Annotated in this window: 57 protein-coding genes (1 of these 57 only partly in view); 16 read left to right on the top strand and 41 right to left on the bottom strand. The window is 65.6% G+C overall.

The genetic code is table 11. The features are described 5' to 3' along the window. Both BDIM_RS07115 and BDIM_RS07110 read left to right on the top strand, forming a co-directional pair. Positions 1-480, top strand: partial view of a TatD family hydrolase gene (locus BDIM_RS07115; RefSeq protein WP_003164886.1) — the 3' portion only. 306 nt of this gene lie to the left of the window's left edge; 480 of the gene's 786 nt are visible here — the last part of the coding sequence; its start codon lies off the left edge, out of view; its stop codon occupies positions 478-480. Then, positions 477-1286 (top strand): MBL fold metallo-hydrolase, encoded by an 810-nt coding sequence (locus BDIM_RS07110; RefSeq protein ID WP_003164885.1) that lies wholly within the window; start codon positions 477-479, stop codon positions 1284-1286. The genes BDIM_RS07115 and BDIM_RS07110 overlap by 4 nt, the downstream gene beginning before the upstream one ends. A gap of 25 nt (positions 1287-1311) precedes the next feature. Here the strand turns inward: BDIM_RS07110 and BDIM_RS07105 are convergent, their stop codons facing one another. From BDIM_RS07105 to BDIM_RS07095, 3 genes are all read right to left on the bottom strand, one after another. Further along, a complete protein-coding gene (locus BDIM_RS07105) occupies positions 1312-1767 on the bottom strand; it encodes a DsrE family protein (RefSeq protein ID WP_233126643.1) in 456 nt (151 codons plus the stop codon). Between the two features lie 180 nt (positions 1768-1947). Further along, positions 1948-2901, bottom strand: a complete 954-nt coding sequence (gcvA, locus tag BDIM_RS07100) for a transcriptional regulator GcvA (protein WP_003164883.1) — start codon at positions 2899-2901, stop codon at positions 1948-1950. Next, entirely contained in the window at positions 2898-3902 is a 1005-nt protein-coding gene (locus BDIM_RS07095) for a cysteine synthase A (protein WP_003164882.1), read from the bottom strand. The genes gcvA and BDIM_RS07095 overlap by 4 nt, the downstream gene beginning before the upstream one ends. A 314-nt stretch (positions 3903-4216) precedes the next feature. Between BDIM_RS07095 and BDIM_RS17880 the strand changes: the two genes are divergently transcribed. After that, positions 4217-4489, top strand: coding sequence for a hypothetical protein (locus tag BDIM_RS17880; RefSeq protein WP_169312132.1), 273 nt, complete (start codon positions 4217-4219; stop codon positions 4487-4489). A 25-nt stretch (positions 4490-4514) separates the two neighbouring features. On the opposite strand, the gene lpdA is transcribed toward BDIM_RS17880, so the two are convergent. From lpdA to lipA, 11 genes are all read right to left on the bottom strand, one after another. Then, complete coding sequence (lpdA, locus tag BDIM_RS07090; RefSeq protein ID WP_040345362.1) at positions 4515-5921, bottom strand: dihydrolipoyl dehydrogenase; 1407 nt, start codon at positions 5919-5921, stop codon at positions 4515-4517. Positions 5922-5923: 2 nt separating this feature from the next. Continuing rightward, the gene (locus BDIM_RS07085; RefSeq protein WP_003164879.1) at positions 5924-6403 is read right to left on the bottom strand and encodes a glutathione peroxidase; all 480 of its coding nucleotides are present in this window, start codon (positions 6401-6403) and stop codon (positions 5924-5926) included. Positions 6404-6418: 15 nt separating this feature from the next. Next, complete coding sequence (locus BDIM_RS07080; protein ID WP_040345359.1) at positions 6419-7690, bottom strand: pyruvate dehydrogenase complex dihydrolipoamide acetyltransferase; 1272 nt, start codon at positions 7688-7690, stop codon at positions 6419-6421. Further along, entirely contained in the window at positions 7687-9036 is a 1350-nt protein-coding gene (locus tag BDIM_RS07075) for a pyruvate dehydrogenase complex E1 component subunit beta (RefSeq protein ID WP_040345356.1), read from the bottom strand. Before BDIM_RS07075 ends, BDIM_RS07080 begins: the two co-directional genes overlap by 4 nt. Before the next feature lie 3 nt (positions 9037-9039). Continuing rightward, entirely contained in the window at positions 9040-10068 is a 1029-nt protein-coding gene (gene pdhA / locus BDIM_RS07070; protein WP_003164877.1) for a pyruvate dehydrogenase (acetyl-transferring) E1 component subunit alpha, read from the bottom strand. A 113-nt stretch (positions 10069-10181) separates the two neighbouring features. Next, positions 10182-10502: an FtsB family cell division protein gene (locus BDIM_RS07065; RefSeq protein ID WP_003164876.1), complete on the bottom strand. Its 321-nt coding sequence runs from the start codon at positions 10500-10502 to the stop codon at positions 10182-10184. Positions 10503-10655: 153 nt separating this feature from the next. Continuing rightward, the gene (eno, locus tag BDIM_RS07060; protein ID WP_003164875.1) at positions 10656-11933 is read right to left on the bottom strand and encodes a phosphopyruvate hydratase; all 1278 of its coding nucleotides are present in this window, start codon (positions 11931-11933) and stop codon (positions 10656-10658) included. Between the two features lie 167 nt (positions 11934-12100). Next, positions 12101-12283, bottom strand: coding sequence for a 50S ribosomal protein L32 (gene rpmF, locus BDIM_RS07055; RefSeq protein WP_040345353.1), 183 nt, complete (start codon positions 12281-12283; stop codon positions 12101-12103). Positions 12284-12431: 148 nt separating this feature from the next. Beyond that, positions 12432-13553: an NAD(P)/FAD-dependent oxidoreductase gene (locus tag BDIM_RS07050; RefSeq protein WP_003164872.1), complete on the bottom strand. Its 1122-nt coding sequence runs from the start codon at positions 13551-13553 to the stop codon at positions 12432-12434. Between the two features lie 4 nt (positions 13554-13557). Continuing rightward, positions 13558-14010, bottom strand: a complete 453-nt coding sequence (locus tag BDIM_RS07045) for a type II toxin-antitoxin system RatA family toxin (RefSeq protein ID WP_003164871.1) — start codon at positions 14008-14010, stop codon at positions 13558-13560. A 4-nt stretch (positions 14011-14014) separates the two neighbouring features. After that, positions 14015-14989, bottom strand: coding sequence for a lipoyl synthase (gene lipA / locus BDIM_RS07040; RefSeq protein ID WP_003164870.1), 975 nt, complete (start codon positions 14987-14989; stop codon positions 14015-14017). Between the two features lie 217 nt (positions 14990-15206). Here lipA and BDIM_RS07035 point away from each other — a divergent pair, with 217 nt between their 5' ends. Then, positions 15207-16763, top strand: coding sequence for an AMP-binding protein (locus BDIM_RS07035; protein WP_169312166.1), 1557 nt, complete (start codon positions 15207-15209; stop codon positions 16761-16763). 82 nt (positions 16764-16845) lie between these two features. Continuing rightward, the gene (locus BDIM_RS07030; RefSeq protein WP_003164868.1) at positions 16846-17256 is read left to right on the top strand and encodes a DoxX family protein; all 411 of its coding nucleotides are present in this window, start codon (positions 16846-16848) and stop codon (positions 17254-17256) included. A 21-nt stretch (positions 17257-17277) separates the two neighbouring features. Here BDIM_RS07030 and ygiD read toward each other — a convergent pair whose 3' ends face one another. The 3 genes from ygiD to BDIM_RS07015 all read right to left on the bottom strand — a co-directional run bounded on the left by ygiD (position 17278) and on the right by BDIM_RS07015 (position 19476). Next, positions 17278-18033 carry a 4,5-DOPA-extradiol-dioxygenase gene (gene ygiD, locus BDIM_RS07025; RefSeq protein ID WP_081461854.1) on the bottom strand — a complete coding sequence of 252 codons (756 nt, stop codon included), beginning with the start codon at positions 18031-18033 and terminating at the stop codon, positions 17278-17280. A 121-nt stretch (positions 18034-18154) separates the two neighbouring features. Continuing rightward, the gene (locus BDIM_RS07020) at positions 18155-18619 is read right to left on the bottom strand and encodes an NUDIX hydrolase (protein WP_112999796.1); all 465 of its coding nucleotides are present in this window, start codon (positions 18617-18619) and stop codon (positions 18155-18157) included. Beyond that, on the bottom strand, positions 18616-19476 hold the full coding sequence (locus BDIM_RS07015) for a M15 family metallopeptidase (RefSeq protein WP_003164865.1): 861 nt from the start codon (positions 19474-19476) through the stop codon (positions 18616-18618). Before BDIM_RS07015 ends, BDIM_RS07020 begins: the two co-directional genes overlap by 4 nt. 120 nt (positions 19477-19596) lie before the next feature. On the opposite strand from BDIM_RS07015, the gene BDIM_RS07010 reads away from it, so the two are divergent. From BDIM_RS07010 to BDIM_RS17465, 3 genes are read left to right on the top strand one after another with little or no spacing between them, the layout of a single operon-like run. Beyond that, entirely contained in the window at positions 19597-20982 is a 1386-nt protein-coding gene (locus BDIM_RS07010) for an MFS transporter (protein ID WP_003164864.1), read from the top strand. Beyond that, entirely contained in the window at positions 20983-21771 is a 789-nt protein-coding gene (gene mazG, locus BDIM_RS07005; RefSeq protein WP_003164863.1) for a nucleoside triphosphate pyrophosphohydrolase, read from the top strand. Further along, positions 21768-22511, top strand: a complete 744-nt coding sequence (locus tag BDIM_RS17465) for a hypothetical protein (protein WP_143276790.1) — start codon at positions 21768-21770, stop codon at positions 22509-22511. The genes mazG and BDIM_RS17465 overlap by 4 nt, the downstream gene beginning before the upstream one ends. On the opposite strand, the gene BDIM_RS06995 is transcribed toward BDIM_RS17465, so the two are convergent. From BDIM_RS06995 to dusB, 7 genes are all read right to left on the bottom strand, one after another. Next, positions 22502-24130 (bottom strand): Na+/H+ antiporter, encoded by a 1629-nt coding sequence (locus tag BDIM_RS06995; RefSeq protein ID WP_003164862.1) that lies wholly within the window; start codon positions 24128-24130, stop codon positions 22502-22504. The two genes, BDIM_RS17465 and BDIM_RS06995, sit on opposite strands and share 10 nt — an antisense overlap. Positions 24131-24137: 7 nt before the next feature. Continuing rightward, positions 24138-25451, bottom strand: a complete 1314-nt coding sequence (gene hflX / locus BDIM_RS06990; protein WP_040345344.1) for a GTPase HflX — start codon at positions 25449-25451, stop codon at positions 24138-24140. Further along, positions 25452-25697: an RNA chaperone Hfq gene (gene hfq, locus BDIM_RS06985; RefSeq protein ID WP_003164861.1), complete on the bottom strand. Its 246-nt coding sequence runs from the start codon at positions 25695-25697 to the stop codon at positions 25452-25454. A 111-nt stretch (positions 25698-25808) separates the two neighbouring features. After that, on the bottom strand, positions 25809-26669 hold the full coding sequence (locus BDIM_RS06980; RefSeq protein WP_003164860.1) for a D-amino-acid transaminase: 861 nt from the start codon (positions 26667-26669) through the stop codon (positions 25809-25811). Further along, complete coding sequence (gene ntrX, locus BDIM_RS06975; RefSeq protein WP_003164859.1) at positions 26669-28075, bottom strand: nitrogen assimilation response regulator NtrX; 1407 nt, start codon at positions 28073-28075, stop codon at positions 26669-26671. Before ntrX ends, BDIM_RS06980 begins: the two co-directional genes overlap by 1 nt. Positions 28076-28085: 10 nt before the next feature. After that, positions 28086-30338 (bottom strand): sensor histidine kinase NtrY-like, encoded by a 2253-nt coding sequence (locus BDIM_RS06970; RefSeq protein ID WP_003164858.1) that lies wholly within the window; start codon positions 30336-30338, stop codon positions 28086-28088. Then, a complete protein-coding gene (dusB, locus tag BDIM_RS06965) occupies positions 30338-31387 on the bottom strand; it encodes a tRNA dihydrouridine synthase DusB (RefSeq protein ID WP_003164857.1) in 1050 nt (349 codons plus the stop codon). The genes BDIM_RS06970 and dusB overlap by 1 nt, the downstream gene beginning before the upstream one ends. Positions 31388-31452: 65 nt before the next feature. Here dusB and BDIM_RS06960 point away from each other — a divergent pair, with 65 nt between their 5' ends. After that, positions 31453-32595 carry a bifunctional 2-C-methyl-D-erythritol 4-phosphate cytidylyltransferase/2-C-methyl-D-erythritol 2,4-cyclodiphosphate synthase gene (locus BDIM_RS06960; protein ID WP_003164856.1) on the top strand — a complete coding sequence of 381 codons (1143 nt, stop codon included), beginning with the start codon at positions 31453-31455 and terminating at the stop codon, positions 32593-32595. Between the two features lie 8 nt (positions 32596-32603). On the opposite strand, the gene BDIM_RS06955 is transcribed toward BDIM_RS06960, so the two are convergent. Continuing rightward, the gene (locus BDIM_RS06955) at positions 32604-33908 is read right to left on the bottom strand and encodes an ATP-binding protein (protein ID WP_003164855.1); all 1305 of its coding nucleotides are present in this window, start codon (positions 33906-33908) and stop codon (positions 32604-32606) included. Beyond that, positions 33905-34558: a response regulator gene (locus tag BDIM_RS06950; RefSeq protein ID WP_003164854.1), complete on the bottom strand. Its 654-nt coding sequence runs from the start codon at positions 34556-34558 to the stop codon at positions 33905-33907. The genes BDIM_RS06955 and BDIM_RS06950 overlap by 4 nt, the downstream gene beginning before the upstream one ends. Before the next feature lie 62 nt (positions 34559-34620). Between BDIM_RS06950 and dsbD the strand changes: the two genes are divergently transcribed. From dsbD to BDIM_RS06930, 4 genes are all read left to right on the top strand, one after another. After that, positions 34621-36573 (top strand): protein-disulfide reductase DsbD, encoded by a 1953-nt coding sequence (dsbD, locus tag BDIM_RS06945; RefSeq protein ID WP_003164853.1) that lies wholly within the window; start codon positions 34621-34623, stop codon positions 36571-36573. Further along, positions 36570-37394, top strand: a complete 825-nt coding sequence (locus BDIM_RS06940; protein WP_040345342.1) for a TlpA disulfide reductase family protein — start codon at positions 36570-36572, stop codon at positions 37392-37394. Before dsbD ends, BDIM_RS06940 begins: the two co-directional genes overlap by 4 nt. 102 nt (positions 37395-37496) lie before the next feature. Next, entirely contained in the window at positions 37497-38177 is a 681-nt protein-coding gene (locus BDIM_RS06935; protein ID WP_003164851.1) for a DsbA family protein, read from the top strand. Positions 38178-38233: 56 nt separating this feature from the next. Then, complete coding sequence (locus BDIM_RS06930) at positions 38234-39031, top strand: lysophospholipid acyltransferase family protein (RefSeq protein WP_003164850.1); 798 nt, start codon at positions 38234-38236, stop codon at positions 39029-39031. On the opposite strand, the gene BDIM_RS06925 is transcribed toward BDIM_RS06930, so the two are convergent. From BDIM_RS06925 to BDIM_RS06875, 11 genes are read right to left on the bottom strand one after another with little or no spacing between them, the layout of a single operon-like run. After that, positions 39028-39837, bottom strand: coding sequence for a MetQ/NlpA family ABC transporter substrate-binding protein (locus BDIM_RS06925; RefSeq protein WP_003164849.1), 810 nt, complete (start codon positions 39835-39837; stop codon positions 39028-39030). The two genes, BDIM_RS06930 and BDIM_RS06925, sit on opposite strands and share 4 nt — an antisense overlap. A gap of 19 nt (positions 39838-39856) precedes the next feature. Continuing rightward, the gene (locus BDIM_RS06920; RefSeq protein WP_003164848.1) at positions 39857-40513 is read right to left on the bottom strand and encodes a methionine ABC transporter permease; all 657 of its coding nucleotides are present in this window, start codon (positions 40511-40513) and stop codon (positions 39857-39859) included. Next, positions 40513-41502 (bottom strand): methionine ABC transporter ATP-binding protein, encoded by a 990-nt coding sequence (locus tag BDIM_RS06915; protein ID WP_003164847.1) that lies wholly within the window; start codon positions 41500-41502, stop codon positions 40513-40515. Before BDIM_RS06915 ends, BDIM_RS06920 begins: the two co-directional genes overlap by 1 nt. 1 nt (position 41503) lies before the next feature. Continuing rightward, positions 41504-41905 carry a HesB/IscA family protein gene (locus tag BDIM_RS06910; RefSeq protein ID WP_040345340.1) on the bottom strand — a complete coding sequence of 134 codons (402 nt, stop codon included), beginning with the start codon at positions 41903-41905 and terminating at the stop codon, positions 41504-41506. Positions 41906-41915: 10 nt separating this feature from the next. Beyond that, on the bottom strand, positions 41916-42314 hold the full coding sequence (locus BDIM_RS06905; RefSeq protein ID WP_003164845.1) for an SUF system Fe-S cluster assembly protein: 399 nt from the start codon (positions 42312-42314) through the stop codon (positions 41916-41918). A 5-nt stretch (positions 42315-42319) separates the two neighbouring features. Next, entirely contained in the window at positions 42320-43552 is a 1233-nt protein-coding gene (locus BDIM_RS06900; protein WP_003164844.1) for an aminotransferase class V-fold PLP-dependent enzyme, read from the bottom strand. Continuing rightward, positions 43552-44574 (bottom strand): Fe-S cluster assembly protein SufD, encoded by a 1023-nt coding sequence (sufD, locus tag BDIM_RS06895; RefSeq protein ID WP_040345338.1) that lies wholly within the window; start codon positions 44572-44574, stop codon positions 43552-43554. The genes BDIM_RS06900 and sufD overlap by 1 nt, the downstream gene beginning before the upstream one ends. Beyond that, positions 44571-45320 carry a Fe-S cluster assembly ATPase SufC gene (sufC, locus tag BDIM_RS06890; RefSeq protein WP_003164843.1) on the bottom strand — a complete coding sequence of 250 codons (750 nt, stop codon included), beginning with the start codon at positions 45318-45320 and terminating at the stop codon, positions 44571-44573. The genes sufD and sufC overlap by 4 nt, the downstream gene beginning before the upstream one ends. Positions 45321-45341: 21 nt before the next feature. Then, entirely contained in the window at positions 45342-46808 is a 1467-nt protein-coding gene (gene sufB, locus BDIM_RS06885) for a Fe-S cluster assembly protein SufB (protein WP_003164842.1), read from the bottom strand. A 3-nt stretch (positions 46809-46811) separates the two neighbouring features. After that, positions 46812-47948 (bottom strand): cysteine desulfurase family protein, encoded by a 1137-nt coding sequence (locus BDIM_RS06880; protein WP_040345336.1) that lies wholly within the window; start codon positions 47946-47948, stop codon positions 46812-46814. Next, positions 47945-48412: an Rrf2 family transcriptional regulator gene (locus BDIM_RS06875; RefSeq protein WP_040345333.1), complete on the bottom strand. Its 468-nt coding sequence runs from the start codon at positions 48410-48412 to the stop codon at positions 47945-47947. The genes BDIM_RS06880 and BDIM_RS06875 overlap by 4 nt, the downstream gene beginning before the upstream one ends. A 161-nt stretch (positions 48413-48573) precedes the next feature. On the opposite strand from BDIM_RS06875, the gene BDIM_RS06870 reads away from it, so the two are divergent. Next, positions 48574-49224 (top strand): alpha/beta hydrolase, encoded by a 651-nt coding sequence (locus tag BDIM_RS06870; RefSeq protein ID WP_003164840.1) that lies wholly within the window; start codon positions 48574-48576, stop codon positions 49222-49224. A gap of 11 nt (positions 49225-49235) precedes the next feature. On the opposite strand, the gene BDIM_RS06865 is transcribed toward BDIM_RS06870, so the two are convergent. From BDIM_RS06865 to BDIM_RS06850, 4 genes are all read right to left on the bottom strand, one after another. After that, positions 49236-50216, bottom strand: a complete 981-nt coding sequence (locus BDIM_RS06865) for a TerC family protein (protein ID WP_003164839.1) — start codon at positions 50214-50216, stop codon at positions 49236-49238. A gap of 108 nt (positions 50217-50324) precedes the next feature. Next, positions 50325-51026: a DUF6624 domain-containing protein gene (locus BDIM_RS06860; protein ID WP_040345329.1), complete on the bottom strand. Its 702-nt coding sequence runs from the start codon at positions 51024-51026 to the stop codon at positions 50325-50327. Between the two features lie 56 nt (positions 51027-51082). After that, positions 51083-52039, bottom strand: a complete 957-nt coding sequence (locus tag BDIM_RS06855) for a DMT family transporter (protein ID WP_040345326.1) — start codon at positions 52037-52039, stop codon at positions 51083-51085. Then, on the bottom strand, positions 52040-53179 hold the full coding sequence (locus BDIM_RS06850) for an anhydro-N-acetylmuramic acid kinase (RefSeq protein WP_040345324.1): 1140 nt from the start codon (positions 53177-53179) through the stop codon (positions 52040-52042). A 179-nt stretch (positions 53180-53358) separates the two neighbouring features. On the opposite strand from BDIM_RS06850, the gene tyrS reads away from it, so the two are divergent. Both tyrS and BDIM_RS06840 read left to right on the top strand, forming a co-directional pair. After that, positions 53359-54639, top strand: coding sequence for a tyrosine--tRNA ligase (gene tyrS / locus BDIM_RS06845; RefSeq protein ID WP_003164836.1), 1281 nt, complete (start codon positions 53359-53361; stop codon positions 54637-54639). Positions 54640-54649: 10 nt separating this feature from the next. Next, a complete protein-coding gene (locus tag BDIM_RS06840; protein ID WP_003164835.1) occupies positions 54650-55117 on the top strand; it encodes a peroxiredoxin in 468 nt (155 codons plus the stop codon). The last annotated feature ends 163 nt before the right edge of the window (positions 55118-55280 follow it).

Below are 55280 nucleotides of genomic sequence, written 5' to 3'. Positions count from 1 at the left end.
CCGCGCGATGTTCAGGCGACGGTCTTCCGCCAGCACATCGAGGCGGCGCGCCGCACGGGCCTGCCTCTGGTGATCCACACGCGCGAAGCCGATGAGGTCATGGCCGATATCCTGCGGGAAGAACACCGCCGCGCGCCGTTCAAATTCCTGATGCACTGCTATACTAGCGGCCTGGAACTAGCTGAAACTGCGATGGAACTCGGCGCCTGGTTCTCGGTTTCAGGCATCGCCACCTTCAAGGCGGCCGAGGAGGTGAGGGAGGTCATCCGTCGGATGCCTGAAGATCGCATCATCGTTGAAACCGACTGCCCCTATCTGGCGCCCATCCCACATCGCGGCCGCCGGAATGAACCCGCCTATGTCGGTCTGGTGCTGGAAAGACTGGCCGAGATACGCGGTTGGACGCCTGAACAAGCCGATGAGCTGACGACTGACGCCTTCTTCAACCTGTTCGATCGCATTCCCAGGCCCGCCGAATGAGCGGGCAGGGCGAGTTGGAAATCGTCATTCTCGGCTGCGGCTCGTCCGGCGGCGTGCCTCGCGGCGACGGCGACTGGGGCGACTGCGACCCGTCCGAACCACGCAATCGGCGCACCCGTTGCTCCATGTTGGCGCGCCGACACGGCCCGGATGGCGTGACCAGCGTGGTGATCGACACCTCGCCCGACTTCCGCCAGCAGATGCTGGCCGCCGAGGTCCGCCATGTCGACGCGGTTCTCTACACCCACGACCATGCGGATCAGACACATGGCATCGACGACCTTCGCGTCTTCGCCGCCCACGCGCGTCGACGCATTCCCGCCTGGATGGATGCGGCCACTCACCACGCCCTGACGCGGCGCTTCGACTACATCTTTGAGAGCCACCACGGCTACCCGGCTATCGTCGAGGCTCATCGCCTCCCGCCGCACGGCCAGTCATGGGAAGTGAAGGGGCCCGGCGGCCCGATCCCCGTCATGACTTTCGACCAAATGCATGGACCGATCCGCTCGGTCGGATACCGCTTGGGATCCGTCGCCTATTCAAGCGACGTCTCAGACCTGGACGACGCGGCTCTGGAAGCCGTGAGCGGCGCTCAGCTGTGGATCATCGACGCGCTGCGCTACACGCCGCATCCAACCCATGCTCACGTCGATCTAGCCTTGGAGTGGATCGCGCGCACAGAGGTTTCCAAAGCCGTGCTGACTAACCTTCACATAGATTTGGATTACAGTACCTTGTCACGCTCTTTGCCTTCAAACGTTGAAGTGGCGTTTGATGGTTGGCGAGGCGTTTTCGACCTCTAAACGCTTTTCTCAGAAGGGCGTCCGATCAGTTCATGATCAGGGCGTAGCCCGCCTGCTGATGGTGGATGACCGTCATCAACGCTGCGAGATCGACCTGCACGCCCGGCTCCAGATCGGCTTGCGTCAGGCCGTTGGCGACCATGGACTGACCGCAAAGCCGCACCTGGACCCCGGCGGCCGTCAGGGCGCGAACAAGGGCGCTGTTCGGGTTTGTCTCGCCCTTGCCGCGCGCCGCCCACGCTGCATCGGACAGAGAGGCCAGAGATGCACCGCCATGCATCACAACAACGATCTTCCGCTGCTCGGCAGGGACGCCGTTCGCCGCCAGCATATTGGTCAGGCGCGCGACACGCTCCAGTCCTTTCAACGGCTTGTCGTCAGGACCGCCCTGGGTCAGGTCGACGATGACGCGATAGTCGCGCTGGGGGTCAGGCTGTTCGCCAGCCTGAGGCAGAGGCGTAAAGGCTCCATAGCCGATCACGGCCTGGGCTTGAGCCGGCGCACCCAAGGCAAGAAGGACGCATGAGGTGATCACGGACGCGAGGAAGATGTTTTTCATAGCGTACCAAGCCGTACAACGCCGTGAACGCTCAGGCTATGGATCAAAAGCTCAATAGCATATTTCGCATAATATATCTTAGGCGATAAATCGAACATCGCCTCACAGATCATCGACGCTCGCGTCTGCGGCGGCTTTCGCCTCTTCCTTGAGCCAGGCGGCGAAGGCTCTGGCGGGCGTTGACGCGCCGCTGCGCTTGATCAGAACGTAATAAGCCAGCGCCGTGCTGAGCGCGCCGTCGGCGAAAGGCGCCACCAGGCGACCGGACGCCAGATCCCCCGCCACGAAAGCATACGGCGCCAAGGCCACGCCCTGGCCGTGTGCGGCCGCTTCAATAGCCAAGGCGGTCTGATCAAAGCGCGGCCCTGCCTGGGCGTCGATGCTCGTCAGTCCACGAGCCTTGAACCAGGCCGCCCAGTCAGGACGCGGTTCCTCCAGCTCGCTGGGACGCAGGTGGATCAAGGCATGATGCGCCAAGTCTGACGGACGGCGTAAGGCGTTCCCGCCCATGGTTAACGACGGAGCGCAAACCGGGGTTACGTCGGCGTCAAGCAGCTTTTCGGATCGCACCCCGGAATAGTCGCCCCGACCATAGCGAACGGCCACATCGACCCGGCCGCCGCTGACGTCGGCCAGGCGCATGTCGGCGGACATCCACACCTCGATCTCAGGGTGCGCGGCTGTGAAACGGGCGATGCGCGGCGCCAGCCATTTCGAGGCGAAGGAAGGCGGCACGCTGACCGCCAGGGCGTGACGGCGATCGGGGCGATACAGCAGATCCCCTGCCCGTTTCAGATAGTCGAAACCGTCACGCAGCAAGGGATAGAGTTCAGCGCCCAGCTCGGTCAGGGCGATCTGACGGCCTTCGCGGTGGAACAGCGGCGCGCCGGCGTGTTCCTCTAGGATGCGGATCTGCTGGCTGATGGCGCCTGGCGTGACCGACAGCTCTTCGGCGGCGCGTGTGATGTTCAGGCGACGTGCGGCCGCCTCGAACGCCTTCAGGGCGTTGAGCGGCGGAATCCGACTTTCGACGGCGATCTCCTTGCGGCGGGTCATCGGCCGATCCAGTCAGGCGTCGGCAGGCCGCGTGCGCTCAAGAAGGCTTGGTCGTAGATCTTGCTGGCGTAGCGCTGGCCCGCATCGCACAACACGGTCACGATGGTATGGCCGGGACCGAGATCACGCGCCATACGGATGGCGCCGGCGATGTTGACCCCGCTGGACGGGCCGAGGGACAGCCCCTCCTCTCGCACCAGGTCGAACAGGATGGGCAGGAATTCCGCGTCCTCGATCCGATAGGCGTGATCGACCGACAGGCCGTTCAGGTTGCCGGTGATGCGATTGACGCCGATGCCCTCGGCGACCGAACCGCCCTCGCCTTTCAGCACGCCCTCGGTGAACCAGCTGTAGAGCGAGGCGCCCGGCACATCGGCGAGGCCGATCTTCAGCGCCGGGTTCTGTTCGCGCAGATAGGTCGTGGTTCCGGTCAATGTCCCGCCCGAACCCACGGCGCAGATGAAGCCGTCGACGCGGCCGTCGGTCTGCTTCCAGATTTCGGGCCCGGTGGCTTCATAGTGGGCCTGACGGTTGGCCAGATTGTCGAACTGATCGGCGTAGTAGGCGCCGTTCGGCTCGCTGTCGTTCAGTTCCTCGGCCAGACGGCGCGAGAAATGGACGAAATGGTTCGGGCTGGCGAAGGGCGCAGGATCCACCTCGATCAGACGGGCGCCGTGCAGGCGGACGGCGCGCTTCTTCTCTTCCGTCTGGGTGCGCGGCATGACGATGACGACCGGATGGCCCAACGCCGCCCCGACCAGCGCGAGGCCGATGCCGGTGTTGCCCGCCGTGCCCTCGACGATCGTTCCGCCGGGCTTCAACGCGCCCGAGGCGCGCGCCGCGCGGATGATGCTGAGCGCGGCGCGATCCTTGATCGAACCGCCGACGTTCAGAAACTCGGCCTTGCCCAGAATTTCACAACCCGTGGCCTCAGACGCGCATTTCAGGCGCACCAAGGGCGTGTCGCCGATCAGGCTGAGGACGTCAGGCGCGACGATCATGGAGAATCCAACGTGGACAAGAGGGTGACCCTCTTAGCCACAGTTCAGAAATTCTAACAACCGACCGGGCTGGAGAACTTGCAAAACTTCGTTCAACCTAGCACGATGATTGATGACACTTCTGATCTTGGGATCGACTGGAAGGCTTATCTGGACCGTGTTCGACAGGCGCAGGTGCCAAAACCTGCCGAAGCCTTTTTCCACCAAATGCGATTTCAAGTATCGATACTGGAAGGCGCTCTAGTCAATTACTACTCTGCCAACAAGAGGTCGCTCGACAGCCCCGCTTCCTTTTCAGTTATCTCTCAACTGATTTGGAGGCATCCAAAGCCGCAAGGATCACTGACACCTTCAAAGCGAAGCATCCTGAAATAGCGCGCGTTCGAAATATTTTCGCGCATTTGGATGAACGAGTGAGCAGCGATAGGTCGCGTGGTGAACCCACGCTTTTTGCCATTGAGAATGGTCATGCCGTGTCGCGGAACAAGAATGGCGAAACTCAACGAGTAAGCCTACTTCCCGACCTGCTTCATGACGCCATTGAAATGGTCGATGGCATCGCTGAACTCTACACGCTGAAGAATTGAGGGGGCGCGAGCCCCCTTACAAAACTCAGATATGGATCACGCGACCATAGGCGTCGAGAGCAGCCTCGTGCATGGCCTCGGACATGGTCGGGTGGGGATAGACGATGCCGTGGATGTCTTCCTCGGTCGCTTCCATGGTGATGGCGGTGACGTAGCCCTGGATCATTTCGGTGACGTCGGCGCCGATCATGTGGGCGCCGATCAGGGCTCCGGTCTTGGCGTCGAAGATGACCTTGACGAAGCCGTCGGTCTCGCCCGCCGCGATGGCCTTGCCGTTCACCTTGAAGGGGAAGCGGCCGATCTTGACCTCACGCTTCTCGGCCTTGGCCCCCTGCTCCGTCACCCCGACCGAGGCGACCTGCGGCTGGGCGTAGGTGCAGCCGGCGATCGGCGAATGGACGTTCGGCGTCTTGTAGCCGGCGATGTGTTCGGCGGCGTGAATGCCTTCGTGCGAGGCCTTGTGCGCCAGCCAGGGCGCGCCCGCGCAGTCGCCGATGGCGTACAGGCCCTTCACATTGGTCTGGCAATGGCTGTCGGTCTTGATGTGGCCGCGGTCCAGTTCGACGCCCAGCGCCTCCAGACCGATGCCGTCGGTGTTGGCGGTGATGCCGACGGCTGAGATGCAGACCTCGGCCTCCAGGCTTTCGGTCTTGCCGTTCACCTCAAGATCGACCTTCACACCCTTGGAATCCTTGGAGACCTTCGTCACCTTGGCGCCCAGCTTGAACTTGATGCCGCGCTTCTCGAAGCCCTTCTGGGCGGCCTTGGAGACCTCTTCGTCCTCCACCGGCATGACCCGGTCGACGGCTTCGACGACCGTCACCTCGGCGCCCAGGGCGCGGTAGAAGCTGGCGAATTCGATGCCGATGGCGCCCGAGCCGATCACCACGAAGGTCTTGGGCAGTTTCTTCGGCGCCAAGGCGTCGCGATAGGCCCAGATCTTGTCGCCGTCGGCCTCGAGCCCGATCTGCGGCAGGGCGCGAGCGCGAGCGCCGACGGCCAGCATGACGGTCTTGGCTTCGATCGTGCGCGAGCCGCCGGCCTTCAGAGCCACGACGACATTCGGGGCGGCGGCGCCTTTCTCGAGCTTGGCCGAACCTTCGATGACCTCGATCTTGTTCTTCTTCATCAGGAAGCCGACGCCCTGATTCAACTGCTTGGCCACGCCGCGCGAGCGCTGGATGATGGCGTCGAAGTCGAACGACGAGTCCGAGGCGGACAGGCCGTAGTCCTTCAGATGCGACAGACTTTCGAACTTCTCGCCCGACTTCAGCAGGGCCTTGGTCGGGATGCAGCCCCAGTTCAAGCAGATGCCGCCCAGGTTCTCGCGCTCGACGATGGCGACCTTCTGGCCCAGTTGGCTGGCGCGGATGGCCGCGACGTAACCGCCGGGGCCCGAGCCGATGACGACGAGATCGAATTCTTGGGCCATGATCAGATCAACTTCTCGATGTCGGCCTTGATGGCCTCGGGTTCAGTCTGGGGCGAATAGCGCGCGATGACGCGGCCTTCGCGGTCGGTCAGGAACTTGGTGAAGTTCCACTTGATGGCCTGGGAGCCCAGGAAGCCGCGCTTCTGTTTGGTCAACCAGGCATAGAGCGGGTGACGGTTCGGCCCATTGACCTCGATCTTGTCGAACAAGGGGAAGGTCACATCGAAGCTGCTGGCGCAGAAGGCGGCGATTTCCGCCGCCCTCCCCGGCTCCTGTTGGCCGAACTGGTTGCAGGGAAAGCCCAGGACTTCGAACGGCGCGTCAGCGAAGTCGCGGTGTAGCTTCTCCAGCCCGTCGTATTGACCGGTGAAGCCGCACTTGGACGCCGTATTGACGATCAGCAACGCCTGACCGCGAAAGCGGTCCAGCGACACGTCCGCGCCGTCGATGGCCCGGGCGGAGAAGTCATAGACCGAGGTCATGACCCCTCTCCTCCCTTACGCCAGCATCGCCACGGGATCTTCGATCAGCGGCTTGAACGCCTGCAGGAAGCGGGCGCCCGTCGCGCCGTCGACCACGCGGTGATCGCAGGTCAGGGTCACGGTCATGACGGTGGCCGGCACGATCTGGCCGTCCTTGACGACCGGTCGTTGTTCGCCGGCGCCCACGCTCATGATGCAGCCCTGGGGCTCATTGATGATCGAGGTGAACTGCTTGATGCCGAACATGCCCAGGTTGGACACGGAGAAGGTGCCGCCCTGGAACTCTTCCGGCTTCAACTTCCGCTCGCGCGCACGTTTGGCCAGGTCCTTGGACTCGGTCGCGATCTGGGCCAGGCCCTTGGTCTCGGCCTTGCGGATGATCGGGGTGATCAGGCCGCCGTCGATCGCCACCGCCATGGAGACGTCGGCGTTGTGGTGCATGGCGATGCCTTCGGGGGTGTAGGAGGCGTTCGCCTCCGGCACCATTTTCAGCGCCAGGGCGGCGGCCTTGATGACGAAGTCGTTCACCGAGACCTTGACGCCCTGCGGCTCCAGCATCTTGTTCACCTTGGCGCGGACGGCCATCAGCTGGTCGATCTCGACGTCGATGAACAACGGGAAGTGCGGCACGTTCTGCACGCTGTCGACCATGCGGCGGGCGACGGCCTTCTTCATGCCGTCCAGCGGAATCAGGTCATAGCTGCCGTCCGGAATGCCCATCTGCGCCAGCGACAGGGCCTTGCGCGGCTCTGCGGCGGATGCAGCCGTCGTCGCGGCGGCGGCCGGTTGAGCGCCGCCCTTGCCTGCGGCCTCCACGTCGCGCTTGACGATGCGGCCGTGCGGGCCGGTGCCCTTGACGGTCTTCAGATCCAGACCGGCCTGGGCGGCCAGACGGCGCGCCAGCGGCGAGGCGAAGATGCGGCCGCCGTCGTCCGACTTCGGCGCGGCCGGAGCGGGCGCCGCTTCAGCCTTTGGAGCCTCAGCCTTAGGCGCTTCCGCCTTAGTCGCTTCGGCCGGAGCTTCGGTCTTCTTGGGCGCAGGCGCCACGGCGTCGCCGGACAGGCGGGCGATCGGCGTGTTGACCTTCACGCCCTCGGCGCCTTCCGGCACCAGAATCTCCAGCACTTCGCCCTCATCGACGGTTTCGACTTCCATCGTCGCCTTGTCGGTCTCGATCTCGGCGATGACGTCGCCCGCCGCGACGGTGTCGCCGACCTTGACGTGCCATTTGGCCAGGACGCCCTCCTCCATCGTCGGAGACAGGGCGGGCATCAGGATATCGGTCATGCCATCACCTTCTTCACGGCGGCGACGATCTTGTCGACGCCCGGCAGGGACAGGGCTTCCAGGTTGGCGGCGTAGGGCAGCGGCACGTCTTCCTGGTGCACGCGCAGCGGCGGAGCGTCCAGATAGTCGAAGGCGTGTTCGATCACGCGCGCCACCACTTCGGCGCCGACGCCCATCGGACCCCAGCCCTCTTCGGCCGAGACCAGACGGTTGGTCTTCTTGACGCTTTCGACGATGGTTTCGTGATCCAGCGGACGCAGGGTGCGCAGGTCGACGACCTCGACCGAGACCCCTTCTTCGGCCAGCTTTTCAGCGGCCTGAAGGGCGAAACCGACCATGCGGCTGTGCGCCGTGATGGTGACGTCCGTGCCTTCGCGACGAACCTTGGCCTTGCCGATCGGCACGACGTAGTCCTCGACGTCCGGCACGTCGAACTCGAGGCCGTACATCATCTCGTGCTCGAGGAAGACGACCGGGTTCGGGTCGCGGATGGCGGCCTTCAGCAGGCCCTTCGCATCAGCGGCGTCATAGGGGGCGATGACCTTCAGGCCCGGCACCTGAGCATACCAGGCCGAATAGTCCTGGCTGTGCTGGGCCGCCACGCGGGCGGCGGCGCCGTTCGGGCCGCGGAACACGATCGGGCAACGGATCTGGCCGCCCGACATGTACAGGGTCTTGGCCGCCGAGTTGATCACGTGGTCGATGGCCTGCATGCCGAAGTTCCACGTCATGAACTCGACGATGGGTTTCAGGCCCGCCATGGCGGCGCCGACGCCCAGACCGGCGAAGCCGTGCTCGGTGATCGGGGTGTCGACCACGCGACGGTCGCCGAATTCCTGCAGCAGGTCGCGGCTGACCTTATAGGCGCCCTGATACTGGGCGACTTCCTCGCCCATCAGGAAGACAGCCTCGTCGCGGCGCATTTCCTCGGCCATGGCGTCGCGCAGGGCGTCGCGGATGGTGGTCTTGACCAGCTTGGCGTTAGCGGGGATTTCCGGGTCGCGAAGTTCAACCTTAGGCTTGACCGGGGCGTCGGCGGGCGCGCCTTCGGTCTTCGCTTCGACTTTCGGGGCCTCTTCAACCTTGGGCGCCGGCGCTGCGGCGCCGTCTTCGCCCGCCAGGCGGGCGATCGGCGTGTTGACCTTCACGTTCTCGGCGCCTTCCGGCACCAGGATTTCCAGCACTTCGCCTTCATCGACGGCTTCGACTTCCATCGTCGCTTTGTCGGTCTCGATCTCGGCGATCACCTGACCGGCCGACACGACGTCGCCAGCCTTGATGTGCCACTTGGTCAGCGTGCCCTCTTCCATCGTGGGAGACAGCGCCGGCATCAGAATGTCCGTCACGTATCAGGCCTCCACGTAGACGTCGGTGTAGAGCTCGGACGCATCCGGCTCAGGGCTCTCTTGAGCGAACTGCACAGCTTCGGCCACGATGGCCTTCACTTCGTTATCGATCGCCTTCAGCTCGTCCTCGGTCGCCTTGGCGGCGGCGAGCAGCATCTTCAGGTGGTCGATCGGGTCGCGGGTCTTCTTGACCTCGTCCACCTCTTCCTTGGTCCGGTATTTGGCCGGGTCGGACATGGAGTGGCCGCGATAGCGGTAGGTCTTCACTTCCAGAATATAGGGGCCTTCGCCGGCGCGGGCGCGGGCCACGGCGCGGGCGGCGGCGTCACGCACGGCCAGGACGTCCATGCCGTCGACCTGTTCGCCCGGAATGCCGAAGCTGGCGCCGCGCTGATACAGTTCGGTCGTGGACGACGAGCGTTCGATGCTCGTGCCCATGGCGTACTGGTTGTTCTCGATGATGTAGATGGCCGGCAGCTTCCACAGCTGGGCCATGTTGAAGCTCTCGTAGACCTGCCCCTGGTTCGAGGCGCCGTCGCCGAAATAGACGAAGCTGACCGAGTCATCGCCACGGTACTTGCCCGCGAAGGCCAGGCCCGTGCCCAGCGCCACCTGGGCGCCGACGATGCCGTGACCGCCGTAGAAGCCGGTCGGCACGTCGAACATGTGCATCGACCCGCCCTTGCCCTTGGACGATCCGCCGATGCGGCCCGTCAGCTCGGCCATGACTTCCTTCGGGTCCATGCCCGCGACCAGCATATGGCCGTGGTCGCGATAGCCCGTGATGATCTTGTCGTAGCCCTGCTTGACGCTCTCCTGAACGCCTACGGCCACGGCTTCCTGACCGATGTACAGGTGGCAGAAGCCCCCGATCAGGCCCATGCCGTACAGCTGGCCCGCGCGCTCTTCAAAGCGGCGGATGAGGACCATCTCGCGATAGAAACGCAGCAGGTCTTCCTTGGAAGCCTGAGGCGTGTTCGGAATCTTGTCGCCCGCGCTGGGCGAGTTTTTCTGAGCGGCGGCTTTCGCCATCCGGCATCTCCCGGCTTACACCCCTGTATCAGGGACTCTTATCGTTACGGAAAGGGGCTTTAGCAGCCTTCGTTCCCGAAACGCAAAGCAGCCGACCGGGCTGTAACAATAGTTCAGGAGGCGTGCGTCGCGTCAGGGTTGTGGCCGGCCGGGCCGTTCAGGCGGACCACATAGTCACGCGGGTCGGCGAAGCCGATCACCGCCCTCGCCCGTTCTTCCAGCAGATCCTTCGACAGGCTCTCGGTGCGCAGATAGCGAACGCGGACTTCCAGATCCTGACGCTGCTCGGCCAGGCGCATCAGCTGGGTCTGGCGCTGCGCCAGCAAAGCGTCGCGTTCACCGCCGCTTAGCAGGCCGCGTTCACCCGTCAGGGCCTGTACGCCCAGATAGGCGATCAGCAGCAACAGCAGGACGGTCGGCAAATAGGGCTTCATCTGCTCGGGCACGGCGGACGCTCCTTCTGAGCGCGCATAAACACGGTGACCTATCAGTGACCGAAAATGCCTAACGAACCGTAGCTTGGCCGTAATTGCGAACGCCGCCCCCGAGGTTCGGAGGCGGCGTCCAGCACATCTTCGTGATGCGGCTTATTTCAGCAGCATGCCGTCGCCGAAATAGGCGGCCTGATCGCCCAGCATCTCTTCGATGCGCAGCAGCTGGTTGTACTTGGCCGTGCGGTCCGAACGAGCCAGCGAGCCGGTCTTGATCTGACCGCAGTTGGTCGCCACGGCCAGGTCGGCGATGGTCGAATCTTCGGTCTCGCCCGAACGGTGCGACATCACGGCGGTGTAGCCCGCGCGGTGCGCCATATCGACGGCGTCCAGGGTCTCGGACAGGGTGCCGATCTGGTTGACCTTGATCAGAATGGAGTTGGCCAGACCTTCGCCGATGCCTGCGGCCAGACGGCGCGGGTTGGTCACGAACAGGTCGTCGCCGACCAGTTGCACGCGATCGCCCAGACGGTCCGTCAGCAGCTTCCAGCCGTCGAAGTCGTCCTCTGCGCAGCCGTCCTCGATCGAGACGATCGGGAAGCGTTCGACCAGATCGGCCAGGTAGTTGACCATGCCCTCGGCGTCGAAGGACTTGCCCTCGCCGGTCAGCTCATATTTGCCGTTCTTGAAGAATTCGGTCGAGGCGACGTCCAGCGCCAGGTGGAAGTCCTCGCCCGCCAGATAGCCGGCCGCCTGGCCCGCCTTGGTGATGAAGGTCAGGGCTTCGTCAGCCGAGGCCAGATTCGGGGCGAAGCCGCCCTCGTCGCCGACGTTGGTGTTGTGACCGGCGTCCTTCAACGCCTTCTTCAGGGCGTGGAAGATCTCGGCGCCCATGCGCAGGGCTTCCGAGAAGTTCTCGGCGCCCGTCGGCATGATCATGAATTCCTGGATGTCGATCGGGTTGTCGGCGTGGGCGCCGCCGTTGATGATGTTCATCATCGGCGTGGGCAGAATGCGGGCCGAGACGCCGCCGATGTAGCGGTGCAGCGGCAGACCGGCCGAGATGGCGCTGGCCTTGGCCACGGCCAGCGAGACGCCCAGCATGGCGTTGGCGCCCAGGCGCGACTTGTTCTCGGTGCCGTCCAGCTCGATCAGAGCCTCGTCGATACGGCGCTGATCCTCGGCGTCCATGCCGGACAGGGCGTCGAAGATCTCGCCGTTGACGGCGTCGACCGCCTTCTCGACGCCCTTGCCGCCCCACATGTCCTTGTCGCCGTCACGCAGTTCGACGGCTTCGTGCGCGCCGGTCGAGGCGCCCGACGGCACCGCCGCGCGGCCGAAGCTGCCGTCTTCCAGGATCACGTCCACTTCGACCGTCGGATTGCCCCGGCTGTCGAGAATCTGGCGGGCGACGATGTCGACGATATCGGTCATGAAACTCTGCGCTCTGACTGAGTTGGAAAAGGTGGGGCCGGTTTAGACCAGACCCGCTGGAATCGCCACAGGCGAAGCTGAGGCGGCATATGCGAAAACGGCGCGCGAGAAACTCGCGCGCCGCTGAATTTTTGCGCCCGACCGAAGCCGGATCGCCAGAGGAAGACTTAGTCTTCCTGCTGGGTCAGAACCTGACGGCCTTTGTACATGCCGGTCTTCAGGTCGATGTGGTGCGGGCGACGCAGTTCGCCGGTGTCCTTGTCTTCGACATAGGTGTTGGCGCCCAGGGCGTCATGAGCACGACGCATGTTGCGACGCGAGGGGGATACTTTGCGCTTCGGAACGGCCATGTCCGTCTCAATCTCTAAGTCGGTGCGCCGGTGAAGACGCGAAAACAACAGCGGCGGCCCCCCGATAAGAGCCGCCACGCGAGGGCGGGCTTATGCATGAAGACGCAACCGATTTCAAGGGTCTCGACGCAGACTGACGGAACAGGCGTCAAACCCCGGCCGTCAGGCTTTGCGCCACGGCCTCGCCGATAGCCAGCGAACTCGTTAGGCCGGGACTTTCGATGCCGAACAGCGCCATCAGCCCCTCCATTCCGTGATTCGTCACGCCATGGAGCTGGAAGTCAGGCTGCGGCTCGCCCGGCCCGTGCAGCTTGGGCCGGATGCCGGCATAGTCGGGCGTCAGCCGCTCGACCGTCACGCCGGGCCAGAAACGGCGGATATAGCGGGCGAACTCTTCCGCCTTGGCCGGATCGACCGAATAGTCCTCGGTCTCGACATAGGCCAGGTCGGGGCCGAACACGCCCTGCCCGCCCATATCCTTGCGGTAGTGGGTGCCCAGCGCGCCAGGAATCGGCGGCGGATAGATCAGGCGGTTGAACGGCGCCGGTCCTGTCAGGCGGAAATAGATTCCCTTGCCTAGATGGCGCGCGGGAATGTCTGCCGTCGGGTAGCCCTCGATTCGCGCCGCGACCTCTTGGGCCGACAGGCCGGGCGCCGTGACCAGCAGGCGGCTGGTCAGGGTCATCGCCCCCTCCCCGCCCACACGGATGGAGAATCCTCCACCTGGCAGGCGTTCCGCCCCCTCGAACGGCGCCGAGATGACGACCGCGCCGCCCGCGTCCTCGATCTCGCCCTGAAGGGCCAGCATATAACCGTGGCTGTCGAATACTCCACTCTCGGGCGACAGAATGGCGGCGTGAGCGTTCAACTCCGGCTCCAGCGCTCGCGCCTGGGCGCCGGTCAGATGCTCCAGCCGCTCAACACCGTTGGTCGTGGCCTGCTGGAAGATGGCCTCGATGCGTTCGACCTCAGCTTCCTCGGTCGCCACGACCAGCTTGCCGCATTTCCAATGATCGACCTTGCGGCTTTCCAGGAAGTCATAGAGGGCGCGCCTTCCCCCGACGCAGAACTTCGCCTTCAGGGAGCCGGTCGGATAGTAGAGCCCGCCGTGGATCACCTCGGAATTGCGCGAGGAGACCCCCTGGCCGATGTGCGGCTCCTTCTCCAGCACCAGCACCGTCAGGCCGCGTCGCGACAGCGCCCGGCCGCAAGCCAGCCCCACAGCCCCCGCGCCCACGACCGTCGCATCGAAGTCGAAAGGCGCGCCCATGGTCCTACCTCTTACCGTAGAGAGCCTTGGCTCGGCTCTCGAAACACTGGATCAGCTTGTCGACCGCCCGGTCGAAGTTCGCCTGAAGCATCATGTCCAGCATGCGCGACTTGAAGGCGAAGTCGATGGAGAATTCTAGGCGCGTTCCCTGCGGATGCGGATGGAACTCCCAACGGTTCTTCAGATGCTTGAACGGACCGCGGATCAGGCCGACCTCGACCTTGGGCGCATGAACGTCGTGACGCACCCATGTCGAGAACTTCTCGGTCAGGAAGGCGAAGCCGACCCCCGCCTCGGCGTCCAGCAGGTGCACGCCCGGCGCCTCGTCCCGCACGTTCCAGACGCGCATGGACGTGATCCACGGCACGAAGTCGGGATAGGCGCGCACGTCCGCCACCAGCGCGGCGAGTTGTTCCGGCGCATAGGGCAGGATGCGCGTTACGCGATGGACGGCCAAAGGATCAGCGGCCGTTCCGGGACGACAATTGGGCCTCGCGCGCCGCCCGCAGCCGAGCGAAATCGTCACCCGCGTGGTGCGACGAGCGCGTCAACGGCGAGGACGACACCATCAGGAAGCCCTTGGCCCGCGCGATCGCCTCATAGGCCTTGAACTCTTCGGGCGTGACGAAGCGGTCGATGGCCGCGTGCTTGCGCGTCGGCTGCAGGTACTGGCCGATGGTGATGAAGTCGACGCCGGCGGAGCGCATGTCGTCCATCACCTGCATGACCTCTTCCTTGGTCTCGCCCAGGCCGACCATGATGCCGGACTTGGTGAACTGGTTCGGGTCGCGCTCCTTGACCATCTGCAGTAGGCGCAGGGAGTGGAAATAGCGGGCGCCGGGGCGGATCTTCAGATAGAGGCGCGGAACCGTCTCGAGGTTGTGATTGAAGACGTCGGGCGTCGCGTCGATCATCACCTCGGCCGCGCCGTCCTTGCGCAGGAAGTCGGGCGTCAGGATTTCGATCGTGGTCTTGGGCGCCTGAATACGGATCTGGCGCACCACTTCGGCGAAGTGGGCGGCGCCGCCGTCGGACACATCGTCGCGGTCCACCGAGGTGATGACGACGTGGTTCAGCTCCATCTGGGCCACGGCCAGACCGACCTTGGCCGGCTCTTCCGGGTCCAGCGGCTGCGGCAAGCCGGTCTTCACGTTGCAGAAGGCGCAGGCCCGCGTGCAGGTGTCGCCCATGATCATCAGGGTGGCGTGCTTCTGGCTCCAGCACTCGCCGATGTTCGGGCAGGCGGCCTCTTCACAGACGGTGTGCAGCCCCTTGGAGCGCACGATGTCCTTGGTAGCGTTGTACTGGCCCGAGCCGGGCGCCTTCACGCGCAGCCAGTCAGGCTTCTTCAGCACCGCCGATTCCGGGCGGTTCTGCTTTTCCGGGTGACGAAGCTCGGACGGCTTCTTCTGCAGGGTGTCGATCAGCGTGACCATCGCCGGCGGTCTGGCTCCTGTTTATGAAGGCGGCCCAATTCTTGAGGCTATGTCGGCCTTCCGATGTGCAAAGGCAAGGCACAGACGGTTTCAGTCCGAGAACAGAACGCCATCACGCGACGTTACGCATCTTTTCAAGGCGACCTTACGTCACTAGGTTCCGGCCTCTTGTAACCGAGAGAGCCCCCTCAGAGCTCTCCGAAGGAGGACGTGCTTGCTGCGGGCAGCCCTGGACCAAAAGGTCTACGACGAGACTCTGTTCGACGCGCTGGTCGATGCGCGCGCCCGCTACGGCGACAAGGAGATTCTGGAGGACCAGGATCGCCACCCCCTGACCTATACTGGCCTGATCCGCGCCGCCTTAGTGCTGGGCCGCAAGATCGCCAAACTGACTCAGCCGGGCGAACGCGTCGGCGTGCTGCTGCCGTCCAGCGCGGGCGTGGTCGTGACCTTCTTCGCCCTGCACGCCTTCGGGCGCGTGCCGGTCATGCTGAACTTCACCTCGGGCGAGGCCAATCTGACGGCGGCGCTGAAAACGGCGGGCGTGAAGAAGATCCTGTCGGCCAAGCGCTTCGTCACCCAGGCCAAGCTGGACGACCTGATGGAAGCCCTGGGCGAGGTTTCCGAGATCGTCTGGCTGGACGACATCCGCAAGACCATCGGCCTGGCCGACAAGTTGTTCGGCCTCAGCGCCGGCATGGCGCCCAAGCGGTTCCGCGTGAAGACCGATCCGGATTCGGCGGGCGTGGTCCTGTTCACCTCAGGCAGCTTCGGCGCGCCCAAGGGCGTGGTGCTGAGCCAGAAGAACCTGGTCGCCAATGCCCGCCAGGTGGCCGCCCACATCGAGCTGGACCCTGACTGGGTCATGTTCAACCCGCTGCCGACCTTCCACTGTTTCGGCCTGACGGGCGGGGTCATCCTGCCGCTGCTGCAGGGGCTGAAGGCGTTTGAATATCCCTCGCCGCTGCACGCCAAGCAGATCACCGACCTGCTGCCCCAGGTGAAGGCGTCGATCCTGTTCGCGACCGACACCTTCCTGAACCAATACGCCCGCGTGGCTGAACCCGGCGACTTCGCCACCCTGCAGTTCGCCGTGGCGGGTGCGGAAAAGGTCCGCGACGAAACGCGCCAGATGTTCAACACCAAGTTCGGCGGCGTCGAACTGCTGGAAGGTTACGGCGCCACCGAGGCGGCGCCTGTGGTGGCGGTGAACCATCCTGACCGCAATCGGCCGGGCACGGTGGGCCAGATTCTGCCGGGCATGGAATACCGGATCGAACCGGTGGAGGGCATCGAGGTCGGCGGTCGCCTTTACCTGCGCGGGCCGAACGTGATGGAAGGCTACATCTCGCCGAACGACCCGGACAATTTGGAGCCGCTGGCTGACGGCTGGCACGACACCGGCGACATCGTCGACATCGACGCCGAGGGCTACATCACCATCCTGGGTCGGGCGAAACGCTTCGCCAAGATCGGCGGCGAGATGGTGTCCCTGACAGCAGTCGAGGGCATGGCCGGCGGCGTCTGGCCGACCGGCCACCACGCCGTCGTCGCCGTGCCCGACAGCAAGAAGGGCGAACGCCTGGTGTTGGTTACAGACGTCGCAGGCGCCGAAAGCGTCCGTCTGACGGAATGGGCCCGCGACAACGGCGCGCCCGAGCTGGCCGTGCCGAAGAAGATCATCAAGGTCGACACCATCCCGGTCCTGGGCACCGGCAAGACCGATTATGTGACCATCCAGAAAATGGTTGAGGATGAACTGAAGCGCGCGTGACAAGGCGCTTGCCGTTCGGCGCCAGTGTCATACCCTCGGCTGTTCGGTCCCGCTTGCGGGGCGCTACGGCCGAGGAGACTTCATGGCCCGACGTTCGACATCCCTGGCCAATTGGGAGCCGCATTTTCTCAGCATTCTGAGAATTGTCTCCGGCCTGCTGCTGCTTCAGCACGGCGCGCAGAAGATCCTGGGCTTCCCGCCAGGCGGGCGCGGCGGCGTGGTCGACCTGTCGACGCTGGCGGGCTGGTCCGGGCCGATCGAACTGGTCGGCGGCGTCCTGCTGGTGCTGGGCCTGTTCAGTCGCCCGACCGCCTTCATCCTGTCGGGCTTCACCGCCGCGGCCTATTGGATGGTCCACGCGCCTCAGAGCCCCTACCCCATCAACAACGGCGGGGAGTTGGCGGCGCTCTACTGTTTCGTCTTCCTGTATCTGGTCTTCGCCGGACCGGGGCCGTGGTCGCTGGACAACGCCCTGCGCGGCGGCCGCCGTTAAGATAGGCGGCGCGGCGTCCGGTCAGCCGATCCGGACGCCCGTCATCGAGATCGAGCCGCCCTCGATCACGTCGTTGAAGAAGCTCAAGGGCTCGCCCGGCGCCTGCTGGGCGGCCACATAGAGCAGCGGCAGATAATGTTCGTCCGTCGGCACGCTGAGCTGCGCCTGCTCGGCCAGATGCACCCAGTCGATCAGGGCGTCATGGTCGCCCGCCGTGAAGGCGCGCTTGACCGCCTCATTGAAGTCGACGGCCCAGTCATAGGGTTCGCCGCCCGCCCGCTTCCACGTTCGCAGATTGTGCACGAAGTCGCCCGAACCGGCGACGATCACGCCCTCCTCACGCAAGGGACGCAGGCGCTTGGCCAGTTCATAATGGGCGCGGGCGTCGATAGTGCGATCCAGCGACAACTGCACCACGGGCACGTCAGCGTCCGGCCAGATATGAGCCAGCACGGACCAGGTTCCGTGATCCAGTCCCCACTGCGTCGTCTGAACCGCGCCGGTCAGCTCCGCCACCCGGTCGGCCAGAGCGGGCGAGCCGGGCGCAGGATACTGCATGGCGTGAAGTTCAGGCGGAAAGCCCCCGAAATCATGGATGGTTTCCGGTCGCGCCTGCGCCGTCACGCCCAGCCCGCGCGTCTCCCAGTGAGCCGAGACCATGACGACGCCTTTCGGCTTGCCGATCTCCTCTCCCAGCGCGCGCCAGGCGTCCGCGAAGGGACCGCCCAAGGCGTTCATGGGGGAGCCGTGACCAAAAAAGAGTGCTGGCTGGCGCATGATATTAACCGTGCAGCTTCTTGGGCGTTACGGGTCCAAGGAGAGTGAAATATGACGCTCATATAGCAACTGCGTCAGTGCCTGATTTAAGGTTCTCATGCAGCTCTACAAGAGCCTCGTTTCAAAAATCCGCCATGCCGATCGGACAGATGCGCTGATAGAAGGCCGGATCGGCCGGAACCCGCGCGCCCCTCGACTGCAGAAAGCGGTGCTCAACCACCATGGCCTGTTGTTCGATGTTCAGGCCGATCCACTCGCAGCGTTCATCCACCGGATAGGCGTAGGCGCCCGGCCCGTCGCCCGCCTTCAGCTTTCCGGTCAGCAGGTTGACGCCGTTCTGGGCCTGCCAGACGTGAACCAGCTCATGAACGAAGACGGCCTGGGTCCGCAGCGGCGCCTGCGACAAATCCGGCGCCAGGGTCGCCTTGGGCCAGACGATCCAGTCGCGCCCGAACCAGCGTCCCGGTACGAACGCCCGGTCGAACGGCCAGGGCGAGCCGAGGAAGCGGATGTCGTCCAGCCGCAGATCGCGCCCGAACACCTCGCGCGCCAGCGCCGCTTCCCCATGGGCCAGCGGCCGGATCATCGCCCAACCCATTCCCAATGCCAGGGCTCATAGACGTAGGGCACGAAGCCGAACCGCCCGGCGTTCTTGACCAGCCAGCGATAGGTCGGGGTCTGGCTCATATGGCGACGGCTGTGAACGTCGGTGGAATCGACCCCCATGCCTTGCAGGTGGCCGACATATAGGTCGACGGCCGTGCCGGTGCGGTGCGGCGAGCAGGCGGCGCGACGCAGGCCGTCACAATTGCCGTCGCGGGCGCATCGCGCTGCATCAGCCTCAGGATCGCGGAAGGAGGAGAAGACGCGCAACAGCTCCGGTTCTGCAGCCATCTCAGGAACCTCGGCGCGAGCGGCCGCCGCCATGGCGCGATAGGCGTCCAGTACGTCGCGGCGCAGCAGCCGCGTCAGGCGTTCGGCGTGTTCTTCGCCTGTGGTCAGATAGGCCAGGTCGCCGACGGGCGGCGGATCGGGGCATTCGCCCCTCACCCGCGCCATGACGAAGGGCCGTCGCTCTTGCCACAGCCCGCGCAACACCTGGAAAGTCGCTTGGTCGAACCGTCCGCTGGCGGCCAGGCCATAGCGCGCCTGAAACGTCGCCAGGGCCTCGGCGAAACCCGCTGACGTCGGATCGCAGGGCGAGCCGACCTCTTGCTGCATCAGCGGCACATAGGCTTCCCAACCCAGTTCCGAAGGCCCGAACGGCGTCCACTCCAAGGCATAGAGCGATATGGCGTTCGCCTCGGCCGTGTCGTCCCATGCGCCGGGCGTCCGGTCGCAGATTTGCGCCGTCGGAATCGGTTCGGGCGCCTCGGCGCGCGCCTGCCCGGCTAAGGCGGCGACGGTCAGGGCGGCGAAGAGAGAGGCGGACGCTTTCCACATGGCCGCAGCAGGCCTCAGGATGAGAGTCGCCGCAAGCCCCTGCACAGTCTTCGCGCCTGCGTCGAAAACCTGCATGGTGACGGTTGCGGCCGACTCGCGCCGCGATCGGGCCGTGACCGTATGACCGCAACCGCCGCGCCTTCGCCCGCCATCGCCGCGCCCGACGCGCCGCGCCGATCCAACGCCATCCTGGCCGCCTTCTCAGGCCCGTGTCTGCCGCTGGCGGCCTTCGGCGTGGCCCTGCCGGTGACTCTGCCGGAATTCTACGCCACCCATGTCGGCATGGAGATGGGCATGGTGGCCGCCGTCTTCATGGCCGTGCGGCTGATCGACATCGTGTTCGACCCCTTCATCGGCTGGGGCATGGACAAGACGCGCACGCGTCTGGGCCGCTATCGCCCGTGGATGGCGGTGGCGACGCCGATCCTGATGCTGGCGGCGCTGATGATGTTCGTGACGGTCCAGCCGGGCGCCGGGCCGGTCTATCTGTTCGCCTGGCTGCTGGTGCTCTACCTCGGCTTTTCGATGGGAACCCTGGGCCAGTTGGGCTGGGCCGCCGTGCTGGCGCCGCAGTACGACCAGCGCAGTCGCGTCTACGGCTGGTGGCAGGTGTTCAACATCATCGGCGTGATCCTGATCCTGATCCTGCCGACCATCGTGGTGAAGACGGGCCTGGGAAACTACGTCGACGGCGTTCGCATCATGGGCTGGGCCATCATCATCGCCCTGCCGCTGACCATCGGCCTGGCCATGGTCGCCGTCCCTGAGCCGGTCAACGCGGGCGCCGCACCGCACGGCGGGCCGAGCGCCTACCTGGCCCTGTTCAAGATGAAGACGGTGCGCAAGCTGCTGATCGCCGACCTGTTGCTGGGCATCGCGCCGGGCATCACCGGGTCGCTGCTGTTCTTCTTCTTCGGTCAGATCAAGGGCTACGACCACACCCAGGCGTCGCTGTTCATGCTGATCTACTTCATGGCCGGCCTGGTGGGGGCGCCCATCTGGGCCTGGCTGGCGACCAAGATCGGCAAGGATCGCGCCCTGGCCGTGGCCAGCCTGATCTTCGCCGTCTTCTACGTCGGCGCGACCCTGGTTCCCGGCGGCAACTTCGCCCTGACGGCGATCGCCATGTTCATCGCCGGCCTGCCCTATGCGGCGGGCTTGTTCCTGTTGCGCGCCATGATGGCGGACGCCGGCGACGAGGTGCGGCTGGAGACGGGCGTGGACCGCACCGGCCTGATGTTCTCCATCCTGTCGGCCACGACCAAGATGGGTCACGTCTTCGCCCTGATCCCCTACGCCATCCTGCCGCTGGTGGGGTTCAAGGCCCTGCCGGGGCCAGAGGGGAACAGCGAGTTCTCGCTGCTGGTCCTGCAGATCCTGTTCATCGCCGTGCCGGGCCTGCTATTGGCGGCCACCGCCTGGGTGCTGAAGGGCTATCCCCTGACGCCGCAGCGGCATGACGAAATCCGCGCCGCCCTGGCGCAAAGAGACGCCGGACACGCCTGAATGACCCACCCCGTCGACCGCCTGAAGGACATCATGGTTCGCCTGCGCGATCCGAACGGCGGCTGTCCCTGGGACGTGGAGCAGACCTTCCAGACGATCGCTCCCTATACGATTGAGGAAGCCTATGAGGTCGCCGACGCCATCGAGCGCGGCGACATGGACGAGCTGAGGGTCGAACTGGGCGATCTGCTGTTCCAGGTGGTCTTCCACTCGCGCATGGCTGAAGAGGCCGGGCATTTCCGGCTGGAGGACGTGGCCGAGGCCATGGCGGACAAGCTGGTTCGCCGCCACCCGCACGTCTTTGGCGACGAGGCCGCCAAGGCCAGCGGCCCGGCCCAGAAGGCGCGCTGGGAAGATATCAAGGCCGCCGAGCGCAAGGCCAAGGAACAGCATGGCGTGCTGGACGACGTGCCGGTCGGCCTGCCCGCCCTGACCCGCGCCGCCAAGCTGACCAAGCGCGCAGGCCGCGTCGGCTTCGACTGGCCCTCGACCGACGAGGTCTTCGACAAGCTGGCCGAAGAGGTCGAGGAGCTGCGCGTCGAGATCGCCGCCGGCGACAAGGAGAAGGCCCGCGATGAGTTGGGAGACCTGCTGTTCGTCGTCGCCAATCTGGCCCGCAAGCTGGAGGTCGAACCGGAAGACGCCCTGCGCGCCGCCAACGCCAAATTCGTGCGCCGTTTCGAATTCATCGAGGCCGAACTGAAGAAGGACGGCCGCACGCCGGAACAGTCAAACCTGGCCGAAATGGACGCCCTCTGGGACGCAGCCAAGGCGGTGGAGAAAGCATGACCACGGCAGCCAATGAACTTCGCACGTATCTAAAAAGTGCCGATGAGACTACCCAAGAACTCTTAGAAAAATCAGGCCCTCTTGTCGACTGCCTTTCAGAGCTGACGGATTTCCTAGCACAGGACGGCTGGGCACGGCTGCCAAAGAACAGACCCATTCCTGTTCTTCTAGCCATGAACTCCTACATGCTCTTCCTCGCAGGTGTCCGAGTGGCTCTTAGCGGACACTCAAGCGCGATTTTTTCCGTCCAGCGCACGGCACTCGAATCAGCTTGCTATGCACATCTCGCCTGGAACAATCAGGATCTTGAAGCAATATGGCAGGACCGCGATCAGAGCGCCGATCACCTTAAGCTGTGCCGACAAAAATTCGGTAGCGCAGTCAAGGATGTCGCTAAAACGCTTAATGCTGAACACGATGGAAGCGCCGATTTTGTCTACGAAGCTTATGAGCAATCTATCTCGTTCGGTGGGCATCCAAATCCTCGTGCAGTGTTTCTGAATGCCCGCGTCAATGACCAAGACAACCAGACCGAAGTCACTTTCATTGGGTTGCATTCGGCAGACGCGCATGAGGTCCTTCGAGGGCTGGTTGCCTGCCTGGACTTTGGATCAGCAATTGCGCACGTCGTGAGGCGTTGCGAAACACCTCTTTCCGAGGAAACTATCGAGGCTCTCAACCGGCTTGAGGAATCCAAGCGGCGAGCGATAGAAGCGGCTACTCCAGTTCTTCAGACGTAGCGCAGTTCCTGCAGGTCGATCTCGCGGATCAGCTTGCGCGCTGTCTCTTCATCGATCAGCCGCTGGCGACCCAGGCGCACCAGTTCCTCACGTTCAGCGACAAGACCGATCAGGCGGAGACGGCGTTCGATCTCATCGGCGCGGCGGGCCTGGACAACGGCGTCAGCCTCCATGTTGGCCCGCATGTCGATGCGGTGGCGATAGACTTCCATCACCCGTGTCGCCGTCTCGGCGTAGAAGTCAGGGTCAAGCTTGCCCTCGGCCATGGCGTGCTGAGCGTCCTCGATAGCGCGAATGGCGGCCCAGGCGGCGGCGACGCGGGACCGGCTTTCTTCGGCTTGATGATCGTCCTCGGGCGGAAGCTGCACGCCCTTCAGCAGACGCGGCAAGGCGACTGTCGCCAGCACCAGGGAGACGATGATCACTCCCGCCGCCAGGAAGATCGCCAGATTCCGCGCCGGCATGGCCGAGCCGTCCGCCAGATAGAAGGGCAGCGTCAATATGCCCGCCAGGGTGATCGCGCCGCGCACCCCGGCCAGCGACATGACCGCCACCAGCCTCAAGCCGACCTTGGGCGGCGCGCTGCGGCCCTTGCGGCGAAACAGGGTCAGCTTCAGCGATGTCCACACCCAGACAAAACGCAATACGGCGAGAGCGGCGACGATCGCCAAGACATAGACGGCCAGCCACCAGACCTCGCTATGCTGGGTGGTCCGGATCACCTCCGCCGCGCGGGCCATGATGGACGGCATCTGCTCGCCCAGGATGACGAAGATCAGGCCGTTGGCGACGAACTGCACCGTATCCCAGACCACGGCGCGGCGGATACGCGTGGCGGCCAGCGCTGAACCCTGGCGCTCGGTGAAGCTCATGGTCACGCCGGCGGCCACCGCCGCCAGAATGCCCGAGGCGTGGACGGCTTCCGCCGCCAGATAGGCCGCGAACGGCATCAGGAGACTGATCAGGATCTGGCCGCCGACGTCCTCGCCCCAGCGGCGGCTGATGAAGGCCTTCACCAGGCCGATGGCCAAAGTGACGGCGATGCCCACCGCCACGCCCGCCAGCGCCAGCCAGGCGAAGGTTCCGAAAGCGCTGCTCAGGGAAAAGGCGCCGGTCGTCGCCGCAATAACGGCGATCCGCATGCAGGTCAGGCCCGTCGCATCATTCAGCAGTGACTCGCCTTCCAGTATGTGCATCAGCCGCTTGGGGATCGGCGCGCGCCCGGCGATGGCCTGCACCGCAATCGGGTCCGTAGGCGACAGGATCGCCGCCAAGGCGAAGGCTACGGCCAGCGGCATGGCCGGGATCATCCAGTGGATCAGGAAGCCCAGGCCGACGACGGTGAAGACCACCAGCCCCAGCGCCAGCTCCAGGATCACCACCTTGTCCCGAAACAGGGCTTCCTTGGGGATGCGCCAGCCGTCCACGAACAGCAGGGGCGGCAGAAACAGCAGGAAGAAGACATCCGGCTTCAGATCAACCGACTGCCCCGTGATCAGCACCACCCCCGCCCCCAGGGCGATCTGCACCAGCGGCAGGGCGATGCGCGTGATGCGAGCCACCCATCCCGACAGCACAACGGCCAGCAGCAGGAAGAGGATGGTCTCGATCAGGTGCATGACAGGATCAGTCGATTACGTCCGGATACAGCCGTTCAAGCCGCCCCAGCGCGGCGGGATGGAGGCGGACCGTCAGGTGGACCCGGCCCTCATCGTCCGTCTCGCGCCCCGTCACCCGGCCGTTGGCGTAGAGCCAGGCCAGCAGGTCGCCGCGATGCGGCTCGACCGTCAGGTGGGTTTCCGGATCATCGTCGATCAGGCCCGCGATGATCTCGCGCAGGGTCTCGATTCCCTCGCCGGTCCAGGCGGAGACGGCCACGGCTTGTCCTTCGCGCGCCAGGCGTTCGGCCTGGCCGACCACGGCTTCGCGGGTTTCGGGCTCCAGCAGGTCGATCTTGTTCCAGACTTCAAGGATGCGGCGCGTCTTGCCCTCGGGCGTCGGAATCTGTTCCAGCACCGCCTCGACATCCTTGGCCTGGGCGGAGCTGTCGGGCGAGGCGATGTCGCGCACGTGCAGGATCAGATCAGCCTCGCCGACCTCTTCCAGGGTGGCGCGGAAGCTCTCGACCAGTTCGTGCGGCAGGTCCGAGACGAAGCCCACGGTGTCGGCGATGATGGCGGGACGTCCCTGCGGCAGACGGATGGTGCGCTGGGTGGTGTCCAGGGTGGCGAACAGCAGATCCTTGGCCATCACCTCGGCCCCGGTCAGCCGGTTGAACAGCGTCGACTTGCCCGCATTGGTGTAGCCGACCAGGGCGACCGACGGGAATGGAACCTGTTTGCGCGCCTTGCGGTGCAGGCCGCGCGTACGACGCACCTCTTCCAGTTCCGCCTTCAGGCGAACGATGCGGTCGGCGATCATCCGCCTGTCCAGCTCGATCTGGGTTTCGCCGGGACCGCCCGTGCCGCCGGTGCCGCCGCGCTGGCGCTCCAGGTGGGTCCAGGTGCGGACCAGGCGAGAGCGTTCGTATTCCAGACGCGCCAACTCGACCTGCAGACGCCCTTCGCGGGTGCGCGCGCGCCGGCCGAAGATCTCCAGGATCAGACCGGTGCGGTCGATGACCTTGATGTCCCAGAAACGTTCCAGGTTACGCTGCTGCACCGGCGTCAGCTGATCGTCGACGACGACCGCTTCGGCATCGGCGGCCAAAATCAGCGCCGAAATCTCTTCCAGCTTACCCCGCCCGATCAGGGTGGCGGGCGTGACGGAGCGCAGACGCACGATCTCCTGCGCCCGCACGTCGAGGTCCAGCGCCTGGGCCAGGCCCACGGCCTCTTCCAGGCGTTCGGTCGCGTGGCGCGCATTGTCGGCGCGTCGGTCGGGGTGAATGACGACGGCCCGGATCAGCGGGACGGCGTGGTCAATGAGTTTGGAGGTCAATCAGTCTTCTTCGGCGTCGGGCTCGTACAGCTGCACGGGCGCGGACGGCATGATGGTCGAGATGGCGTGCTTGTAGACCAGCTGCGATTGGCCATCGCGACGCAGCAGCACACAGAAGTTGTCGAACCAGGTGACGATACCCTGAAGCTTGACGCCGTTCACCAGGAAGATGGTCAGCGGCGTCTTCGTCTTGCGGACGCTGTTCAGGAAGGTGTCCTGGAGGTTCTGTCGTTTGTCTTGCGACATGGCAGGTTGATCCTGTTCTTGGTCTTTTTAATCGGCGGCGGAATGGCCGCGACGCGGGCGCGTCGCCCGCATCCGCGACCTTAGCCACGCCCCCGCCGATGCGGCAACGCCTTAAATGGCTTCGCGGCGCGCCTGTTCCAGATAAATCTCGCGCAGGCGGGTCGCCACCAGGCCGGGTTTGCCGTCGCCGATGCGGGTTCCGTCCAGCGATGTGATCGGCATGACGAAGGAGCTGGCCGCCGTGACGAAGACTTCGCGGGCGCGCTTGGCTTCCTCGACGCTGAAGGCGCGCTCTTCCAGCTCGATCCCCTCGGCTTCGACCAGCTTCAGGATCGCCGCGCGTGTGATGCCGCGCAGGATGTTGGCCTGCGTGTCGCGGGTCCGCAGCTTGCCGTTCTCATCGATGATCCAGGCGTTAGTCGAGGAGCCCTCGGTCACCATGCCCATTTCATCGAATAGGATGGCCTCATAAGCGCCGTGCTCGCGCGCCGCCTGCTTGGCTAGGGCGTTGGGCAGCAAGCCCACAGTTTTGATGTCGCAACGGCCCCAGCGCATGTCCGGATGCGTGACGCCGGCTGCGCCCTTGGCGGCCAGAGCCTCGCCTTTCTTCAGGTCGATCGACTTGGCGGTGATGATGACGCTGGGCGCCACGTCCTTGGGGAAGGCGTGGTCGCGCGGCGCGGTGCCGCGCGTGATCTGGATGTAGACGATGCCGTTGCGCACCCGGTTCCGGCGGATCGTCTCACGCAGCACGATGCCCAGAGCCTCGGCCGACATGGGAATGTCGATCCGCAGTTCAGTCAGGCTGCAGGCCAAGCGGCTCAGATGGCCCTGATAGTCCGCCAGCTTGCCGTCGAAGACCGACCAGACCTCATAGACGCCGTCGGCGAACTGAAACCCGCGATCCTCGATATGGACCACGGCCTGACCGTGCGGCTGATAGATGCCGTTTACATAGGCGACCCTGGACATCAGGCGCCCTCTCCTTCTTCGTCTCCGCCGCGTGCGGGCGACACGCCCAGCGACTTAAGCTTGCGATGCAACGCAGATCTTTCCATGCCGATGAAGGCGGCCGTACGCGAGATATTTCCGCCGAAACGCATGATCTGAGCCGACAGATACTCCCGCTCGAACACTTCGCGCGCCTCACGCAACGGCAGGGCGATGATCCGGTCGGCGCCCAAGGATGTCGGGCTGGCGGACGACGCCACCTCCTGCGGCAGCATGTCCGCCGTGATCGGTTCGTCCGGACCGCCGGTCGCCAGGATCAGCAGGCGTTCGATGTTGTTGCGCAACTGGCGCACATTGCCCGGCCAGGGATGGACTTGAAGCACAGCCAGGGCGTCGTCGGCAATCCGTCGATGCGGCAGCCCTTGAGAGGCCGAAAGGCTCTCCACGAAATACTCTACCAACTCGGCGATATCCTCGCGACGCTCCGACAGCGGCGGCACCCGGATCGGCACCACGTTCAGGCGGTGGAAGAGATCTTCGCGGAAGCGCCCCTCGCCGATCTCGATGCGCAGATCGCGCGAGGTCGAGCTGATGACCCGCACATCGACCTGAACGTCCTGTTCGCCGCCGACCCGACGGAAGCGTTGCTCGACCAGGACGCGCAGGATGCGGCTCTGGCTTTCGCGCGGCATGTCAGCCACGTCATCTAGAAACAGGGTGCCGTTATGAGCTTGTTCGAAGACACCGATCTTGCGCGGCCGACCATCGACGCCTTCCTCCCCGAACAGTTCGACATCCAGGCGTTCGGGCGCCATCCCGGCGGCGGAAATGGCGACGAACTCGGCTTTAGCGCGCGGGCTCGCCTCATGAATTTGGCGCGCCGCCAGTTCCTTGCCGGAACCCGGCGGGCCTGAGATCAGGATGCGGCTGTTGGCCGGCGCGACCTTGGAAATGGTGCTGCGCAGAGTCTGAGCGGCGACGGACTTGCCGATCAATCCGCTGGGCGTCAGCGTCTGGGCGCGCAGGCGTCGGTTTTCACGCTTCAGGGCGGCCGCCTCCAGGGCACGCTCCACCACCACGACCAGCCGGTCGGACTTGAACGGCTTTTCGATGAAGTCATAGGCGCCGCGCTTCAGGGCGCTGACGGCGGTTTCGATGTTGCCGTGGCCCGAGATCATGACGACCGGCAGGTCTTGATCCAGCTCGCGCACGACATCGAGCAGTTCCAGCCCGTCCAGGCCGCCGCCCTGCATCCAGATGTCGAGCACCGCCAGGGACGGCTTGCGCGCCCGGATGGCGGCCAGCGCCTCGTCCGAATTGGCAGCCGTGCGGACCGAATGGCCCTCGTCCTCAAGCAGGCCCGAGACCAGTTCGCGGATGTCCGCTTCGTCGTCAACGACCAGAATATCAGCACCAGTATTACGCATGACGCCTCGCTTAACTCGCCACGCTCGCCGCGCCGGAAGCGCGATGAGCGGACTTATGGTTCTGGGTCAGTGGGAAGATCAGGCATACGCGCGCGCCCGATAGTGTTTCTGCGTCGGCCAGCCGCAACTCGCCGCCGTGGTCCTCGCAGATGCGCTTGACGATGGCCAAGCCCAGGCCTGTGCCCTTCTCACGCGTGGTGACATAGGGCTCAGTCAGCCGGTCGCGATCCTTGGCCGGCAGGCCGACGCCGTCGTCCTCTATGGTGAAGACGGCGCGCTCATCCTCAATGTCGAGCCTGGCGATGATGCCCAGCGCCTCTTCAGCGACGGGATCGCGCGCCCGCTTGGCGCCGACGGCCTCGCCCGCATTCTTCAGGATATTGGCCAGGGCCTGCCCCACCATGCGGCCGTCGCATTGCAGTACGACGCTGGGCAGCGGCTCCACCAGATCCACTCCGATATCAGGCACGGCCACACGCTGGGCGAACACCGCCTCTCGCAGCATTTCAGCCGGGTTCTCCATCGAGAAGCGTGGGGCGGGCATACGGGCGAAGGAAGAGAACTCGTCCACCATTCGACCGATGTCGCCCACCTGACGAATGATGGTCTCAGTGCAGCGATCGAACACCTCGACGTCATCGCCCACGCGTTCGCGATAGCGGCGACGCAGGCGTTCGGCCGACAACTGGATCGGCGTCAGAGGGTTCTTGATCTCATGGGCTATGCGGCGCGCCACGTCGCGCCAGGCAGCGTTGCGCTGAGCCGTGACCAGACGGGTGATGTCGTCGAAGGTCAGCACCATCTCGCCGCCCTGCCCGCCCTCGATGCGGACCCGCAAACGCAGGGCCTCGCCGTCGCGGCTGACGTCGATGTCTTCTTCGATATGGGCCTCGCCACGCTCGGACAGTTCGCCCAGTTCCGGCGCCACATCGGCCAGACGAAGGCCCTGCACCTGTTCCGGGTCGAGACCCAGCAACTGACTGGCGCTGTCGTTGATTGCCGAGATGCGACGCATCCGGTCCAGACCGATCACGCCCGCGCTAACGCCTGACAGAACGGTTTCGATGAACAAACTGCGTCCCTGCGCCTCGTCCGAGGCTGTCTTCAATGCGGCCTGCTGCGTCTTGATGTCCTCGGTCATCCGATTGAAGGCCTCGGACAGGACGATGATCTCGGACGGCGCTCCGGCGTTGTCGACCCGCGCGTCCAGGTCACCGCCCGCCACCTGGTCCGCCGCCTTCACCAGCCTCCCGATCGGCGCCGAGATCGAACTGGCCGCCGACATCGCCAACCAGACTGCGCCCACCAGCACCAGCAGGGCCGTTTCCAGATAGCTGAGCGCAAAGGCCGCCTGGATGCGCGCACGGCTTTCCTCGGCGGCGCGATAGGCGGTAATGGATTCCTCGCCGTTGCGCATGCGCTGGATCAGGCCCGGCGCCAGCGGTCTCACGACATACAGATAGGCGTGGCCGTAATCCGGCAAGGGATATAGCGCCCGAACCATGTCGGGGTTTTCCGTCACTGTCGTCGGGGCCACCTCGCCGCCGGCCACGGTTTCGAAAGCCTCACGCGGCGGCGCGACATAGGGCGGCGCGCCCGGCTGTTCGCCGCTGGCGAGAACGCGTCCCTCGTCATCCAGAATGTAGAGCGCCGGATAGCCGAAGAAATCGCCGATCTGAGACAGGGCGCGCGAGAACTGGATCCGATTGTCGAACAGGTCGCGCACTCCGCCCAATTCAGTCGCCATCGTCTCCAGATCGACCTCCAGCCCGGCGCCTACGTCGGCGACATAGGCGCGGCCGATCTCGGCGCCGTTCTCGACCGCCGAACGGACATTGGTGCTGAACCACTGATCCACCCCTCGGTTGACCAACAGGCCGAACACCAGGGCGATCAGCACGGCCGGTACGACCGAGACGAGCGAGAAAAGGGTGACGAAGCGCAGGTGCAGACGCGCGCCCGGATCATTCCGATTTCGGGTCAGGCGCAGAACCCGCCCGCCGATCACCGCCGCCAGGCCCGCGATCAGGATCAGATTGGCCAGAAGAATGAACAGCACGACCTGGCTGGCCGCCGTGCGCGCATCGCCGCCCGCCGTAGCGCCCGGCGCGATCGCCACCAGCCAGATGGCGGCGGCGGTGATCAGAAAGGCGATGGCGTAGGCCGTTCCGAACAGGGCCCGGGCGCGACCATCGGCGAGACGGCCCCAGAACGAGCGTTCTGGGGTCTGTGGCTCAACCGTGGAAACGGGCGTGTCCGACATCAGGCCACAGCTTCGAACACCTGTGTCCTGTTTTCAACATCGAAGTTGCTCAAATGCGTCACGCCTAGCCATAAGTCGGTCAGGGCAGTCTCGACCTCTTCGGGGGTCTCCAGGCGACATAGGCGGGCCTTGGCGGCGCGGCGTTCCAGCGGATCGGCAGGCCAGGGTGCCTGTTCGATGTACCAGCCCAGGTGTTTGCGGAACATTTTCAGCCCCAGCGGCAGGCCATAGAAGGCGGCGGACGCCCGCAGATGCTCGATGACGATGGCCAAACGCTCTTCGCGATCCGGTTCCTGAAGCTGAGTCCCGCCGATCAGAGCGCGCTCCAGATGCGCCGCCAACCAAGGCCGTCCATAGACCCCACGCCCCAGCATCAGAGCGTCGGCGCCCGAACGATCCAGCGCCTCACGCGCCTGTTCCGCCGTGATGATGTCGCCGTTGACGATGACCGGGATGGTGACCACTTGCTTGACCTCGGCCACGGCGTCCCAGTCGGCGACGCCGGTGTAGAACTGCTTGCGCGTGCGGCCGTGCACCGTGACGGCGGCGACGCCCAGAGTCTCGGCCCGGCGCGCCAGATCGGCGGCGTTGTGGCTGTTCTCGTCCCAGCCCAGCCGCATCTTGACGCTGACCGGGCGGCTGACGGCGCCGACGACCGCCTCCATGATCCGCGCGGCTTGATCCGGCGTGCGCATCAGGGCCGAGCCGCAGGCGGCGCCGGTGACTTCCTTGGCCGGACAGCCGAAATTCAGGTCGATGAGGTCGGCGCCCGCCGCCTCGGCCATGCGCGCGCCTTCGGCCATGGCGACCGGATCGCCGCCGACCAGCTGAATCACGGTCAGGGGCAGGCCCCCGCCCACGGCGGCGCGACGCACAACGTCGGGACGGGCCCGCGCCAGTTCGGCCGCGGCCACCATCTCCGTCGCCACATAGGCGGCGCCCAGCTTTGACGCCAGCACACGGAACGGCAGGTCCGTGATCCCGGTCATGGGCGCCATCAGCACCCGCCCTGCGATCTTCACATCGCCAATCTGCAACCCGGTCGTCATGAGGCTCCTTAGCGCCGAAGAAGGCCCCTCTCGTCAAGCGGAACCGGGACGCCTAGAAGACCGACATGGGATTCTCAGCGATCGTCGTGGCCGCCGGTTCAGGCTCCAGAGCGGGCGGCGGCAAACAGTGGCGCATCGTCGCCGGCAAGCCGGTCGTGCGCTGGCCGGTCGAGGCCTTGCTGGAGGCGGGCGCGCGCGAAGTCGTCGTCGTGATCGCCGCTGACGCTGCATCGGAACTTCAGTCCGCCCTTGCGGGCCTGACCGGGTGGCGGGCTGTGACAGGCGGCGACACGCGGGCCGGATCCGTCTGCGCAGGCCTGTCAGCCCTGACCGGCGCCGATGAAGAGCCGGTGCTGATCCACGACGCCGCCCGTCCCTTTTTGAGCCCTGAGGTGATCGCGGGCCTTCTGGCCGGTTTGGAAAGCGCCGACGGGGCCCTGCCCGCCCTGCCTGTCGCGGACAGCCTGCGCCGAGGCGATCAGGACATAGTCGTCGGCGCCGTAGATCGCGAGAACCTGTGGCGCGCCCAGACCCCGCAAGCCTTCCGCATCAAGACCATCCGCGACGCCTATGCCGTCTGGCCCGCTGATGAAGCCGCCACCGACGAAGCCGCCGTGGTCGAGCGCGCGGGCGGCCGCGTCCGACTGATCCCGGGCGATCCGCGCCTGATGAAACTGACCTATCCAGAGGATTTCGCCATGGCCGAGGCCCTGTCCGCCGCCCGCACCGTCACCCGCATCGGCCAAGGCTATGACGTCCACCGCTGGGGGCCGGGAGCCTCCGTCTGGCTGTGCGGGGTTGAGATTCCGCACGATCGGACCCTGATCGGCCACTCCGACGCCGATGCGGGCCTGCACGCCCTGACGGACGCCATTCTGGGCGCCATCGCCGACGGCGACATCGGCGACCACTTCCCGCCCAGCGATCCCAAGTGGAAGGGCGCCTCGTCCGACCGCTTTCTGGTCTACGCCGCCGAACGGGTGGCCCTGCGCGGCGGGCGCATCATCAATGTCGATGTGACCCTGATCTGCGAGCAGCCCAAGGTGAAACCGCACCGCCTGGCCATGCGCGAGCGGCTGGCGGACCTGCTGAAACTGCCGCTGGACGCCGTGAGCGTGAAGGCGACCACCAGCGAGGAAATGGGCTTCGTCGGACGCAATGAAGGCCTGGCGGCGCAGGCCGTGGCTGCAATCGAAATGCCCGCCTGAACCTTCGATCAGGCCGGCCGGATCGGCAGGCCGTGCAGTTCGACCCGCAAGCCGCCCAGCGCCGAGGGCGTAAAGCGCACAGCCCCGCCATGCGCCTTCATCGTCGACAGGACGATGGATAGGCCCAGACCGCTGCCGCCGACCGGCGCATCGGAGGTGCGGAAGAAGCGGCGGCCCAGGCGCTCCAGATCGGCCGTTGAAACGCCGGGACCGTCGTCCTCGACCACCAGAATGGCGTCGTTCCCCTGACCTTCGACTGCGACACGGATACGGCTGCTGGCCATGGCTTGAGCATTGGCCAGCAGATTGGCGGCCGCCGTCTCGAAACGATCCGGCTGAACGTAAATCCGGAAGGCCTGATCTAGAACTTCCAAACGCGCATCCGCGTCATTGGCGAACAGGGCGCGCAGGTCGATCCAGCGCCTATCGTCGGCTTCGATAGCCGCCTCGTCTTCACGCGCCAACGCCAGAAGCCCCGTCACAAGGCGCGCAGTGCGGTCGACCGAGGTCTGTATCTGCTCCAGCGCGTGTTTGCGCACGCCCTCATCCGTCGCATTGGCCGCGATCTGCGCTTGAACCCGCAGGCCCGCCAGCGGCGTCCGCAGTTCATGAGCTGCGGCGGCGGTGAACTCAGTCTCTCGGCGACGCGCTTCGCTGACGCGGGCGATCAGGTCGTTCAGCGCCGAGACGAAAGGCTGCAAGTCCTTCCCGCCCGGCGCTACATCAACCGGCGTCAGGTCGTCCGCTCGACGACTGGCGAGCGCCTGGGTCATCTGCTGAATAGGCCGCAGACCCGCCCCCACCGACCACCAGATCAGAACGCCAAGCGCCAGCAGGCCCAGAACAGCCGGCCCCAGCAGGCCGGTGACGACGCTGCCCACCAGATGTTCACGGACCGCGAGATTGTCGCCGACCATGACACGATAGCCGCCTTCGGGCACATGGACGGTGTAGACGCGCCAACGCTCGCCATTGATGACGCGTTCGGAGAATCCATCCGCGCCGCTGGCCAACATGGCGGATGGCGCGCTTCGCGACCGTGCGATCAACTCGCCCTGCATCGACCATATCTGGCAGGCCAGTTGCTGGTCATAAGCCGCCAGACGGCCGCCCCGTTCTTCATTGACGACAGGCGACAGGCTGCCCGGCTGCATCATGGACGACACCATCCGGGCCGACTCCATCAGACGTCGGTCCAGCACGCGCTGCACCTCATTGCGTGTCTGAACTTCGACCCAGACGACCGCCCCGCCCCAGACCAAGGCGGTCACCAGCGCCAGAATGGCGAACAGCCGCGTTCGGATGGACATCATTGGAGCTTGTACCCCAGACCGCGCACCGTGCGGATGAAGTCGGCGCCCAGCTTGGCGCGCAGGTGATGGATGTGGACCTCGACGGCGTTGGAGCCGATATCCTCCTGCCAACCGTAGAGGCGTTCCTCCAACTGGCTGCGCGACAGCACCTGCGACGGGCGCTCCATCAGGGCTTCAAGGATGGCGAACTCGCGCCGCGACAAGTGCAGGTCGCCCTCGCCCCGCCAGGCCAGACGCGACTTCGGGTCCAGCGTCACCCCCTCGTGCGACAGCGCCGGTTGCGAACGCCCCAACAGACGGCGACGGACCGCCCTTAGGCGCGCCGCCAGTTCATCCAGATCGAACGGCTTGCCCACATAGTCGTCGGCCCCGGCGTCCAGCCCCGCGATGCGATCGCGGCTATCGTCGCGCGCTGAAAGGATCACCACGCCGACGTCCATGTCTCGGCGCCGTACGAAGCGCAGGATCTCCAGGCCGTCGCCATCCGGCAGGCCCAGATCCAGCACGACCGCGTCAAAGGTCGAGCTTTCGAGCGCAGCCAGAGCGTCCTCGACCCTGGCGACCGGCTCGACGGTCCAGCCGCAGGCCCCAAGGCCGACACGCAATCCGTCGGCCAGAACCGGATCGTCTTCTACAGTGAGCAATCTCATTAGCTATTGATGCGAACCTCGGCTTAAGCCTGACTTAAGCTCATTCTCCGACCCAAACAGGTATGAAGATCATTTTCTCGCGCCTCCTGGCGACCCTGGCCGTCCTCATGCTGTCAGCTCCGGCGCCGAGCCTGGCCCAGGGGCTAGGTCAGAGCTTCGGCCAGCCTCTGCTTTCCCCTGAAGAGGCGTTCACCCTTCAGATTTCGCGTGAAGTCGACGGCGACCTGATCTTCGCCTGGAAGATCGCGCCGGGGCACTATCTCTACAAGGACCATACGGCCGCCACGGCGCCGGACGGCAAGACTGCGCTTCCCCTTCGCCTTCGAGCCGGAGAAAAGAAGGACGACCCCGGATTCGGCGTCGTCGACATCTGGCGCGATGCTGGGCGCGCGGTTCTGTCGGCGGACGCGCTGAAGCGCGCGAACGATCCCGCGTCGATCAACATCACCTACCAGGGGTGCCTGGAAAACTCGATCTGTTATCCGCCGACCACGCGAACGGTCGACGTCCCCGCTCTGCCGAGCGCCCGCATCGCCTCGCGCGAGGCCGAAGCCGCAACGGCCCAGGCCGCAGCCGTACTCGCCTTGCAGAAGACACCGGCGACTCAGACGACCGACGCCGCAGAAAGCGCCGAAGCGGAACCTGTGCTCATCGATTCATCTGAGCCGGATGTCGTCCTCTCCGCTGCCGCCATCCAGTTGCAACAGGATCAGGGCTTCGTTGACCGGCTGTCGCGCCAGGGAGGAACGGTCTGGGTGCTGCTGGCCTTTTTCGGCTTCGGCGTGTTGCTGGCGTTCACGCCCTGCGTCTTTCCCATGTACCCCATCCTGGCGGGCGTCATCGGACGGGGCGTGGACGGGCAAGGCACCCGGCGCGGCCTGCTGCTGTCGGTCGCCTATGTCCTGGGTCTGGCTGTGGCTTTCGGCCTGCTGGGCGTCGCCGCCGCCTGGTCGGGTCAGAACCTGCAGATGGTGTTGCAATCGCCCTGGGCCGTAGGCGGCCTGGCCGTCGTTTTCACAGTCCTCGCAGTTTCCATGTTCGGCGCCTTCGAGCTTCAACTGCCCTCAGCCTGGACGAGCCGCCTGTCGCGCGACACCGGGACGGGACGGCGTTCCGTGGTCTCGGCGTCTGGGCTAGGCTTCCTGTCGGCGCTTATCGCCGGCCCCTGCGTCACCGCTCCCTTGGCTGGAGCCCTGCTCTATATCGCCCAGACTGGGGATGTGCTTCTCGGCGCCGCCGCCCTGTTCTTTCTGGGGCTGGGCAAGGGCGTGCCGCTGATCGTCTTCGGAGCCGCGGGCGCGCGCTTCCTGCCCAAGGCCGGAGCGTGGATGAACCGCGTGAAGATCGTTTTCGGCTTCATCTTCCTGGGCATGGCCTGGTGGCTGGCCAGCCGCATCCTGCCGCCAGTCGCGACCCTATCTCTGGGCGCAGCCCTATGCTTCGCGGCCGCCGCCGCCCTGGGCCTGTTCCGCCCGGCGGCGTCGGGCGTCCTGAACAGCGTCGCTCGCGCGGCCGGCCTGATCGCGGCCGTCTGGGGCGTACTGCTGTTGATAGGCGTCAGCCTCGACGCCGTCAGTCCCTGGCGGCCCCTGGCCCCGCTGGCTCGCTCCGCGCTCGCGGCCGACAGCGCCTCTTCTCTCACAGCCGTTCCGGCGGTCGTGGTTGCCGACAATGCTGCGCTTGAGACCGCCGTCGCCCAGGCCGCCGCCAAGTCTCGACCCGCTCTGGTTTATTTCACCGCGGAATGGTGCGTCAGTTGCCGCGTCATGGAGCGCGAGGTTTTCCAGAACGATGAAGTCCTCGCCGAACTCGGCGCTGTCGACCTGATCAAGGTCGATGTGACCCAGAGCACACCCGAAGTGCGCGATCTGCTCGACCGCTATGGCGTCGTCGGACCGCCGACCATGATCTTCCTGTCCAGAACCTCAAAGGAAGCCGCCGAAAGCCGCCTGATCGGCGAGGCCTCGGCCCGCGCCGTCCTGACCTCGCTGGAACGAGCGGGGGCGGCCGAATGAACAGCCTGTCGCTCGGCCCCCTGGTCCTGTCCGGCGAGCGTTTCGCCATCATCGCCGGCGTCGTCGTCTTCATGATCGGCTCCAGCATCCTGGTCAGCCGGATCAGCGGCCGCTTCAACCTGTGGAGCACGGTCGTCGCCATCGGCGGGGTCGCCGTCGCCCGCCTGGCCCATGTCGTCGATAACTGGGCGTATTTCAGCGGCGATCCCATGCGCGCCTTCGCCGTGTGGCAAGGCGGATTCGCCTGGTTGTGGGTTCTGCCCTTCATCGCCTTGGCCACCTTCCTGCTTCTGAAGACCCGGCAGGAACGCACCTGGGCCATCGCCCCTGTGGCGGCGGCCGCGCTGGTCTGGGTCACGACGCATCAACTGGCCTCGGCGACCGAGCCCTTGCCTCCCGCCGAACTGACTCTGGTCCAGTTGGAAGGCCCGCCGATCGATCTGGCCCAGTCCGTCAATCAGCCCACCATCATCAACATCTGGGCGACCTGGTGCCCGCCGTGCCGCCGAGAGATGCCGGCCCTGGCGCAAGCCGAGCAGTCTCACCCCGGCATCCGTTTCCTGTTCATCAATCAGGGCGAGAGCCGGGAGACGGTCGGCGAATACCTGGCGCGCGAGGGCCTATCCCTACGCCACGTCCTGTTCGACACCGGCATGGCCCTGCCGCGTCACTATCGCACGGTCGGCATTCCGGTAACGCTCTTCCTTCATGCGGACGGCACGCTGGCGAAGGCGCACATGGGCGAGATAGCGCCCGAACAGGTCGCCGCCGAAATCGCCCGCCTGAACAAGGCGCCGCCCGCCGCCTTAAGCGTGACTTAAGCGGACGCCTCGACCAAGAAGCATCAACCGTCGCTCTGGCGCGGTCCCTCCCCGACCTGATCGTGCATCCGCGCGTCGAACGAAGCAGGAAAGCCTGACCCGATGAAGAACCCCGCCCTCGCAGTGAAGCTCGCCGTCGCCCTGACCCTGGCCGCGTGCGGTCCGGCCGACGCTGGCAACGCTCCGGCGACCGTCGCCGCGGCTGGGGCGTCGGGCGCTCAAGATCTCCCCATGGTGACGGAAGTCGGCTTCAGCGACCTGCTGCGCGATCCGGCGACGCCGTTCATCGGCGCCGAGAACGCCGACATCATCATCATCGGCTTCATGGACTACAACTGCCCCTACTGCAAAATGATGATCCCGGAGCTGGAAGGCCTGATGAAGGCCGATCCCAAGGTGCGCATCCTCTACAAGGAATGGCCCATCTTCGGCGCCGTGTCCGAGAACGTGGCCCGCCTGGCGATGGCCGCCAACTACCAGGGCAAGTACCATGAGGTGCACAAGGCCTTCATGGGCGCCAAGGGGCGTATCGAGACCGACCAGCAGGCGCGCAGCCTCGCACGCGCGGCCGGGGTCGACATGAACCAGCTGGATCGCGACCTGGCCACGCACCGCGAAGAGATCGACGCGGTGATCCTGCGCAATACGCGCGAAGCCTCGGCGTTGGCCCTGAGCGGAACCCCCGCCTTCATCATTAACGGCAACCTGATCCCCGGCGGCATGCCTCAGGCGCAACTGGAAGCCGTCATCGCCCGTATCCGTGCGGGTCAACCCGTGCGTTGATCTAACAGGCTTCACTTTACGCTCGCCTCTGAACGGCAGGCTGGCATAGTCGCCAGATGCGAAGCCTGCTGTTCAACATCGCCTATTGGGCGCTTTCCATCACCTACGGCCTGGCCGCCGCCTTTGCGGCCCTGGCGCCGGGCCGCAAGGCCACAAGCTGGATCATCCGCCGCTACGTCCGGCGCATGGTGCAGGCCATGAGCCTGTTCGCAGGCATCCGCATCGAGACGCGCGGCAAGGAACGCCTGCCGCAGGGCGCCTTCATCATCGCCTCCAAGCACCAGAGTTGGGGCGACGGCTTCGCCACCTATGATCAGTTCGACGACGTGGCCTTCGTCACCGGCGACCATCTGGAGAAGTTCCCCCTGTTGGGAACCGTGCTGAGGAAGCTGGGCGCCATCGTCGTCAACAACTGCGGCGGCCACGCCGCCCGCGCCGCGCTCAAGGAACGCGCCGCCGACGCCAATCGCGAGGGGCGCAAGATCCTGATCTATCCGGAAGGGAATCTGGCCAAGGTCGGCGAGAAGTACCGTTACCGCTCGGGCGTCTGGCACATGTATCGCGACTTCGACATGCCGGTCGTGCCGCTGGCGACCAACCTGGGCCTGTTCTGGCCGCTGGAAGAGTACCGGAAGAACCCCGGCACGGCGACGCTGGAATTCCTCGAACCGATCCCAACCGGATTGCCCAAGGCCGAGTTCCTGGAACGACTGGAGGCGGCCGTGGAAGGTAAGACGGCGGAACTGATCGCCGAGGCGACGGGTCAGCCGGTCACGCCCGCCGTTCTGGTCTCCACCCCGGACGAGGCCGCCAAGGCCGCCGCAGCGGCCGAGGCGGTCAACGCCGCAGCCTAGGCCGCCGGAATCACAGCGCCTTCATACTTCGAAGCGATGAAGTCCTTGATCGCCTGGCCGCGCAGGGCCTTGGCCAGGGCCTGGATGCGCGGGTCGTTCTGATTGTCCGGGCGGGCGACCAGATAGTTCACATAGGGACTGTCGGCGCCTTCCAGTTGAAGCGCGTCGGTCTTGGGCTTCAGACCGGCGTCGAGGGCGTAGTTGGTGTTGATCACCGCGCCGTCCACCTGGGGCAGGATCCGCGGGATGGTCGCGGCCTCGACCTCCTGGAACTTCAGCCCCTTGGGATTGGTCGCGATGTCGCGCACCGTTTGCAGCGGGTTTTGCGGATCCGCCAAGGTGATCAGGCCCGCCGCCTGCAGCAGCAGCAGGGCGCGACCGGTGTTCGACGCATCGTTGGGCAGAACCACCTGGGCGCCGTTCGGCAGATCGGCCAGCGCCTTGTGCTTGCGCGAATACAGGCCCAGCGGCTCGACGTGGATCCCGGCCACAGTGACCAAGCTCGTGCCGCGCGCCGTGTTGAACTCGTCCAGATAGGGCTTGGTCTGGAAATAGTTCACATCCAGCCGTTTTTCAGCGAGTTGCACGTTCGGCTGAACGTAGTCGTTGAAGACCTTGATCTCGATCGGCACGCCTTCGGCGGCCAGGATCGGCTTCACCTGCTCGAGGATTTCGGCATGCGGCACGGCGGTGGCGCCGACCAGCAGGGGCGCGCCCTCGGCCCCCGCCTTCTTGTCCGCGCCCTGGCTGCAGGCGGCGAGCGTCAGGACAGCGGCGGCGGACAGCAGCAGCGAACGGCGGATCATAGGGCAGGCTTTCGTAAAATCAGCGGTGCGAGACCTTAGCGACCAGACGGTCGCCGATCATCTGCAGAATTTGTACGAGGATCAGCAGCAGAACTACGGTCACGGCCATGACGTCGGTCTGGAACCGCTGATAGCCGAAGCGGATAGCCAGGTCGCCCAGACCGCCCGCCCCCACTACGCCCGCCATGGCGGTGTAGCTGACCAGGGCGATGGCGGTGACGGTCGCGCCGGCGATGATGCCCGGCATGGCCTCGGGCAACAGAGCCCGCGTCACGATCTGGAAAGTCGAGCCGCCCATGGCCTGGGTCGCCTCGACCACGCCCTTGTCCACCTCGCGCAGGGCCGTCTCGACCAGGCGCGCATAGAAGGGCGCGGCCCCGACCACCAGCGGCGGAATGGCGCCCGCCACGCCCAGCGAGGTGCCGACCAGCAGCACCGTTACCGGCAGCATGACGATCAGCAGGATGATGAAGGGCACCGAACGCAGCACATTGACCACGAAGGACAGCAAGGCGTTCAGCACCGGATTGGCCGCCAGCCGCCCCTTGCCCGACAGATACAGCAGCACGCCCAGCGGCACGCCCAGGATCACCGTCAACACCATCGACCCGCCCAGCATCAGCAGGGTGTCGATCGTCGCCTTGCCGATATCGGCCCAGTCCACATTGGCGAACATCAGACCGCCTCCACCACGACGCCGCGCGCGGTCAGTTGCGCCAGAGCCGCCTCGGCGTCGCCGCCAGTAAAGGCGACCATCATTTGACCGTAGGGCTCGCCCCGGATGCGGCTGATCCGGCCCGACAGGATTGAGTAATCCACGCCCGCCGTGCGTGCGACGCGGCTCAGTTCCGGCTCATAGGTCGACGGGCCACGGAAGGTCAGACGAGCCATGCGCGCCCCGGCGGGCGCGACCGAGGCGTCGACCGTCTCCTCGCCCTCGGCCAGCATGGCGCGGGTCACGGCGTGCTGCGGATGCAGGAAGACGTCGGCCGTCGCGCCCTGCTCCACGATCCGGCCGTCCTTCAGCACCGCCACCCGATCGCAGACGCGGCGCACCACCTCCATCTGATGGGTGATCAGGACGATGGTCAGACCGAGATCGCGGTTCAGCCCGTCCAGCAGGGTCAGGATGTCTTCGGTCGTCTCGGGGTCGAGGGCGCTGGTCGCTTCGTCGCACAGCAGGACGCTAGGCCCGCAGGCCAGGGCGCGGGCGATGCCGACGCGCTGCTTCTGGCCGCCCGACAACTGGGACGGGTGCTTCTTGGCATGATCGGCCAGCCCCAGCTGGGCCAGAAGCTCCCTCACCCGCGCCTTCACCTCAGCCTCAGGCCGCCCTTCCAGCCGCAAGGGGAAGGCGACGTTGTCCTCGATCGTCTTGGCGTTCAGCAGATTGAAGTGCTGGAAGATCATGCCGATGCCGCGCCGCGCGGCGCGCAGTTCGGCGGCGTTCAGGGCGGTAATTTCCTGCCCATCAACGAAGACCTTGCCCGCATCAGGCGTCTCCAGCCGGTTGATGGCGCGGATCAGGGTAGACTTGCCCGCCCCCGAACGGCCCACCACGCCGAACACCTCGCCGCGCGCGACATGCAGATCGACGGCGTCCAGCGCCGTGCGGTCGCCCGCCGCGCTGCGATAGCGCCGGGTCACCCCCTCCAATCGGATCATGTCAGTCGGCGTCCAGAGCAGCGGCAGGGATGATGGTGACGCTCTCGCCGCAGCCGCAGGCGTCCGTCTCGTTCGGATTGCGGAAGACGAATTTGGACGCCAGCTTCGTCACCTCATAGTCGATTTCGGTGCCGATCAGGAACAGGACGGCCTTGGGCTCGATCAGGATGGTGACGCCCTTGTCCTCGACCACCTCGTCCAGCGGCAGGGCTTCTTCCGCATAGGCGAAGGTGTATTCCTGCCCGGCGCAGCCGCTGTTCTTCACGCCGACGCGGAGGCCGACGTAATCCTTCTCGGCGTTGTCCATGATTTCGCGCACGCGCGCGGCGGCGGCGTCCGTCAGGGTCACCGCCTTGGGCCGGGGCCGCCGGGGCCGGGTCGTTGCAGTCTGAAGTTCGGTCATCAGGGCCTCCTCAGAACATGTTCAGGGCCAGCTTGGCCTCGTCGCTCATCTTGGAGGAGTCCCACGGCGGATCGAACACCAGGTTGGCCTTGGCGCTGCGCACGCCCTCGACCTTGGCCACCGCCGTCTCGACCCAGCCGGGCATCTCGCCCGCCACGGGGCAACCCGGCGCCGTCAGCGTCATCTCGACCAGCACGTCGCGGTCGTCAGACACGTCGACCTTGTAGATCAGGCCCAGTTCATAGATGTCGACCGGGATTTCCGGGTCGTACACCGTCTTCAGCGCCTCGATCAGGTCGTCCGTCAGCTTGTCCAGCTCGGTCTGGGACAAGGCGCTCTTTTGCGGCTCGTCCCAGCTGGCGGCGAAGGCGTCGCTGTCGCTGATCGCGTTGTCGGTCTTGGCGTCCATACTCGTCACACGAAGAAGTTCCGCGCCTTGATCAGCGCGTCCACGAAGGCGTCTGTATCCTCCATGGTGTTATATAGGGCGAAGGAGGCGCGTGCGCTTGCGCTGACGCCCAGTCTTTTCGCCAGAGGCTCGGCGCAGTGCAGCCCGGCCCGCACGGCGACGCCGTAACGGTCCATGATCTGGGCCACGTCATGGGCGTGCGCGCCCTCGACGGTGAAGGTCAGGATCGCGCCCTTCCCTTCCGCCTCGCCCAGAATCCGCAGCCAGTTGTGCCCCCGCAAGCGCTCAACGGCATGGTGATACAGGGCCATTTCATGCGCCTGAATCGCCGCCGGATCATATTGCGACAGCCACTCGACCGCCGCGCCCATGCCGATGGCTTCCAGGATCGGCGGCGTGCCCGCTTCGAAACGGTGCGGCGGCTTGGCGTAGGTCACGCCTTCCTTCTCGACCGTGACGATCATCTCGCCGCCGCCCTGATACGGCGGCAGGGCGTCCAGCGCCTCAGTCGAGCCGTACAGGACGCCGATGCCCGTGGGCGCGAAAAGCTTGTGCCCGGTCAGGACATAGTAGTCGCAGCCGATGGCCTGAACATCCGGCGCCGCGTGGACCGCGCCCTGGCAGCCGTCGACCAGCACCCGCGCCCCGACCGCATGGGCAAGACGGGTGATCTCGGCGACCGGATTGATGGTGCCCAGCACGTTCGACATGTGGGTGACGGCGACCAGCTTCGTCTTCGGCCCCAGCAGGGCGGCGAAGGCTTCCATGTCCAGCGAACCGTCGTCCTTGATCGGCGCCCATTTCAGCACCGCCCCGCGCCGTTCGCGCAGGAAGTGCCACGGCACGATGTTGGAGTGGTGCTCCATCTCGGTGACGATGATCTCATCGCCCGGCTGGATCGACAGGCCGACGCCGTTGGCGACCAGATTGATCGCTTCGGTCCCGCCCTTGGTCCAGACGATATTGTCGGCTGAGGGCGCGTTCAAAAAGCGAGCCACGATCTCGCGCGCACGCTCATAGGCCTCCGTCGCCTCGTTCGACAGGGTGTGCAGACCCCGGTGGACGTTGGCGTAGCTGCCCTCCATCGACGCGACCAGGGCGTCGATGACGGCGCGCGGCTTCTGCGCCGAGGCGGCGGTGTCCAGATAGATCAGCGGCTTTCCATTCACCTGTCGCGACAGGATCGGGAACTGCGCGCGGGCGGCATAGGGGTCGAACCCCGTCACGGAAGCATTCATCACAGGCGAGCCGTCAGCCATTCCCGCACCACCTCTCTGGCGCCTTCGTGCTCGATCCGGTCGACGACCTCGATCAGGAAGGCATGGGTCAACAGGGCGCGGGCCTCATCGGCCGAAATGCCGCGCTGCTGCATGTAGAACAGGGCGCTTTCGTCCAGCGTCCCGACGGTCGCGCCGTGGGCGCACTGCACCTCGTCGGCGTAGATGATCAGCTCGGGCTTCACGTCGATCTCGCCGCGATCCGAAGCGATCAGGCCGTGGTGGCCCATCCGTGCGTCGGTGTCGTCGGCGCCCTTTTGAACCAGGATCTTGCCCTGGAAAACGCCGCGCGCCTCGTCGCGGACCACGCCCTTGATCAGTTGGCTGGTCGTGCCGTTGGCCGCGACGTGGTCGATCACCGAGGTCTGATCCGAATGGCGCGCGCCGTTCAGCAGATAGAGGCCGTCCACGCGCGCGTCGGCGCCTTCCGCTCCGTGGCGCAGGCGGGTCTCAAGACGTTGCAGTTTGGCGCCGGTGGCGACGATGGTCTGACGATAGCGCCCGCCCGCCTCCAGCCGCACCTCGGCCTCGGCCACAGAAATGGCGTCGGCGGGCTCGTCGGTCAGGACGATCCGGATAACTTCGGCGTCGGCGGCGACGTCGATCTCGACCTTGTTGTGGGCGACATAGGCCGAGCCCTTGCCCTCATGCGTCTCCAACAGCAGCAGGCGCGCGCCGGGACGGGCGACGATGCGCGCCGCCGCCGTGTGGCCAGTGCCTACAGCGTCCGAGATAAAGCGCAGGCGCAGCGTCTGCTCGCCCGAGGCGATGTAGTCCTTCACCCCGACCGGACGGCCGTTGGCGAAGACGACGGCGTCGCCGCCCAGATCATAGAACGGCCCCGGCGCGCCCACGACGGCGGTGCCGGACGCTTCAGGCGCTTCACGAAGAAAGCGCTTCAGGTCGCTGTATTTCCATTCCTCGACCCGCCGCGAGGGGAAGGTCGAGGCGTCGGTGAGGTCCAGCCGGGCCAGCGCCTTCATGCCGCCTCCGGCAGGAACTTGTCGTAGCCTTCCGCCTCCAGCTCATGCGCCAGCTCAGGCCCGCCCGAGGCCACGATACGACCGCCCGCTAGAACGTGCACACGATCCGGTTTGATGTAGTCCAGCAGGCGCTGATAGTGGGTGATCACCAGCATCGACCGCTCCGGGCTGCGCATGGCGTTCACGCCGTCGGCGACGATGCGCAGGGCGTCGATATCGAGACCGGAGTCTGTCTCATCGAGGATCAGCAGCGACGGCTCCAGCAGGGCCATCTGCAGGATCTCCATCCGCTTCTTCTCACCGCCGGAGAAGCCGACGTTCAGCGGCCGCTTCAGCATGTCGAAGTCCATCTTCAGCGACTGCGACGCCGCCTTGACCAGCTTCAGGAAGGCCGGGGCCGAAACCTCTTCCTCGCCGCGCGCGCGCTTCTGGGCGTTCAGCGCCGTGCGGATGAAGGTCATAGCCGGAACGCCGGGAATCTCGATCGGATACTGGAACGACAGGAACAGACCCGCCGCCGCGCGCTCGGCCGGTTCGATGTCCAGCAGATCCACGCCGTTCCACGAGGCGGAACCATCCGTCACCTCATAACCGGGACGGCCCGACAGGCTGTAGCCCAGCGTCGACTTGCCCGCCCCGTTCGGCCCCATGACTGCATGAACTTCGCCCGCAGGCACGTCCAGCGTCAGCCCCTTGAGGATCGGCTTGTCGGCGACGGAGACGTGCAGGTTATTGATCTTAAGCATTATTTTTCTTCTTCAACTCACTCAGCCGACCGAGCCTTCGAGGCTGATCGCCACCAGCTTCTGGGCCTCGACGGCGAACTCCATCGGCAGTTCCTGCAGGACGTCGCGGACGAAGCCGTTGACCAGCAGGGCCACGGCCTCCTCTTCCGACAGACCGCGCTGCTGGGCGTAGAAGAGCTGGTCCTCGGACAGGCGGGTCGTGGTCGCTTCGTGCTCAAGCTGGGCCGAGCCGTTGCGGACCTCGATATAGGGAATGGTGTGGGCGCCGCACTCCTTGCCGATCAGCAAGCTGTCGCACTGGGTGAAGTTGCGCACGCCGGTCGCCTTGGAGTGGATCGACACCAGACCGCGATAGGTCGAGTCCGACTTACCGGCCGAGACCGTCTTGGCGATGATGCGGCTGCGGCTGTTCTTGCCCAGGTGCAGCATCTTGGTGCCGGTGTCGGCCTGCTGATGACCGTTGGTGATGGCGATGGAGTAGAACTCGCCCGAGCTTTCTTCGCCCTTGAGGATACAGGACGGGTATTTCCAGGTGACGGCCGAGCCGGTCTCGACCTGGGTCCAGCTGACCTTTGAACGATCGCCGCGGCAGTCGGCGCGCTTGGTGACGAAGTTGTAGATGCCGCCCTTGCCCTCGGCGTCGCCGGGGTACCAATTCTGAACCGTCGAGTATTTCACCTCGGCGTCGTCCAAGGCGATGATCTCCACGACCGCCGCGTGCAACTGGTTCTCGTCGCGCATCGGCGCGGTGCAGCCTTCCAGATAGGAGACGTAGGAACCCTTGTCGGCGATGATCAGGGTGCGCTCGAACTGGCCGGTCTGGCTGGCGTTGATACGGAAGTAGGTCGACAGCTCCATCGGGCAGCGCACGCCCGGCGGGATGTAGACGAAGCTGCCGTCCGAAAAGACCGCGCTGTTCAGGGCCGCGAAATAGTTGTCGCTGACCGGCACGACGGTGCCGAGGTACTGACGCACCAGATCAGGATATTCACGCAAAGCTTCGGAAATCGGCATGAAAATCACGCCCGCCTTGGCCAATTCCTCCTTGAAGGTGGTGACGACCGAGACACTGTCGAACACGGCATCGACCGCCACCTTGGGCGCGCCCTGGACGCCGGCCAGAACCTCCTGCTCCTTCAGCGGAATGCCCAGCTTGGCGTAGACCTCCAGCAGTTCGGGATCGACCTCGTCCAGCGACTTCGGCCCCTCCTTCTTCACCGGCGCGGCGTAGTAGTAGAGATCCTGATAGTCGACGGGATCGTATTTCACCGCCGCCCAGGTCGGCTCTTCCATCGCCAGCCAGCGTTCATAGGCGGCCAGACGCCACTCCAGCATCCACTCCGGCTCGCCCTTCTTTTCAGAGATGAAGCGGATGATGTCGGGGTTCAGGCCCTTGGGGGCGAACTCTTGCTCGACGTCAGTGGTGAAGCCGTACTTGTATCGCTCCAGCTCCGCGACCGTATCGATTGTTTCCTGAACGATAGCCATAAGTTACGCGATTTCCTTTGCGCGCTCTTGCAAGCGTGCCTTGTGCTTGTCCCAGGCCATGACCCAGGCATCCGCGAAGCGAGTCCAGTCAGCCTCGGTCGTGCCCCAGCCCCCGGAGACGCGCACGCCCCCGGTCGCCAGATGATGCAGCCCCATGGCGCTGATCGCCTTGGATGGCTTGACCTTGCCCGACGAACAGGCCGAACCGGCCGAGACCATGACCCCGACCAGATCGAGGGTGATCAGTTGCTGCGGGCTGTCCCAGCCCTCAACGGCCATGAACAACGTGTTGGGCAGGCGCTCGACCGCGCCGCCGATGACGGTCGCGCCCGCCGCCTTGACCTTGGCCTCGGCCGCGTCGCGCCAGGCGACATGAGCCCTGGCGGCGTCCAGATCACGCGCGGCGCAGTCGGCGGCGACGCCGAAGCCGGCGATCCCCGGTACGTTCTCGGTTCCGGCGCGCAGGCCGCGCTCCTGACCCGCGCCGTGCAGGATGCGGATGGCGGACATGCCGTCCTTCAGCACCAGCGCCCCCACGCCCTGCGGCCCGCCCAGCTTGTGCGCCGAGAGGGTCAGGCTGTGAGCGCCCAGCGCCTTCATGGTCACAGGAATCTTGCCCGCCGACTGTATAGCGTCGACGTGCAGCCAGCCGCCCGCCACGCGAACCAGAGCCGCCGCCTCGGCGATCGGCTGGATCACGCCGCTTTCGTTGTTGGCGTGATGAATGGCGACGACCGCGCGGCCCGGACGCGCCAGCGCCTCAGCCAGCCAGTCCAGATCGACCACGCCATCTGCATCAACCGGCAGAACTTCAACCGGAACGCCGCTGACGGCGGCGGCCTCGGCCACGCAAGGGTGCTCGGTCGCGCCGACGATCAGTCGCTCACAACCGGCGGCCAGGGCGCTGTGGATCGCCTGGGCGTTGGACTCGGTCCCGCCCGAAGAGAAGATGATCGCCGTCGGGTCGGCGCCGACCAGATCGGCCACCTGGGCGCGCGCCGTCTCGATACGAGCCCGGGCGCGTCGACCGGCGGCGTGCACGGCCGAAGGGTTGCCGTTGTCGGTCAAGGCCTTAGCCATGATTTCCTGAACTTCAGGACGAACCAGACCCGAGGCGTTGTAATCCAGATAGACGCTCACGCTGCTGCCTCCATGGACGCCGCATCCTTCTGACCCATGCGCGCCCGGTTCGTGCGTTTTTCAATCACATCGGCCAGGCTGACCCCGGCGAGATAGCGATGAATCTCGGCGCCCAGATCTTCCCAAAGATCGTGGGTGATGCAGCGCGCGCCGCCCGTCATACAGCCGCGCGGGGTGCCGTGGGCCGCGCAGCGCGTGGCGCGGATCGGCTCGTCGACGGCCAGGACGATGTCGGCAACGACCGTCTCCTCCGGCCCCTTGGCCAGGCGGTAGCCGCCGCCCGGCCCGCGAATGCTCTTCACCAGCCCGCCCTTGCGCAGCCGTGCGAACAACTGCTCCAGATAGCTGAGCGAGATTTCCTGACGGGTGGCGATTTCGGCCAGGGACACGGCCCGGCCCGAGCCGTTTTTCGCCAGATCGGCCATCGCCATCACGGCGTAACGTCCCTTTGTCGACAGGCGCATCCCTATAACCTCAAAATTCTAACGCTTTTCGGGGCGGCCATGCTAAGACCCCCGGCCTCGCTGGCGAGTGCGTCACGCACCGGGGACTTAGAAAGTCCTACCTCCTCGGTCAAGTATTATCCGTCCGGCGAAACCTCTATTGATTGTAGGGACCGCGATCCATGCCTGAAGTCATTCTGCCCGGCGCCTCTGGCCGCATCGAAGGCCGTTATTCGCCCGGCAAGCGGCCTGATGCGCCGATCGCCCTGATCCTGCACCCGCACCCCAAGGCGGGCGGGCATATGAACAACCCGGTCGCCCTGACGATGCACCAGTTGTTCGTTCAGCGCGGGTTCGCCACCTTGCGCTACAACTCGCGCGGCGTGGGCAAGTCCCAGGGCGAGTTCGACAGCGGCATCGGGGAACTGGCCGATGCGGCCACGGCGCTGGACTGGCTGCAGGCCAACAACCCCGCCGCCACCCAGACCTGGGTCGCGGGCTATCAGTTCGGCGCCTACATCGGCATGCAGTTGCTGATGCGCCGTCCCGAGACCGACGGCTTCATCTCGGTGTCGCCGCCCTCGAACATCTACGACTTCAGCTTCCTGGCCCCCTGCCCGGCCTCGGGCCTGTTCCTGCATGGCACGGCCGACACGGTAGTGCCCCCGGCCGAGGTCGAGCGCGTGGTCAATAAGCTGCGCACCCAGAAGGGCATCGTCATCGACTATGAGCTGGAAGAAGGCGCGACCCACTTCTGGCAGGACCATATCGGCGCTGTCGAGCGCCGCGTCGGCGCCTATCTGGACAAGCGCCTGGCCGAAAAGCCGGCCTGACGTCCTGACGATCAGCGCGGAGGTCCGGCCTCCGCGCGGGTCCGCCACAGGGACCAGACCACTCCCGTCGCCAGGATCGCCGCCGTCACCGACAGGGAGACGGCGGGCGGCACCTTCTCGATCCCCAGCAACGGCGCGGCGAACACCTTGCCGCCGATGAAAACCAGCAGAACGGCCAACGCCTGTTTCAGATAGGCGAAGCGGTGAATCACCGCCGCCAAGGCGAAATAGAGCGCCCTCAGCCCCAATATGGCGAAGATGTTGGACGTGTAGACGACATAGGCGTCCGTCGTGATGGCGAAGACCGCCGGCACGGAGTCCACGGCGAAGATCACGTCAGCGATCTCGATCGTCACCAGGGCCAGAAACAGCGGCGTGGCGTGCAGCTTCACCTCGCCGGAGCGGCGGCTTTGCGTGCGGACAAAGAAGGCGTGCCCGTGCAGGGCGTTCGTCACCCGCATCCGTCGTCGGAACCACTTCAGCAGGGCGTTGTCGGCGATGTCCGTTTCCTCGCCGCGCGCAAAGAACATCTTCACGCCCGTGAGGATCAGAAACCCGGCAAACAGATAAAGCACCCAGTGATAGCGGGCGACCAGCACCGCACCCCCGCCGATCATGATCGCCCTCAGAACGATGACGCCCAGCACCCCCCAGAACAGAACCCGGTGCTGATAGAGGCGCGGCACGGAAAAGGCGCTGAAGATCAAGGCGATGACGAAGACATTGTCCATCGCCAGACTTTTTTCGACAGCGTAGGCGGTCAGGTATTCGACGGCGCTGTCAGCCCCTTGCGATGACCACAGCCACGCGCCGAAGGCCAAAGCCACGGCGACGTAGAAGGCGGACAGCGCCAAGCTTTCGCGAACCCCGATCTCATGATCGCGCCGATTGAACAGCCCTAAATCCAGCGCCAGCAAGGCGATGACGACCGTCAGGAAACCCGCCCACATCCAGACGGGCTTGCCCAACCACTCCAATAGCAACAGTTCCATCGACGCCTTCGCGAGCCGTTTCCAACGACGCGGCCGACATCGCGATGAAGGGTCGCCAGAGGGGCCCGGTCCGCTATGACCTCAACGCATGGCGACGGCGAGCGTTGCTCAGTTTTCGCGGCAAGTCGGCCAGGAGGCGAAACGCGCTTCGTACTGCGCCAGCGTATGCGGAAATCCTGCTTCCGCGCGACGGCGGTCGGCGTTCGCGGGATCCTCGAGGTTGTCGTAGTCGATGACCCAGCGTCCATTCTTGCAGGTCACTTGCGTCCCGTAGCGTTGCGGACGCCCCTCGTTCACGGCCAGTCGATCGTACATCAGACCGAACTGCGCCCCATCAACCTCGCCCGTCGCCACGAGAGGCTCGAGCACCGGCACGAAACGTCGCCACTGCTCAAGGTTTGAATGCTGGATGATGAGAAAGGCCGTCTGCGACGGCCCCTCGCCATAGCGGCTTTTGAGGAACCAGCCTTCCGGCGGCAGCATGGCGAGCAAGGCGTTGAGATTGGCTTCGTCCACCTCCTCCTGAACCTGCCACATCGCCTTGTTGGCGGCCTGCTCCTGATCCGGAGGAAGAATGCTCAGATCGACTTTCTGCATCGCCTGTCGCCCCATCTGATCCAGGCGATACATCCGCAGAAAGCGTTCCTCGTGATCCTGAGGAGGCGGCGCTTGCGCCTGTCGGCGCTGTTCCTCGGCAATTGTTTCGAGCACGGGAGCGATTAGGGCTCGCGCCTCGGCGCTCAGTTCATCGGAGGGCGCGGAGACCTCTGCCTGACCCAACAGAAACAGTGTGGCGATCCATGCAATCATGTGTCCGTCCCTGATGAAGAACTTGGACAGCAGATTAAGACGAATTACGTCGTTTTCTAATGCTCGCCTTCCGCCGCCGCCACGGCCGCCGGGCGGTGAGCGCGAACGCACCAGACGACGCTGACGATCATCAGGATCATGGCGACGACCTCGATCACCGTTGGGCCGCGCTGCTCCCAGATGAAGCCGTAGATGAAGGCGAACAACGTCTCGGAAACGATCATCTGGCCCAGCATGGTGAGGGGCAGAAGGCGGCTGGCCTGGTTCCAGAAGGCGTTGCCGATGACCGAGGCGAAGATGGCCACCCCCGCGCTGACGCCGATCAGGCGCAGCCAGGCGTCATCCGTCATGCCGTCCAGCATGAACAGCGACGGGATGACCAGCAGCAGCGCCAGCCCTCCTGTGACCACCCCGGTCAGCAGCGACCACTCATGCGGGGTGACGTCAGGCAAGCGTCCCATCCAACGACTGTTGCCTACGGCGAAGGCGGTCCAGGACAGCAAGGCCGCCACGGCGCAGCCCAGGCCGATCAGGGTGGCCGTTCCGCCTTGGGCCGCCGCGCCGCCGCCCTGGTTGAGCGATTCCCAGCCGATCAGGCCGACGGCCAGCGCCGCCACGGCGATGGGCGGCGCGACACGCGACAACGGCGGCGACTCCTTGTCCCGCAGCCCCCACAAGGCCACCACTACGGGCACCATGCCGACGATCAGAGCCGAGGCCGCAACGCCCGCGTAGTGCACCCCGACCACCAGGAAGGCGAAGTAGACCAGGTTGCCCGCCAGACTTAGCCACACCAGGGCGCCCCACGCCTTGCGCGTCAGAGCCGCCGTCACCCGCCGCCAACGTGGCGCGATCAGCAGGACCGCGATCAGACCATAGGCCAGGTAACGCCCCGCCGTCAGAAGCAGTGGCGAGGCCTCTGGCACGACCTTAGGCGCCAGGAAGACCAGCCCCCACAGAGCACCCGCCGCCAGACCGCTGGCGACGCCCCAAAAGCGTGATGAGGCGGCCACCTATTCCGCTCCCGGCTCGACGATCCGGCCGCCGGTCATGGGGGCCGGAACGCCTGTCGTGCCGGGGAAGCTGATCGGCAGGCCCATGCGGCAGCGCGCGGCCAGGAACGCGAAAGCCTCAGCCTCGATCGAGTCGCCGCGCCAGCCCTTGTCCCCAGCCGTCGAGACGGGAACGCCGACACGTTCACGAATGGCGGCCAGCAGCACAGGGTTGTGGCGACCGCCGCCGCAGACGACGATCTCCTTCGGCTGTTCCGAACAGCGGGCGACGCCTACGGCCACGGCCTGAGCCGCGAAGGCGGTCAAGGTGGCGGCCGCATCTTCCAGCGACAGTTCCGCCACCGGGTCCAGCGAGAAGTCAAAGCGGTCCAGCGACTTCGGCCCGGTCGTCGCGAAATAGGAATGGGCCAGATAGGCGTCCAGCACGATCGGATCGACCGTTCCCGCCGCCGCCAGACGGCCGCCCTCGTCCATCCGCTTCTTCATGCGGGACTGGACCAGCAGATCGACCATGCCGTTGGCCGGGCCGGTGTCAAAGGCCTCCAATCCGCCGTCTGCGCGGATCAGGGTGATGTTGCCGACGCCGCCCAGGTTCAGCACGGCGACCGGCCCCTCCATCCCCGCCTTGCGGACCAGCGCCGCGTGATAAACGGGGGCCAGCGGCGCGCCCTGCCCGCCTGCCGCCACGTCAACGCTGCGGAAGTCGTAGGCCACCGGCACGCCCAACCCCTCAGCCACACTGACGGCGTCGATCAGTTGGACGGTGCGGCCCGGAGCATCCGGCGTCGGCGCCTCGTGCAACACCGTCTGACCGTGCACGCTGACCAGATCCAGCGCGCTGGACTTCACCCCGTTCACCGCCATGAAGCCGAGGGCGGCAGCCAGGTGCGCATCGGCCACCGCCATGCGGGCGTCCTCAAAACTGTCCGGCTCTTCCTCGTCGCGTTCCCAGTCGAAGGCGTCGTCGATCGCGTCCTCAATGATGGCGCGGGTCTCGCCGTCCAGCTTCATCTCGCCGGCGGGACCGAAGGACAGGATGTCGTGACCGTCGGTCTCGATCACCGCCATGTCCACGGCGTCCAGCGAAGTGCCGGTCATGAAGCCGAGCACGCGGAGAGTCTTTTTCGGGGAGGTCGTCATGGCGGCTTGACTGCCACGTCGAGCGCGACGTAGCTAGCGCCCATGATCGCGCAACCGGCCCTTTTCGCCGCCTATTACTACGGCCTCTACTAGAGAGCGGCCGCGATCCTTGCCGCCCTTCCCTCGGCGGCATTATTCCTCGGAAGACGGCCGCCGGTTCTGATGCTACGGACCCGACCATGACCGAGCCCACGACCCAAACCGTTTCCGAAACCGCCTTCAAGTCGGACTTCCTGCGCCTGATGAAGGCGCGCGGCTATATCCACCAGATCACCCATCCGGTCGAACTGGACGAGGCGGCGGCGTCCGGCGTGGTCACGGGCTATATCGGCTTCGACGCGACGGCGCCGTCGCTGCACGTCGGCCACCTGATCCAGATCATGCTGCTGCGCCGTCTTCAGCAAGCAGGGCACAAGCCGATCGTCCTGATGGGCGGCGGCACAACCAAGGTCGGCGACCCCAGCTTCAAGGACACCCAGCGCCCCCTGCTGACCGAAGAGAAGATCGCCGAGAACATCGCCGGCATCAAAGGCGTGTTCGAGAAGTTCCTGACCTTCGGCGACGGCCCGACCGACGCCGTCATGCTGGATAACGACGAGTGGCTGTCGCAACTGGGCTACCTGCAGTTCCTGCGCGACTACGGTACGCACTTCACCATCAACCGCATGCTGAGCTTCGACTCGGTCAAGCTGCGCCTGGATCGCGAGCAGCCGCTGACCTTCCTCGAGTTCAACTACATGCTGATGCAGGCGACCGACTTCCTGGAGCTGAACCGTCGCTATGGCTGTTCGCTGCAGATGGGCGGCTCGGACCAATGGGGTAATATCATCAACGGCGTCGAACTGACCCGCAAGGTGGACCACAAGGCCGCCTTCGGCCTGACCACGCCGCTGCTGTCCACCGCCTCGGGCCAGAAGATGGGCAAGACGGTCGGCGGCGCCGTGTGGCTGAACGCCGACGCCCTGTCGCCGTTCGACTACTGGCAGTACTGGCGCAACACCGAGGACGGCGACGTGGGCCGCTTCATGCGCCTGTTCACCGACCTGCCGCTGGATCAAATCGAACGCTATGAGGCGCTGGAAGGCGCCGAGATCAACGACGCCAAGAAGGCCCTGGCCGACGCCACCACCTCCATGCTGCATGGCGTCGAGGCCGCCCAGGCCGCGCGCGCCGCCGCCGAAGCCGCCTTCGAGAAAGGCCAGTTGTCGGCCGACCTGCCCACCGTCGAACTGCCGCGTGACGAAGTGATCGGCGCCATGATCGCCGCCGTCACGACCAAGGCGGGCCTCAGCGCCTCCAACGGCGAGGCGCGCCGTCTGGCCCAGGGCGGCGGCCTTCGCCTGAACGACGAGGTCGTCAACGACGGCGCCCGCCTGATCGAAGAGGCCGACCTGAACACGGACGGCGTGCTGAAACTCGGCGCCGGCAAGAAGAAGCTGGTGCTGGTGCGGCCGGTTTAGGGAGAGCGCTGTGACCGACATCACCGAAAACACCCCCGCCCCTGCTTTCAACCTGGCGACGGATGGCGGCGGGCGCGTGTCGCTGGACGGGCTGAAGGGCAAGAACGTCGTCCTCTACTTCTACCCCAAGGCCGACACGCCGGGCTGCACGACCGAGGGCCAGGACTTCTCGGCCCTGATCGACCGGTTCTCGGCGGCCGACGCCGTGGTGATCGGCGTGTCCCGCGACACGGTGAAGAAGCTGGACCGCTTCAAGGCCAAGCATGACCTCAAGGTGGTGCTCGGCTCAGACGAAGACGGCGCGGTCACCGAAGCCTGGGGCGTCTGGGTGCAGAAGAAGCTCTACGGCCGCGAATACATGGGCATCGAACGCGCCACCTTCCTGATCGACAGCCAGGGCGCGGTCCGCCGCGCCTGGCGGAACGTGAAGGTGAAGGGTCATGCCGAAGAGGTTTTGGCCGCCGTCGAAGCGCTGTGATCGGCGAGCGGGGTTCGAAAGGCCCCGCTTGACCTCTCCGTCTCAGCCCCCCCTAAGTATCGGCAGGGATTGTATCCTCAGGGGCTGACATTGACCAAACGCCGGTCGTCCCGGCGTGACGCGGAGAGTATAGATGTTCAACAAGAACAAACCCCTCGACAAC

This window comes from Brevundimonas diminuta ATCC 11568, assembly GCF_000204035.1.
GTDB lineage: Bacteria > Pseudomonadota > Alphaproteobacteria > Caulobacterales > Caulobacteraceae > Brevundimonas > Brevundimonas diminuta.
This window is presented reverse-complemented; position numbering and strand designations above follow the sequence as displayed.

What these genes read in the sequence shown, in the direction of transcription:
- mazG (WP_003164863.1), top strand. Translation starts at nt 20,983, where the DNA reads ATGACCCACCCCGTCGACCGCCTGAAGGACATCATGGTTCGCCTGCGC.
- hfq (WP_003164861.1), bottom strand. Translation starts at nt 25,697, where the DNA reads ATGTCGCAAGACAAACGACAGAACCTCCAGGACACCTTCCTGAACAGC.
- ygiD (WP_081461854.1), bottom strand. Translation starts at nt 18,033, where the DNA reads ATGCGCCAGCCAGCACTCTTTTTTGGTCACGGCTCCCCCATGAACGCC.
- BDIM_RS07015 (WP_003164865.1), bottom strand. Translation starts at nt 19,476, where the DNA reads ATGTGGAAAGCGTCCGCCTCTCTCTTCGCCGCCCTGACCGTCGCCGCC.
- lpdA (WP_040345362.1), bottom strand. Translation starts at nt 5,921, where the DNA reads ATGGCCCAAGAATTCGATCTCGTCGTCATCGGCTCGGGCCCCGGCGGT.
- dusB (WP_003164857.1), bottom strand. Translation starts at nt 31,387, where the DNA reads ATGACGACCGGGTTGCAGATTGGCGATGTGAAGATCGCAGGGCGGGTG.
- sufC (WP_003164843.1), bottom strand. Translation starts at nt 45,320, where the DNA reads ATGCTTAAGATCAATAACCTGCACGTCTCCGTCGCCGACAAGCCGATC.
- BDIM_RS06865 (WP_003164839.1), bottom strand. Translation starts at nt 50,216, where the DNA reads ATGGAACTGTTGCTATTGGAGTGGTTGGGCAAGCCCGTCTGGATGTGG.
- BDIM_RS07085 (WP_003164879.1), bottom strand. Translation starts at nt 6,403, where the DNA reads ATGACCTCGGTCTATGACTTCTCCGCCCGGGCCATCGACGGCGCGGAC.
- dsbD (WP_003164853.1), top strand. Translation starts at nt 34,621, where the DNA reads ATGAAGATCATTTTCTCGCGCCTCCTGGCGACCCTGGCCGTCCTCATG.
- BDIM_RS17465 (WP_143276790.1), top strand. Translation starts at nt 21,768, where the DNA reads ATGACCACGGCAGCCAATGAACTTCGCACGTATCTAAAAAGTGCCGAT.
- tyrS (WP_003164836.1), top strand. Translation starts at nt 53,359, where the DNA reads ATGACCGAGCCCACGACCCAAACCGTTTCCGAAACCGCCTTCAAGTCG.
- BDIM_RS06980 (WP_003164860.1), bottom strand. Translation starts at nt 26,669, where the DNA reads ATGTCCAGGGTCGCCTATGTAAACGGCATCTATCAGCCGCACGGTCAG.
- gcvA (WP_003164883.1), bottom strand. Translation starts at nt 2,901, where the DNA reads ATGACCCGCCGCAAGGAGATCGCCGTCGAAAGTCGGATTCCGCCGCTC.
- BDIM_RS07030 (WP_003164868.1), top strand. Translation starts at nt 16,846, where the DNA reads ATGGCCCGACGTTCGACATCCCTGGCCAATTGGGAGCCGCATTTTCTC.
- BDIM_RS07095 (WP_003164882.1), bottom strand. Translation starts at nt 3,902, where the DNA reads ATGATCGTCGCGCCTGACGTCCTCAGCCTGATCGGCGACACGCCCTTG.
- BDIM_RS07020 (WP_112999796.1), bottom strand. Translation starts at nt 18,619, where the DNA reads ATGATCCGGCCGCTGGCCCATGGGGAAGCGGCGCTGGCGCGCGAGGTG.
- BDIM_RS06925 (WP_003164849.1), bottom strand. Translation starts at nt 39,837, where the DNA reads ATGATCCGCCGTTCGCTGCTGCTGTCCGCCGCCGCTGTCCTGACGCTC.
- BDIM_RS06875 (WP_040345333.1), bottom strand. Translation starts at nt 48,412, where the DNA reads ATGCGCCTGTCGACAAAGGGACGTTACGCCGTGATGGCGATGGCCGAT.
- BDIM_RS07010 (WP_003164864.1), top strand. Translation starts at nt 19,597, where the DNA reads ATGACCGCAACCGCCGCGCCTTCGCCCGCCATCGCCGCGCCCGACGCG.
- rpmF (WP_040345353.1), bottom strand. Translation starts at nt 12,283, where the DNA reads ATGGCCGTTCCGAAGCGCAAAGTATCCCCCTCGCGTCGCAACATGCGT.
- BDIM_RS06850 (WP_040345324.1), bottom strand. Translation starts at nt 53,179, where the DNA reads ATGACGACCTCCCCGAAAAAGACTCTCCGCGTGCTCGGCTTCATGACC.
- lipA (WP_003164870.1), bottom strand. Translation starts at nt 14,989, where the DNA reads ATGGTCACGCTGATCGACACCCTGCAGAAGAAGCCGTCCGAGCTTCGT.
- BDIM_RS07050 (WP_003164872.1), bottom strand. Translation starts at nt 13,553, where the DNA reads ATGGGCGCGCCTTTCGACTTCGATGCGACGGTCGTGGGCGCGGGGGCT.
- BDIM_RS06915 (WP_003164847.1), bottom strand. Translation starts at nt 41,502, where the DNA reads ATGATCCGATTGGAGGGGGTGACCCGGCGCTATCGCAGCGCGGCGGGC.
- BDIM_RS06930 (WP_003164850.1), top strand. Translation starts at nt 38,234, where the DNA reads ATGCGAAGCCTGCTGTTCAACATCGCCTATTGGGCGCTTTCCATCACC.
- sufB (WP_003164842.1), bottom strand. Translation starts at nt 46,808, where the DNA reads ATGGCTATCGTTCAGGAAACAATCGATACGGTCGCGGAGCTGGAGCGA.
- BDIM_RS06940 (WP_040345342.1), top strand. Translation starts at nt 36,570, where the DNA reads ATGAACAGCCTGTCGCTCGGCCCCCTGGTCCTGTCCGGCGAGCGTTTC.
- eno (WP_003164875.1), bottom strand. Translation starts at nt 11,933, where the DNA reads ATGACCGATATCGTCGACATCGTCGCCCGCCAGATTCTCGACAGCCGG.
- pdhA (WP_003164877.1), bottom strand. Translation starts at nt 10,068, where the DNA reads ATGGCGAAAGCCGCCGCTCAGAAAAACTCGCCCAGCGCGGGCGACAAG.
- BDIM_RS07080 (WP_040345359.1), bottom strand. Translation starts at nt 7,690, where the DNA reads ATGACCGATATCCTGATGCCCGCCCTGTCTCCGACGATGGAGGAGGGC.
- BDIM_RS06910 (WP_040345340.1), bottom strand. Translation starts at nt 41,905, where the DNA reads ATGACCGAACTTCAGACTGCAACGACCCGGCCCCGGCGGCCCCGGCCC.
- BDIM_RS06900 (WP_003164844.1), bottom strand. Translation starts at nt 43,552, where the DNA reads ATGAATGCTTCCGTGACGGGGTTCGACCCCTATGCCGCCCGCGCGCAG.
- ntrX (WP_003164859.1), bottom strand. Translation starts at nt 28,075, where the DNA reads ATGCGTAATACTGGTGCTGATATTCTGGTCGTTGACGACGAAGCGGAC.
- BDIM_RS06955 (WP_003164855.1), bottom strand. Translation starts at nt 33,908, where the DNA reads ATGATGTCCATCCGAACGCGGCTGTTCGCCATTCTGGCGCTGGTGACC.
- BDIM_RS06995 (WP_003164862.1), bottom strand. Translation starts at nt 24,130, where the DNA reads ATGCACCTGATCGAGACCATCCTCTTCCTGCTGCTGGCCGTTGTGCTG.
- BDIM_RS07065 (WP_003164876.1), bottom strand. Translation starts at nt 10,502, where the DNA reads ATGAAGCCCTATTTGCCGACCGTCCTGCTGTTGCTGCTGATCGCCTAT.
- BDIM_RS06950 (WP_003164854.1), bottom strand. Translation starts at nt 34,558, where the DNA reads ATGAGATTGCTCACTGTAGAAGACGATCCGGTTCTGGCCGACGGATTG.
- BDIM_RS06935 (WP_003164851.1), top strand. Translation starts at nt 37,497, where the DNA reads ATGAAGAACCCCGCCCTCGCAGTGAAGCTCGCCGTCGCCCTGACCCTG.
- sufD (WP_040345338.1), bottom strand. Translation starts at nt 44,574, where the DNA reads ATGAAGGCGCTGGCCCGGCTGGACCTCACCGACGCCTCGACCTTCCCC.
- BDIM_RS06920 (WP_003164848.1), bottom strand. Translation starts at nt 40,513, where the DNA reads ATGTTCGCCAATGTGGACTGGGCCGATATCGGCAAGGCGACGATCGAC.
- BDIM_RS06860 (WP_040345329.1), bottom strand. Translation starts at nt 51,026, where the DNA reads ATGATTGCATGGATCGCCACACTGTTTCTGTTGGGTCAGGCAGAGGTC.
- BDIM_RS06960 (WP_003164856.1), top strand. Translation starts at nt 31,453, where the DNA reads ATGGGATTCTCAGCGATCGTCGTGGCCGCCGGTTCAGGCTCCAGAGCG.
- BDIM_RS06905 (WP_003164845.1), bottom strand. Translation starts at nt 42,314, where the DNA reads ATGGACGCCAAGACCGACAACGCGATCAGCGACAGCGACGCCTTCGCC.
- BDIM_RS06970 (WP_003164858.1), bottom strand. Translation starts at nt 30,338, where the DNA reads ATGTCGGACACGCCCGTTTCCACGGTTGAGCCACAGACCCCAGAACGC.
- BDIM_RS06870 (WP_003164840.1), top strand. Translation starts at nt 48,574, where the DNA reads ATGCCTGAAGTCATTCTGCCCGGCGCCTCTGGCCGCATCGAAGGCCGT.
- BDIM_RS07110 (WP_003164885.1), top strand. Translation starts at nt 477, where the DNA reads ATGAGCGGGCAGGGCGAGTTGGAAATCGTCATTCTCGGCTGCGGCTCG.